59 protein-coding genes (2 of these 59 cut by a window edge) are annotated in these 55,624 nt (G+C 57.1%); 38 read left to right on the forward strand and 21 right to left on the reverse strand.

Going from position 1 to position 55,624, the window contains the following annotated elements; translation table 11 throughout:
* Positions 1-524: the 5' portion of a LysR family transcriptional regulator gene (locus PH558_RS21710; RefSeq protein ID WP_095438857.1), read on the reverse strand. 391 nt of this gene lie to the left of the window's left edge; only the first 524 of its 915 coding nucleotides appear in the window; it begins with the start codon at positions 522-524; its stop codon lies beyond the left edge, outside the window.
* A 124-nt stretch (positions 525-648) separates the two neighbouring features.
* Between PH558_RS21710 and PH558_RS21715 the strand changes: the two genes are divergently transcribed.
* From PH558_RS21715 to PH558_RS21735, 5 genes are all read left to right on the forward strand, one after another.
* A complete protein-coding gene (locus PH558_RS21715; protein ID WP_285206372.1) occupies positions 649-1,947 on the forward strand; it encodes an MFS transporter in 1,299 nt (432 codons plus the stop codon).
* A 21-nt stretch (positions 1,948-1,968) separates the two neighbouring features.
* Positions 1,969-3,063: a tartrate dehydrogenase gene (locus PH558_RS21720; RefSeq protein WP_113406902.1), complete on the forward strand. Its 1,095-nt coding sequence runs from the start codon at positions 1,969-1,971 to the stop codon at positions 3,061-3,063.
* Complete coding sequence (locus PH558_RS21725) at positions 3,060-4,328, forward strand: glycerate kinase type-2 family protein (protein ID WP_285206373.1); 1,269 nt, start codon at positions 3,060-3,062, stop codon at positions 4,326-4,328. Before PH558_RS21720 ends, PH558_RS21725 begins: the two co-directional genes overlap by 4 nt.
* 574 nt (positions 4,329-4,902) lie before the next feature.
* Positions 4,903-5,319, forward strand: coding sequence for a DUF305 domain-containing protein (locus tag PH558_RS21730; RefSeq protein ID WP_285206552.1), 417 nt, complete (start codon positions 4,903-4,905; stop codon positions 5,317-5,319).
* Positions 5,320-5,331: 12 nt separating this feature from the next.
* Positions 5,332-5,664, forward strand: coding sequence for a four-helix bundle copper-binding protein (locus tag PH558_RS21735; protein WP_285206374.1), 333 nt, complete (start codon positions 5,332-5,334; stop codon positions 5,662-5,664).
* 302 nt (positions 5,665-5,966) lie between these two features.
* Here PH558_RS21735 and PH558_RS21740 read toward each other — a convergent pair whose 3' ends face one another.
* The 4 genes from PH558_RS21740 to PH558_RS21755 are packed head-to-tail and all read right to left on the reverse strand — an operon-like array spanning position 5,967 to position 8,431.
* Complete coding sequence (locus tag PH558_RS21740) at positions 5,967-6,281, reverse strand: hypothetical protein (protein WP_095438863.1); 315 nt, start codon at positions 6,279-6,281, stop codon at positions 5,967-5,969.
* Complete coding sequence (locus tag PH558_RS21745) at positions 6,278-6,643, reverse strand: hypothetical protein (protein WP_285206375.1); 366 nt, start codon at positions 6,641-6,643, stop codon at positions 6,278-6,280. The genes PH558_RS21740 and PH558_RS21745 overlap by 4 nt, the downstream gene beginning before the upstream one ends.
* A gap of 1 nt (position 6,644) precedes the next feature.
* Positions 6,645-7,862, reverse strand: a complete 1,218-nt coding sequence (locus tag PH558_RS21750) for an Nramp family divalent metal transporter (protein WP_095438865.1) — start codon at positions 7,860-7,862, stop codon at positions 6,645-6,647.
* The gene (locus tag PH558_RS21755; RefSeq protein ID WP_285206376.1) at positions 7,859-8,431 is read right to left on the reverse strand and encodes a hypothetical protein; all 573 of its coding nucleotides are present in this window, start codon (positions 8,429-8,431) and stop codon (positions 7,859-7,861) included. The genes PH558_RS21750 and PH558_RS21755 overlap by 4 nt, the downstream gene beginning before the upstream one ends.
* A gap of 120 nt (positions 8,432-8,551) precedes the next feature.
* Between PH558_RS21755 and PH558_RS21760 the strand changes: the two genes are divergently transcribed.
* The 10 genes from PH558_RS21760 to PH558_RS21805 all read left to right on the forward strand — a co-directional run bounded on the left by PH558_RS21760 (position 8,552) and on the right by PH558_RS21805 (position 18,323).
* Positions 8,552-9,370 carry a hypothetical protein gene (locus tag PH558_RS21760; RefSeq protein ID WP_244575465.1) on the forward strand — a complete coding sequence of 273 codons (819 nt, stop codon included), beginning with the start codon at positions 8,552-8,554 and terminating at the stop codon, positions 9,368-9,370.
* A 2-nt stretch (positions 9,371-9,372) separates the two neighbouring features.
* The gene (locus tag PH558_RS21765) at positions 9,373-10,098 is read left to right on the forward strand and encodes a metallophosphoesterase family protein (protein WP_095438868.1); all 726 of its coding nucleotides are present in this window, start codon (positions 9,373-9,375) and stop codon (positions 10,096-10,098) included.
* A 100-nt stretch (positions 10,099-10,198) separates the two neighbouring features.
* Positions 10,199-12,601: an FdhF/YdeP family oxidoreductase gene (locus tag PH558_RS21770; RefSeq protein WP_285206378.1), complete on the forward strand. Its 2,403-nt coding sequence runs from the start codon at positions 10,199-10,201 to the stop codon at positions 12,599-12,601.
* Positions 12,602-12,627: 26 nt separating this feature from the next.
* Positions 12,628-13,233 (forward strand): c-type cytochrome, encoded by a 606-nt coding sequence (locus tag PH558_RS21775; protein ID WP_285206379.1) that lies wholly within the window; start codon positions 12,628-12,630, stop codon positions 13,231-13,233.
* On the forward strand, positions 13,230-14,228 hold the full coding sequence (coxB, locus tag PH558_RS21780; protein ID WP_285206380.1) for a cytochrome c oxidase subunit II: 999 nt from the start codon (positions 13,230-13,232) through the stop codon (positions 14,226-14,228). Before PH558_RS21775 ends, coxB begins: the two co-directional genes overlap by 4 nt.
* The gene (gene ctaD, locus PH558_RS21785; RefSeq protein ID WP_285206381.1) at positions 14,225-16,138 is read left to right on the forward strand and encodes a cytochrome c oxidase subunit I; all 1,914 of its coding nucleotides are present in this window, start codon (positions 14,225-14,227) and stop codon (positions 16,136-16,138) included. The genes coxB and ctaD overlap by 4 nt, the downstream gene beginning before the upstream one ends.
* Positions 16,135-16,737 carry a cytochrome c oxidase subunit 3 gene (locus tag PH558_RS21790; protein WP_285206382.1) on the forward strand — a complete coding sequence of 201 codons (603 nt, stop codon included), beginning with the start codon at positions 16,135-16,137 and terminating at the stop codon, positions 16,735-16,737. The genes ctaD and PH558_RS21790 overlap by 4 nt, the downstream gene beginning before the upstream one ends.
* Complete coding sequence (locus PH558_RS21795) at positions 16,734-17,045, forward strand: hypothetical protein (RefSeq protein WP_285206383.1); 312 nt, start codon at positions 16,734-16,736, stop codon at positions 17,043-17,045. The genes PH558_RS21790 and PH558_RS21795 overlap by 4 nt, the downstream gene beginning before the upstream one ends.
* 8 nt (positions 17,046-17,053) lie before the next feature.
* Positions 17,054-17,929: a cytochrome c oxidase assembly protein gene (locus tag PH558_RS21800; protein WP_483314178.1), complete on the forward strand. Its 876-nt coding sequence runs from the start codon at positions 17,054-17,056 to the stop codon at positions 17,927-17,929.
* Positions 17,904-18,323 carry a c-type cytochrome gene (locus PH558_RS21805; protein ID WP_095438876.1) on the forward strand — a complete coding sequence of 140 codons (420 nt, stop codon included), beginning with the start codon at positions 17,904-17,906 and terminating at the stop codon, positions 18,321-18,323. The genes PH558_RS21800 and PH558_RS21805 overlap by 26 nt, the downstream gene beginning before the upstream one ends.
* A gap of 6 nt (positions 18,324-18,329) precedes the next feature.
* Here the strand turns inward: PH558_RS21805 and PH558_RS21810 are convergent, their stop codons facing one another.
* Positions 18,330-19,235, reverse strand: coding sequence for a c-type cytochrome (locus tag PH558_RS21810; protein ID WP_285206384.1), 906 nt, complete (start codon positions 19,233-19,235; stop codon positions 18,330-18,332).
* 142 nt (positions 19,236-19,377) lie between these two features.
* A complete protein-coding gene (locus tag PH558_RS21815) occupies positions 19,378-19,938 on the reverse strand; it encodes an NUDIX hydrolase (protein WP_095438878.1) in 561 nt (186 codons plus the stop codon).
* Between the two features lie 346 nt (positions 19,939-20,284).
* Between PH558_RS21815 and PH558_RS21820 the strand changes: the two genes are divergently transcribed.
* The 5 genes from PH558_RS21820 (at position 20,285) to cyoD (ending at position 24,920) form a co-directional block, all read left to right on the forward strand.
* Positions 20,285-20,740 carry a hypothetical protein gene (locus tag PH558_RS21820; protein ID WP_095439019.1) on the forward strand — a complete coding sequence of 152 codons (456 nt, stop codon included), beginning with the start codon at positions 20,285-20,287 and terminating at the stop codon, positions 20,738-20,740.
* A 133-nt stretch (positions 20,741-20,873) separates the two neighbouring features.
* Positions 20,874-21,803, forward strand: coding sequence for a ubiquinol oxidase subunit II (gene cyoA, locus PH558_RS21825; RefSeq protein ID WP_095438879.1), 930 nt, complete (start codon positions 20,874-20,876; stop codon positions 21,801-21,803).
* A 2-nt stretch (positions 21,804-21,805) separates the two neighbouring features.
* Positions 21,806-23,818 carry a cbb3-type cytochrome c oxidase subunit I gene (locus PH558_RS21830; RefSeq protein WP_285206385.1) on the forward strand — a complete coding sequence of 671 codons (2,013 nt, stop codon included), beginning with the start codon at positions 21,806-21,808 and terminating at the stop codon, positions 23,816-23,818.
* Positions 23,815-24,507, forward strand: coding sequence for a cytochrome c oxidase subunit 3 (locus PH558_RS21835; protein WP_285206387.1), 693 nt, complete (start codon positions 23,815-23,817; stop codon positions 24,505-24,507). The genes PH558_RS21830 and PH558_RS21835 overlap by 4 nt, the downstream gene beginning before the upstream one ends.
* Positions 24,507-24,920, forward strand: a complete 414-nt coding sequence (cyoD, locus tag PH558_RS21840; protein ID WP_285206388.1) for a cytochrome o ubiquinol oxidase subunit IV — start codon at positions 24,507-24,509, stop codon at positions 24,918-24,920. The genes PH558_RS21835 and cyoD overlap by 1 nt, the downstream gene beginning before the upstream one ends.
* Before the next feature lie 215 nt (positions 24,921-25,135).
* Here cyoD and PH558_RS21845 read toward each other — a convergent pair whose 3' ends face one another.
* Entirely contained in the window at positions 25,136-25,339 is a 204-nt protein-coding gene (locus PH558_RS21845; protein ID WP_112303624.1) for a hypothetical protein, read from the reverse strand.
* A 213-nt stretch (positions 25,340-25,552) separates the two neighbouring features.
* On the opposite strand from PH558_RS21845, the gene PH558_RS21850 reads away from it, so the two are divergent.
* Positions 25,553-26,839 carry an NRAMP family divalent metal transporter gene (locus PH558_RS21850; RefSeq protein WP_285206389.1) on the forward strand — a complete coding sequence of 429 codons (1,287 nt, stop codon included), beginning with the start codon at positions 25,553-25,555 and terminating at the stop codon, positions 26,837-26,839.
* Between the two features lie 48 nt (positions 26,840-26,887).
* Here PH558_RS21850 and PH558_RS21855 read toward each other — a convergent pair whose 3' ends face one another.
* The 4 genes from PH558_RS21855 to PH558_RS21870 form a co-directional block, all read right to left on the reverse strand.
* Complete coding sequence (locus tag PH558_RS21855) at positions 26,888-27,121, reverse strand: hypothetical protein (protein ID WP_113406885.1); 234 nt, start codon at positions 27,119-27,121, stop codon at positions 26,888-26,890.
* Between the two features lie 250 nt (positions 27,122-27,371).
* The gene (locus tag PH558_RS21860) at positions 27,372-28,253 is read right to left on the reverse strand and encodes an MBL fold metallo-hydrolase (protein WP_285206390.1); all 882 of its coding nucleotides are present in this window, start codon (positions 28,251-28,253) and stop codon (positions 27,372-27,374) included.
* A 134-nt stretch (positions 28,254-28,387) separates the two neighbouring features.
* The gene (locus PH558_RS21865; RefSeq protein WP_095438886.1) at positions 28,388-28,915 is read right to left on the reverse strand and encodes a DUF4142 domain-containing protein; all 528 of its coding nucleotides are present in this window, start codon (positions 28,913-28,915) and stop codon (positions 28,388-28,390) included.
* Positions 28,916-29,001: 86 nt separating this feature from the next.
* Positions 29,002-29,190: a hypothetical protein gene (locus tag PH558_RS21870; RefSeq protein ID WP_095438887.1), complete on the reverse strand. Its 189-nt coding sequence runs from the start codon at positions 29,188-29,190 to the stop codon at positions 29,002-29,004.
* 233 nt (positions 29,191-29,423) lie between these two features.
* On the opposite strand from PH558_RS21870, the gene PH558_RS21875 reads away from it, so the two are divergent.
* Together PH558_RS21875 and PH558_RS21880 are read left to right on the forward strand one after the other, a co-directional pair.
* Positions 29,424-29,633 carry a hypothetical protein gene (locus tag PH558_RS21875; RefSeq protein ID WP_095438888.1) on the forward strand — a complete coding sequence of 70 codons (210 nt, stop codon included), beginning with the start codon at positions 29,424-29,426 and terminating at the stop codon, positions 29,631-29,633.
* A gap of 179 nt (positions 29,634-29,812) precedes the next feature.
* Entirely contained in the window at positions 29,813-31,285 is a 1,473-nt protein-coding gene (locus tag PH558_RS21880) for a phospholipase D-like domain-containing protein (RefSeq protein ID WP_285206391.1), read from the forward strand.
* On the opposite strand, the gene PH558_RS21885 is transcribed toward PH558_RS21880, so the two are convergent.
* Positions 31,238-32,194: a lysylphosphatidylglycerol synthase domain-containing protein gene (locus PH558_RS21885; RefSeq protein WP_113406881.1), complete on the reverse strand. Its 957-nt coding sequence runs from the start codon at positions 32,192-32,194 to the stop codon at positions 31,238-31,240. The two genes, PH558_RS21880 and PH558_RS21885, sit on opposite strands and share 48 nt — an antisense overlap.
* A gap of 67 nt (positions 32,195-32,261) precedes the next feature.
* On the opposite strand from PH558_RS21885, the gene PH558_RS21890 reads away from it, so the two are divergent.
* The 3 genes from PH558_RS21890 to PH558_RS21900 all read left to right on the forward strand — a co-directional run bounded on the left by PH558_RS21890 (position 32,262) and on the right by PH558_RS21900 (position 35,742).
* Complete coding sequence (locus PH558_RS21890; RefSeq protein WP_285206392.1) at positions 32,262-32,993, forward strand: endonuclease/exonuclease/phosphatase family protein; 732 nt, start codon at positions 32,262-32,264, stop codon at positions 32,991-32,993.
* Between the two features lie 195 nt (positions 32,994-33,188).
* Complete coding sequence (locus PH558_RS21895; RefSeq protein ID WP_285206393.1) at positions 33,189-34,340, forward strand: polysaccharide pyruvyl transferase family protein; 1,152 nt, start codon at positions 33,189-33,191, stop codon at positions 34,338-34,340.
* Positions 34,318-35,742, forward strand: a complete 1,425-nt coding sequence (locus PH558_RS21900; protein WP_483314173.1) for a Coenzyme F420 hydrogenase/dehydrogenase, beta subunit C-terminal domain — start codon at positions 34,318-34,320, stop codon at positions 35,740-35,742. Before PH558_RS21895 ends, PH558_RS21900 begins: the two co-directional genes overlap by 23 nt.
* A 4-nt stretch (positions 35,743-35,746) precedes the next feature.
* On the opposite strand, the gene PH558_RS21905 is transcribed toward PH558_RS21900, so the two are convergent.
* Genes PH558_RS21905 through PH558_RS21915 form a run of 3 tightly spaced genes read right to left on the reverse strand, consistent with a single transcriptional unit; the run spans position 35,747 to position 38,405 of the window.
* A complete protein-coding gene (locus PH558_RS21905) occupies positions 35,747-36,685 on the reverse strand; it encodes a glycoside hydrolase 5 family protein (RefSeq protein WP_285206395.1) in 939 nt (312 codons plus the stop codon).
* 20 nt (positions 36,686-36,705) lie between these two features.
* On the reverse strand, positions 36,706-37,305 hold the full coding sequence (locus PH558_RS21910; protein WP_285206396.1) for a histidine phosphatase family protein: 600 nt from the start codon (positions 37,303-37,305) through the stop codon (positions 36,706-36,708).
* Positions 37,302-38,405, reverse strand: coding sequence for an inositol-3-phosphate synthase (locus tag PH558_RS21915; protein ID WP_285206397.1), 1,104 nt, complete (start codon positions 38,403-38,405; stop codon positions 37,302-37,304). Before PH558_RS21915 ends, PH558_RS21910 begins: the two co-directional genes overlap by 4 nt.
* A 248-nt stretch (positions 38,406-38,653) precedes the next feature.
* Between PH558_RS21915 and PH558_RS21920 the strand changes: the two genes are divergently transcribed.
* On the forward strand, positions 38,654-40,297 hold the full coding sequence (locus PH558_RS21920; protein ID WP_285206399.1) for a hypothetical protein: 1,644 nt from the start codon (positions 38,654-38,656) through the stop codon (positions 40,295-40,297).
* On the opposite strand, the gene PH558_RS21925 is transcribed toward PH558_RS21920, so the two are convergent.
* The 3 genes from PH558_RS21925 to PH558_RS21935 form a co-directional block, all read right to left on the reverse strand.
* A complete protein-coding gene (locus PH558_RS21925; RefSeq protein WP_285206400.1) occupies positions 40,262-40,543 on the reverse strand; it encodes a hypothetical protein in 282 nt (93 codons plus the stop codon). The genes PH558_RS21920 and PH558_RS21925 overlap by 36 nt on opposite strands.
* 79 nt (positions 40,544-40,622) lie before the next feature.
* Entirely contained in the window at positions 40,623-41,684 is a 1,062-nt protein-coding gene (locus PH558_RS21930) for a Gfo/Idh/MocA family protein (protein ID WP_285206401.1), read from the reverse strand.
* Positions 41,684-42,670 carry an MDR/zinc-dependent alcohol dehydrogenase-like family protein gene (locus PH558_RS21935; RefSeq protein ID WP_285206402.1) on the reverse strand — a complete coding sequence of 329 codons (987 nt, stop codon included), beginning with the start codon at positions 42,668-42,670 and terminating at the stop codon, positions 41,684-41,686. Before PH558_RS21935 ends, PH558_RS21930 begins: the two co-directional genes overlap by 1 nt.
* A gap of 260 nt (positions 42,671-42,930) precedes the next feature.
* Between PH558_RS21935 and PH558_RS21940 the strand changes: the two genes are divergently transcribed.
* The 9 genes from PH558_RS21940 (at position 42,931) to PH558_RS21980 (ending at position 52,256) form a co-directional block, all read left to right on the forward strand.
* Positions 42,931-44,040: an NAD-dependent epimerase/dehydratase family protein gene (locus tag PH558_RS21940; RefSeq protein WP_285206404.1), complete on the forward strand. Its 1,110-nt coding sequence runs from the start codon at positions 42,931-42,933 to the stop codon at positions 44,038-44,040.
* Positions 44,037-45,101: an NAD-dependent epimerase/dehydratase family protein gene (locus tag PH558_RS21945; RefSeq protein ID WP_095437729.1), complete on the forward strand. Its 1,065-nt coding sequence runs from the start codon at positions 44,037-44,039 to the stop codon at positions 45,099-45,101. The genes PH558_RS21940 and PH558_RS21945 overlap by 4 nt, the downstream gene beginning before the upstream one ends.
* Positions 45,102-45,184: 83 nt before the next feature.
* Positions 45,185-46,261, forward strand: coding sequence for a glycosyltransferase family 4 protein (locus tag PH558_RS21950; RefSeq protein ID WP_285206405.1), 1,077 nt, complete (start codon positions 45,185-45,187; stop codon positions 46,259-46,261).
* Positions 46,258-47,379, forward strand: coding sequence for a CgeB family protein (locus PH558_RS21955; RefSeq protein WP_285206407.1), 1,122 nt, complete (start codon positions 46,258-46,260; stop codon positions 47,377-47,379). Before PH558_RS21950 ends, PH558_RS21955 begins: the two co-directional genes overlap by 4 nt.
* On the forward strand, positions 47,376-48,464 hold the full coding sequence (locus PH558_RS21960; protein ID WP_285206409.1) for a CgeB family protein: 1,089 nt from the start codon (positions 47,376-47,378) through the stop codon (positions 48,462-48,464). Before PH558_RS21955 ends, PH558_RS21960 begins: the two co-directional genes overlap by 4 nt.
* Entirely contained in the window at positions 48,461-49,564 is a 1,104-nt protein-coding gene (locus tag PH558_RS21965) for a CgeB family protein (protein ID WP_285206411.1), read from the forward strand. Before PH558_RS21960 ends, PH558_RS21965 begins: the two co-directional genes overlap by 4 nt.
* A gap of 20 nt (positions 49,565-49,584) precedes the next feature.
* Positions 49,585-50,616, forward strand: coding sequence for a UDP-glucuronic acid decarboxylase family protein (locus tag PH558_RS21970; protein WP_095437733.1), 1,032 nt, complete (start codon positions 49,585-49,587; stop codon positions 50,614-50,616).
* Between the two features lie 2 nt (positions 50,617-50,618).
* Complete coding sequence (locus PH558_RS21975; RefSeq protein WP_095437734.1) at positions 50,619-51,383, forward strand: TIGR04290 family methyltransferase; 765 nt, start codon at positions 50,619-50,621, stop codon at positions 51,381-51,383.
* A 342-nt stretch (positions 51,384-51,725) separates the two neighbouring features.
* A complete protein-coding gene (locus PH558_RS21980) occupies positions 51,726-52,256 on the forward strand; it encodes a sigma-70 family RNA polymerase sigma factor (protein WP_285206412.1) in 531 nt (176 codons plus the stop codon).
* Between the two features lie 11 nt (positions 52,257-52,267).
* Here the strand turns inward: PH558_RS21980 and PH558_RS21985 are convergent, their stop codons facing one another.
* Positions 52,268-52,651 (reverse strand): response regulator, encoded by a 384-nt coding sequence (locus PH558_RS21985; protein ID WP_113406869.1) that lies wholly within the window; start codon positions 52,649-52,651, stop codon positions 52,268-52,270.
* A 356-nt stretch (positions 52,652-53,007) separates the two neighbouring features.
* Here PH558_RS21985 and PH558_RS21990 point away from each other — a divergent pair, with 356 nt between their 5' ends.
* The gene (locus PH558_RS21990) at positions 53,008-53,436 is read left to right on the forward strand and encodes an NUDIX hydrolase (RefSeq protein WP_483314174.1); all 429 of its coding nucleotides are present in this window, start codon (positions 53,008-53,010) and stop codon (positions 53,434-53,436) included.
* Between the two features lie 186 nt (positions 53,437-53,622).
* Here the strand turns inward: PH558_RS21990 and PH558_RS21995 are convergent, their stop codons facing one another.
* Complete coding sequence (locus PH558_RS21995) at positions 53,623-54,228, reverse strand: response regulator (RefSeq protein ID WP_095437738.1); 606 nt, start codon at positions 54,226-54,228, stop codon at positions 53,623-53,625.
* An 814-nt stretch (positions 54,229-55,042) separates the two neighbouring features.
* On the opposite strand from PH558_RS21995, the gene PH558_RS22000 reads away from it, so the two are divergent.
* On the forward strand, positions 55,043-55,624 hold the 5' end (the start) of the coding sequence (locus PH558_RS22000; RefSeq protein ID WP_113407047.1) for a zinc-dependent alcohol dehydrogenase. Its footprint extends 588 nt past the window's final position; the window shows 582 of its 1,170 coding nt (coding positions 1-582); its start codon is at positions 55,043-55,045; its stop codon lies beyond the right edge, outside the window.

Consider the following 55,624-nt stretch of genomic DNA (forward strand, 5'->3'; position numbering starts at 1 on the left):
GGGCTTGTCGAGGCGATGGCAACGACGGCTGTTTCATGCAAGAGCGGCTTGATCACCAGGCTTCGGCTTATCCCGTCGCGAGGACGAATTAGGGCTATGTCAAGCCGACCGGCAAGCAGCTTCGGGATGAGCCTGATCGATTTGTCTTCCACAAGCTGCGTTACCGCATTTGGGGCAATTGCGCGAAAGTCGTGAAGAAGCAAGGGAACCAGGCCGGCAGCTGCGCTGTCGATCGCACCGATTCTTAAGAGCGGACTCGATTTGCGCCCTGTCGCTCGAAATTTCTCCGCCACGGCATCCAATCGGGCAAGGATTGGTTTGACCTCATCGAGGAGGAGAATCCCCTCTTCGCTCAGAGAAACGCTTCGTGTCGTTCGGCTGAAGAGCACGACGCCCAAGGATTCTTCCAGCATGCGAATGTGACGGCCAATGGATGCAGGCAGAATCCCAAGCCTTTGAGCCGCCCTACCGAAATGAAGTTCTTCGGCAACGGCAACGAAGCATCTGATTTGTTCGAGTTCCATATGTTAGCCATTATATCATTTAATTATATAATTACCTGAGTATTCATCCTTTGCAAGGGAGGACTTAGCCTTCAGGAACTGCGCGAGAGGACGCGCTTGTTTCAAACAATGGGAGGAGCTTGCAATGGAGCGTGAGCTGGAAACGCGCGTGTTGCGCAAGATTACCTGGCGCATCGTGCCATTCATAATGGTTCTTTATCTTATCGCGTTCATTGATCGCGTGAACATCGGCTTTGCCTCCCTGACGATGAACCAGGATCTGGGGTTTTCGTCGACTGTTTTTGGCGTCGGCGCCGGCATCTTCTTTCTCGGCTATTTCATTTTCGAAGTGCCTTCGAACTTGATCTTGCACAAGCTCGGAGCCCGCATCTGGATCGCGCGGGTCATGATCACCTGGGGTCTCGTCTCCGGTGCGATGGCGCTGGTTCAAGGCACGACGAGCTTCTACATATTGCGTTTTCTTCTGGGGGTGGCCGAGGCCGGCTTTTTCCCAGGCATCATCCTTTATCTGAGCTATTGGTTCCCGGCCCGCCGCCGCGCGGCGGTGACGGCGATGTTCATGGCCGCGGCGCCGCTTTCCACGGCGATCGGTTCTCCCATCTCGGGCGCATTGCTTGAAATGCATGGGATCTGGGGTCTGGCCGGTTGGCAGTGGATGTTCATCATCGAAGCTATCCCTGCGCTTGTCTTCGGTGTCGTCGTATTTTTCTATCTGACGGACCGCCCGGAAAAGGCGAAATGGCTATCTATTGACGAGCGCACATGGCTCGCTAAGGCCATGGAAGAGGACCAGGCCGGAAAGCCGAAAACCAGCCACAGCATCTGGGCAGGACTGGCCGATATCCGCGTTCTCGCGCTCTCGCTCGTCTATTTTGGGACATCGGCAGGCCTTTACACGCTTGGCATATGGGCACCGCAAATTATCAAAAGCTTCGGTTTGTCGTCATTCCAGGTCGGATTGATCAATGCGGTCCCGGCTGTTTTTGCGGTGGTTGGCATGATCCTCTGGGCCCGGCATTCCGACAAGTCTGGCGAGCGTACATGGCATGTCGTCGGGGCCTGCCTGCTTGCTGCAGCGGGTCTTGCGTTTGCGACCGGCGCAACCAGCGTTTTTGCAGTCTTGATGGCGCTGACGCTGGTAAACATTGGTATCAGCGCATCGAAGCCGCCGCTCTGGAGCATGCCAACGCTTTTCCTGTCCGGACCTGGCGCCGCTGCAGGCATTGCAACGATCAATTCGATTGGTAACCTTGGCGGCTTCGTCGGTCCATCGATGATCGGCTGGATCAAGGACGCGACTGGAAGCTTTGCAGGCGGCCTATACTTCGTCGCAGCGCTTCTGCTGGTCTCCGCCACCGTCACTCTGATCCTGGCGCGCAGCAGCGCGCGGGATCCACAAACCAAAGCATCAGCCCAGCACTGATTATCAAAATGGAGAATGAATATGCGTGAATACAAGATCGCAGCGATTCCGGCAGATGGGATCGGTCCGGAAGTGATCGCGGCCGGGCTACAGGTTCTCGATGCTCTCGCAGCCCGCTGTGGCGACTTCAAGATCCATTCAGAAACCTTCGACTGGGGATCCGACTACTATAAGAAGCACGGCGTCATGATGCCGGCCGATGGCCTGGAGACGCTGAAGAAATTCGACGCGATCTATTTCGGAGCAGTCGGTGCTCCTGATGTGCCGGATCACATTACCCTCTGGGGCCTGCGTCTGCCGATCTGCCAGGGCTTCGATCAATATGCCAACGTTCGTCCGACGAAGATCCTGCCTGGAATTACTCCGCCGCTGCGCAATTGCGGGCCTGGCGATCTTGACTGGGTTATCGTGCGCGAAAACTCCGAAGGCGAATATTCGGGTCATGGTGGCCGCGCTCATAGGGGCCTGCCCGAGGAAGTCGGTACCGAGGTGGCGATCTTCACCCGCGTCGGCGTCACCCGCATCATGCGTTACGCCTTCAAGCTGGCGCAGTCGCGGCCGCGCAAGCTGCTCACCGTCGTCACGAAGTCCAATGCACAGCGCCACGGCATGGTGATGTGGGACGAGATTGCGGCCGAGGTCTCGAAGGAGTTCCCAGACGTTACCTGGGACAAGATGCTGGTCGACGCCATGACCGTGCGCATGACCCTGAAGCCACAGAGCCTCGACACGATCGTAGCGACCAATCTGCATGCCGACATTCTGTCCGACCTTGCCGGAGCGCTCGCCGGCTCCCTCGGTGTCGCGCCTACCGGCAACATCGATCCGGAGCGCCGCTTTCCGTCCATGTTCGAACCGATCCACGGCTCGGCCTTCGACATCACCGGCAAGGGCATTGCCAACCCGGTCGCTACCTTCTGGACGGCGGCGCAGATGCTCGAACATCTTGGCGAGCGGGATGCCGCTACGCGACTGATGAACGCCGTCGAACGGGTGACCGAAGCTGGTATTCTGACCCCGGACGTAGGGGGCAAAGCAACCACACAACAGGTCACTGATGCGGTCTGCGATGCAATCGCGGGTTCAAACATCCTGAAAGTAGCGGCTGCACAATGAACTGGGACGACGTATCTGCTCGCGGCCTGCTGCGCCGGCTATTCGATGCGGCGGTCGCAAGTGCGGATCCAATGAAGGTTGTCGCACGGCATCTTCCTGAAAAACCTAGAGGACGCTGCGTCGTCATTGGGGCTGGCAAGGCATCGGCGGCGATGGCCGCGGCAGTGGATGCAGCTTGGAAAGATGTCGAACTGAGTGGAGTGGTCGTGACGCGCTACGGTCACGCGATACCTGCGGGACGCATCGAGATTATCGAGGCTGCACATCCCGTTCCCGACGAGATGAGCGTAGTAGGTGCGCAGCGGTTACTCGCCAGCGTCGAAGGACTTGGACCGGATGATCTTGTCATTGCCCTGATTTCCGGGGGCGGCTCTTCGCTTGCCATCGCGCCGGCTGGAGAGATGACACTCGCGGACAAGAGATCGGTCAATCAGGCGCTGCTCGCCAGCGGCGCCAGCATTTCCGAAATGAATACCGTTCGCAAGCAGCTCTCCCGGATCAAGGGCGGCCGTCTGGTGCAGGCCGCTTATCCGGCACGCGTCGTTACACTCGTGATTTCCGATGTGCCTGGTGACGATCCCTCGCAGATCGCCTCCGGTCCAACGGTTGCAAGTAGATCCACGCTCGATGAGGCCCGAGAAATCGTTGCTCGTTACAAGCTGGCGCTGCCGGCAACGGCGACGGAAGTGCTCCAGCAAGGAGCGACGATCGAAGCGGCAGCGCCAGTGAACAGCGACGTCAGGCTTGTTGCCTCACCGTCCATGGCTTTGGAGGAGGCCGCCAATGCTGCGGCTGCGAGCGGGCTGCAAATAGTGGACTTGGGTGACGCGCTTCAAGGGGAGGCGAGGGAGGTAGGGACGCTGTTGGCCGGTATTGCAGCCTCCGTCCGCTCACGCGGGCGACCGGCTGCCGGACCCGCCATTATCCTGTCCGGTGGGGAAACGTCCGTGACACTCGGATCAGGATCCACCGGTCGCGGCGGCAGAAATACCGAATTTTTGCTAGGTCTTGCGATTGCATTGAATGGGATGGATCGCGTCTGGGCAATTGCCGGCGATACCGATGGCATCGATGGTGTCGAAGACGCAGCCGGTGCCATCATCGATCCATCGACCCTGTCGCGTATGTCAAATGCCGGTATTTCACCGCGCTTGGCGCTTTTGAACCACGACAGCTACGGGGCTTTCAGTGCGATCGGCGATCTTGTCGTCACTGGCCCGACGCTCACAAACGTCAATGACATTCGCGCCATACTCATTGGATAATCCACGTCGGCGAAAATATTAGCGAGAAAAGCCAAAATGCCTCGTGCGATCCCTCTGTTCCGGAATAGTTGCGTCTGACATATCAGCGGTTGCTAAATCCAGGATTTATAAAGTCCTGCCCAGCTTGGAGATCGTCGTCTCGCGCATTCTGCGATGCAGTCGGAACATTTTTGTGGCGATATCGTTCGGCGGGGAAAGGGAACGCCCCCATGATGCCGTTTCGAAGAATCTTCTACTGTCTGAGAATCGCCGCCATGGCCGCCGCTATCTTCTTAAATGTGGCGGCGGTGAGCCATGCATACTCTGAGGAGACGGGCAGCGGCTGCATAATCGAACGGAGCGGGGGGCGTGAGGTGCAAACAAAAGGCACACCGCAGCCGTGTTGTTGTTCCGTCGCGCATTGTTGTGCGCTAGTTCCCGACTTCTTTGCCGGCGGGCAACCCATCAGGGAGGCCGACAATCTCGTGGCCCGAACAATCCAGCCGAGTCCGCTCCTCCTTATCAGGGAGCCGGATCCGCCGCCTCGATCTTCGTTTGGTTGAGAGAAATCGAACCAAATCAGAAGGAGATCGACATGAATATCACCAAGAAGATCGCATGTGCAGCGGTCATCGCCATGGCAGCCTTCGCGCTGAAGCCCGCCGGCGCAGCGGCGCAGATGGCCTATCCGGAGAAATGTAAATCCGAGGAGATGCAGATGCCGTCGGGGGGCATGCAAATGCCTGGCAACATGACCGACTACCAGAAAGCGGCCATGGACGGAATGAAGAGCATGAATTCCAACATGATGCAGGGAATGATGAAGAAGGACGCGGATGTGTCCTTCCTTTGCGGGATGATCGCTCATCACATGGGTGCGATCAGCATGTCGCAGGTCGAACTCAAGTACGGCCATAATAAATTGGCGCGGCAAAAGGCTCGCAAGATCATTAACGATCAGACGAAGGAAATCAAACAGATGACCGGCTGGCTCGACAGCGAAGTCAAGTAAGGAGGATTCCCAATGCACCAAGTTTCAGCCGAAATGAAGAGCTGCATCGAAGACTGCCTCGCCTGCTACGGCGAATGCCTGTCGACGGCGATGGGACACTGTCTCGAGGCCGGAGGCGAGCACACCAGGCCGCCGCATTTCAAGCTGATGATGGCCTGTAGCGAGATATGCCGGACGGCTGCACACTTCATGCTGATAAGCTCTGAACATCATCGCCACGTTTGTCGTGAATGCGCGGAAATCTGCGCCCAATGCGCGGATGATTGCGAACGGATCGGTGACATGCAGGATTGCGTTAACGCCTGCCGCCGCTGTGCGGACAGTTGCCATCGCATGGCCGCCTAAAGCAATTCCGGGAAAGTGCGGAGCGGTTTCCGTCCGGAACTGCGTAAAAACAAAGAAATAGAGCGCTTCAGATACTCCGTGAAAAGCTGAAGCGCTCTGGATGGAGGGCGCCCGGCGCCTCTTATCGTCCGCTTCTCCTCCGAAATGAAGTGGCTGATGTATCGCGCCTATCGAACCGAAGTAACGATGGATGCCTATGCTGTCACAGAGGTCGCTACCTTCTAAAATAGCGAACTTCTAAAGGCTTGCAGAATGAAGTAGATGCGCATGGCAAACACGGTTCATCAGCAATGTGCGTGCGCTCATGGTGCGCTCGTGCGGAGTTCGGCGACGGTACATCGGAGTTTCAGATGAGTGGAATTCCCTATATCGAGCTTGTCCCACGGAACGATGTAACTGGTCGGCCGCTCTGCGAATCCGAAGAGCCGCAGCATGACGCTGCCGATCGTCGTTGCCGACAGTCTTTCGAGCAAGCCAAGAGCTCCGAGGTGATATTCGACAACGAAGAAATCTTCCTCCGCAGCTTCCGCTTTGATCTCTTCCAAGCGTGCGATCGGCTTACCATTTAAATCATGGACCTTCATTCCAAGCAGAAGCTCCAGATGAATCTCCGTCATGACAGCCCTCCCGGGATGCGCCTGAGAATATGTTGCCTCAACCATTCCTGCGTCTGTTCTAGAGGTGTGTCGCTGTCGTCGATATCAACTTGAATGTCGACGCCCGCATCAGTGATTTTCGACCATGGGATCCGATAGGGGCATCGATCGCGTCCCGCCCGCGCCTGTTGGGAAAGGGCAAGCAGCCAGCGATATAGGCGTGGGCTCAGCCTTCGCATCAGCGTCAAGTGGCCCATTTCGAGAAAGCTGATCTTGAGCCGGCCGTCGTTTTCGGTCGTAAGCACGATCCCATCGACCTTTCCAATACGAGCCTGTCTGCGATCGACCACCTGCTTATCCAGAACGTCGCGCGCAAGATACATGTCAGCCTCCCAGGATTTCCAGAGGGGTAGTTACAATTGAAAGCACGAAAGCCATCGCAACGATAAAGATGACCGCGGCATTGCTTATCCACCCGTTTCTATGCTTTCCCACATAGGTCGGATCGTTCATCAGGATAAGGAAGGGAACCACGCCGAACGGCAGGCTGAGAGCTGAGAGGGCCATCGAAAAGATGGTGATCCGAAGCGGATCTACACCGATGACGATTGGGATCACGGCAATCATAAGGCAGGCTGTGTAGACGAGGCAAAAAGCGGGATTTTCTTTCGGCTTCATGTTTTCAGACCAATTCCATCCGAAGCCCTGTGCGACCAGATAGGCCTGTGCCAGGCTCACTTCGAGGGTCGCGCCCAAACATGTAATCCCGAGCGAGATTGCAAAGAGGTAAAGTCCCCATTTTCCAAAGGCGGGCGTGAGGATCATGGCAATCTGCTCATATCCTTCAATGTCTTCAATCCCGCTAGAGGGATAAATCATTGCAGCCGATACCATGACAGCGGCGGTAATGATCGCGCCAAAACTCATGCCAAGGATCGCGATCGCGCGATTGGCGCCAAAGTAACTCTTGTCCCATTCGTCTTCGAGGGCGCCCGAGGAATAGAAGTAAAAGAGATAGGGAGAAATGACAGCGCCCAATATCCCGACGACGATGAAGCTATAGTGTAGCGGATCTTTACTGGGCAGGGTCGGCAGAAGGCCCTTCGCAATTTCACCCCATGGCGGATCCATGACGAACACGGCGACGACGAAAGAAAGCGCCAAAAGTCCTAAAGCCGATATGCCATTTTCGATAAGGCCGAATGTGCCTCGCCAAAGCAGCAACCAGGCCATAAATGTCACCGGCAACGACCACCACGGAAATTTCACTCCGGTCAGGAATTGCAGCGCAAGCGAGATGCCGCCGATCTCGGCTGCAAGAACGAGAAGATTGACGACGAAGACTATGGATATAGTCAGAAGAAAAATGTTGGAGCCGAAGCGGTCCCGAATTCCGTCGACAATCGTATAATGGCTCGCGATTGCGAAACGCCCCGACATTTCGACGAGAAAAATCACACAGATCGTACCGAGCACAATAGCCCAAAGGGGAGTATAGCCATAGGCTGCTCCAGCTTGGCTGGAAGTTGCGATATTTCCCGTTTCAAGAAAACCGCCGATGCTTGTGATGATGCCAAGCGATACCTGCAGCAATTTCTTCAATCTGCTGCTCCTGATTTAGCTCTTAACTCGCTTTCGAGGCTTCGCAAATCGCGAAGATGTTGGGAAAGCCCATCCGTCCGGCCATTGATGAGCTCGCGATGCGCTGAACCGGTGATCATGTTCAACCGGCCGGCGAGGGCAGCCAGATTCTCTGGGAATGTCGGGAGCTCCTTCGATAGAGAGCCGATCTCCTTTGTACACCGCTCTATCGTCAGGATGGCAAAACTATTCGATACGAGCATTTTCGTTCGCGCGTCCAAGACCATCTCCGCGGTCGCGCTCCATGAGAGCACATCACGAATTTTTCGTTCGCGCTGTTGCTGTCCATCCGAGCAGGAGGTTAAGGAGACTAAGAAAAGGGCGATGATGAACAGTTTCACAGCAGAGTCCTCGTGGCGTCCCGCCCAAACTCCGTTTTCCTCATATATCCTCATATAATCGAATAGAGCCGGGTGAGTTCCAACGCAGTGACGGCTGGTACTGTCCATGGAACTTTTACCGAGCGGACGGCCTAGCACCTCGACCACAGCAATACGTTTGAAGGGACAAATCAGTTCGCGAATGCCCATCACTGATGATCCGTTGTCCATGCGCTCAGCGGCGTATCAACATCTGTCTTAAATGGGCAATGGAACAACCGCCCGTCGACGGTGTTCAAGTCGATATGTCTTCAGCGAGGCGGTGATCAAATGAATGCTCCCGCGAATATGGATTTAAGCACCAGGGATAATTCGCCGATGGAAGCGAAGGCGGTGCCTAGGTTAACCGATCCAGATGCTGAAGCCTTCGTTGCGAGTGTTATCAAGGATCTCGTTGAGTCCCGGGTCCCGTTCCTTGTCGCGGGCACTTACGCGGTCAGCGCCTACACGGGAATTTCGCGCGAAACGAAGGATTGCGATATTTTCTGCAAGGCAGGCGATTTTCTGCGGATTCTCTCGAATTTTCAGAGTCATGGCTATTCGGTAGAGGTGATAGATGAGCGCTGGCTAGGGAAGATCTCCAAGGGGCGGCACTTCTTCGATGTGATCTTTGCATCCCCTGATGGAGCAATGCCTGTAAACGATAACTGGTTCGAGGACGCCCGCCGGTTCCAGATGTGCGATTGCTCTGTCCGCATCGCTGGGGCAACCGAGTTAATCTGGTCGAAATGCTTCGTTCAGCTGCGGCATCGCTATGACGGCGCCGACGTCGCCCATGTGATCCTGAAGGCACACGACAAGGTCAATTGGCGTAAGCTGTTGGAATATCTCGAGGTAAATTGGGAAGTGTTGCTGATCCATCTTCTCAACTTCCGCTGGATCTATCCTTCCGAGCGCGACAAAATTCCGGACTGGCTGATGGACGAGCTACTCGACCGGTTAAGCGCTCAGCGTGACCTGCCTTTGCCACAGACGAAGATATGCCGCGGCCGGATGTATTCTCGTATCGATTTTGAAATTGACGTGAAGGAATGGGGTTTTGCCGACGTAAGCGGCGACGGCGAATGGCGCGACGAAGAGGAGAGTTGACGATGGCCAATGATCAACGACGAAAATTGAGAGTCGCCGCCGTCGCAGATCTTCATGTCAAGGAAGATCGGGAGCAATCCTATAAGGCGCTTTTTGCCGATATTTGTTCGGTCGCCGATGTCTTGGTCATCGCCGGCGATCTGACCGACCTCGGCAAGCCGAAAGAGGCCGAATTGCTTGCCGCAGACCTGCGCAACTGCACGGTTCCGGTGGTGGCGGTGCTCGGCAATCATGATTATGAAAGCGGTGCCGTCGAGGAGGTAACGTCCATTCTCACGGAGGTCGGCGTGAAGCTTTTGAACGGCCGAGCAGTAGAGATCGACGGAGTTGGCTTCGTCGGCGTGAAAGGCTTTGCCGGAGGGTTTGGACGCTACATGCTGAGTTCCTTCGGAGAGCCCGCCATCAAGGCGATGGTCGCTGAAAGCGTCGATGAAACCATGCGGCTGGAAAACGCCATGCGTCAGGTTCGGGCCAGCCGCTCCATGGTGGTTCTGCACTATGCGCCGATCACAGAGACAGTCGTCGGCGAACCGCCGGAAATCTTTCCCTTTCTCGGCTCATCGCGTCTTGCCGAAACGATCGATCGCTTCAAGGTGGATGCGGTCGTCCATGGACATGCGCATCGGGGCAGTTATGAGGGCCGGACCCCCGCAGGAGCACCGGTTTTCAATGTCGCCGCCCACATCGAGAAACCTACCGGCAAGCCTTACGCGCTCATCGATCTCTAGCGGCAATCCCGACTGATGCCATGCCCGTCGTCGCCGGCACGGCGCTAGGGAACAGAAAAGCTTGTCGTTGGTTCTTTGTGGGAAATCGAGGATCTTCATCATGGCTACCCAACCGAGAAACGAGCCACCGAAAACACCCGGCAAACCCGCAGCAGGTGGGTGGGGTTCTGCAAAGTCGGTGAGTGGCATTCTTCTTCGGGAGCATATTCCGATCGCGGGCCCATCCCTTCTGGCGCATCAGAACAAGCCGGATGGCTACATGTGTGTCAGTTGTGCGTGGGGCAAGCCTGCCAAGCCTCATCCGTTGGAGTTCTGCGAAAATGGTGCCAAGGCCACCAGTTGGGAGGCCACGAACCGACGCGCGGATCGTGCTTTCTTTGCGGCACATACGCTCGCCGAACTTGAAACGTGGCCCGATCATGATCTCGAGGAGCAAGGGCGTCTGACGCATCCCATGCGCTGGGATGCCGAAAAGGACAAATACGTACCCATAACCTGGCATGTGGCTTTTGAGGAGATCGGCCGCGAATTGAGGGCGCTGTCCCCAGAGCAGGTTGATTTCTATACGTCCGGACGCGCGTCGCTCGAAACGGCTTACATGTATCAATTATTCGCGCGCATATACGGCAGCAATCATCTGCCGGATTCGTCGAACATGTGCCACGAAAGCACATCCGTCGCCCTGCCGGAAAGCATCGGCGCTTCGATCGGTACGGCCATTCTGTCCGATTTCCAAAATTGCGACTGCATCTTCTATCTTGCGCAGAACGTTGGCACGTCCTCGCCGAGAATGCTTCACGACCTGCAGGATGCGGTCAACCGGGGCGTCAAGATCGTCACCTTCAACCCACTTCACGAGCCGGGGCTGCAGCGTTTCATCAATCCTCAGATGCCCGGGCAGATGCTCACCGGCAAGGAAGCGCCGATTTCCTCGGAATACTATCAGGTCAAGAACGGCGGCGATATCGCCGCGCTTTTCGGTGTGTGCAAGGCGCTCATCGAGGCCGACGATGCTCTGAAGGCATCCGGTAGCAGCAAGGTCGCGGGAAGCGATGCTATACCGGACGATCCCTCCGATGCCGGAACGGTCGCCTTTGCCGCAGCGATTGCCGCCGCCGACAAGAAGCATGTCCTTGACCACGATTTCATCCGCCAACATACCGCGGGCTTCGAGGAGTTCGCGGCCGCGGCGCGAAATTACGATTGGGCCGAGCTGGAGCGTGTCTCGGGCCTGACGCGGGCTCAGATGCAGCAGGCTGCTTCGACCTATGCCAACTCGAATGCGGTTCTCATGGTTTATGGCATGGGCCTTACGCAGCATGTCATGGGTGTCCAAAACGTACATATGGTCGTCAACCTCGCGCTTCTGCGCGGCAATATCGGTAAGCCGGGAGCCAATATCTGCGCAGTCCGTGGCCATTCGAATGTTCAGGGCCAGCGCACGGTGGGGATCACGGAAAAGCCGGGCCTCGTGCCGCTGGACAAGCTGGCTGCACTTTATCGGTTCGAGCCGCCGGAATGGATCGGCCACACCACGGTCGAAACATGCAAAGCGATTCTTGAAGGCGAGTCGCGGGCGTTCGTCAGCCTCGGCGGAAATTTTCTGCGAGCCATTCCTGAAACCGTTGCAATCGAGAATGCATGGAGGAAGCTGCGCCTGACCGTCCAGATCGCCACCAAGCTCAATCGCAGCCACGTCATTCATGGCGAAATCGCCTATCTCCTGCCGTGTCTCGGCCGCATCGAAATCGATGAACAGGCGAGCGGCCCGCAGGCCGTTTCGATGGAAAGCTCGGTTGCGCATTTTCACGGCTCGCGTGGAAGAGCCAAGCCCGCCAGTCCGGAATTGCTTTCCGAGCCAGCAATTATCGCCGGGATGGCAAAGGCGACGCTGACCAAGGGTGTGGTGCCATGGGACCGCTGGGTTGCTGACTATTCGACTATTCGCGACGCCATCGAGCAAACCTATCCGGAGACGTTCAAGGACTTCAACGAGCGCATGTTCCACCCCGGCGGCATTCCAAGGCCATTGCCCGCGCGGGAGCGCAAATGGGTGACCCCCAACGGCAAGGCCAATTTCATTACACCTGACCGCCTGTTTCCGGAGTTTTCGCTCGATGCGCAAAGCGACGATGTCCTTCATCTCGCGACGTTGCGCTCTAACGATCAGTTCAACACGACGATTTATGGCTTTAGCGACCGCTATCGCGGCATCGAAGGAACCAGGCGGGTCGTCTTCGTCAACACAAACGATATAGGACGTCTGGGTTTCAGCAATGGCGAGGCCGTCGATCTGGTGACCGCGATCGATCGGGAAACGGAGCGGCGGGTTACAGGGTTCACCATTGTTGCCTATGACATGCCTGAAGGTTGTTGCTGTGCCTACTACCCGGAAGCCAACCCGCTGTTTCCGTTGAGCCATCATGACGCCAAGGCAAAGACACCCTCCTACAAGCTTTTGCCCGTGCGCCTTGTCCGCTCTGGCGCTGCTCCCGTTCATTGAAGCCCGAACAGGTTGGAACATCAGCCATGCCGTGGGAGGTAAGTAGAGAATTCTTTGATCGCGCATTCATAGCCGTCGCTTTTCTGGTGAATCTCGGCGCGGCCGCGCTCATCGGCGAGGCGCGAGAAGGGCGACAATATCGAACCGATCCCACCGTCGGAGCCGCCTTGGACGAGCTGCGCCTGATGCCGAACGGTATCAGTGGCACTCCGCCGGAAATCTATTTTGCCCTCGGCAAACCTTATGAGACCACCGCTTACGATCTCAGCCAGGGCAAACGGCTCTATTCCTGGTTCGGTTGCGGGGCATGCCATGGCGACGGGCGTGGCGGAAGAGGCCCTTCTTTCCTGGATGGCTGGTGGCTCTATGGTCCGGAGATGGTGTCGATCGCAGCCTCCATCCGCGACGGCCGTCCGCATGGAATGCCGGCTTTTCGCGACAAGATGACGATTGACGAGATCTGGCAGCTCGCAGGCTACGTCCAGACGATCGGCGCATATAAGGCCAAGATCACCGCGCCGAGCCGCAATGACGACAAGCAGACCCGCCCAGCGGAAAACCGAGCGCCGGCGGCAATCCTGTTCGACGAAGGCCCTGTCGGACCGAACGCTGTACAGGAGCCGTCCCATTGAAAGCGGGCGCTGCCGTTGTCCTGTTCGTGTCGGCCATCCTGATTGCAGGATGCAACGGCGCTCAGTCGGCCCTGAATGCTGAGGGAGCCGCGGCCGTTCAGCTCAAGCATCTCATCATCGGGATCGTGGTCGTCTGCTGCGCTGTGTGGGCTCTGGTCATGATCGTGCTGGTCCTCGCATTGCTGCGCGCTAGGACGCCGCGGGAAAGTCCAAGCTCCGAGGGCGAGCGGCGGATGGGCAAGCTGGTGACGGCGGCTGTCGCGGCGACCGTTGTCATCATCGCCGGTTTGACGATTGCAAGCTTCTATGCAACGCGCGGCCTCGGCATGTCCAAGGATGCCACTCTGGCGATCAAGGTTCGCGGCCAGCAATGGTGGTGGCAATTCATCTACGATGATGTCGATCCGGCCAAGTCCTTTCAGACGGCCAACGAGATGCATATCCCGGTCGGTGTGGATATTCGCATCGAGCTCGAAAGCTCGGATGTCATTCATTCCTTCTGGGTACCGAGCCTAGCCGGTAAGCGCGACCTCATTCCCGGCCGGCAGAACGTCATAACCATACGAGCGGAGCGGCCAGGTGTTTATCGCGGTCAATGCGCGGAATTCTGCGGGCTTCAGCACAGTCACATGGCACTGTTCGTCATCGCGGAGGACATGGCCGCCTATCAGCGCTGGGCTGCCGCCCAGAGGGCCAGTAGCGTATCGTCGGCCGATCCGGAGGCGACAGCCGGCAAGGCTCTCTTCATGCGCAAGCCCTGTGCGGCCTGCCATACCATACGCGGAACCGAGGCATCGGGATCGACGGGGCCGGATCTGACGCATGTCGGAAGTCGCCAGACGATTGCGGCAGGGTTGCTCGACAATACCCGCGGTTCGCTTGCCGCCTGGATTGCCGATCCGCAGACACTGAAACCGGGGAACAACATGCCGATGGTTCCGCTCTCCAGTGACGAGTTGCGGCAGCTTTCCGCCTATATGGAAAGCCTCAAATGACGAACGACAACAAACCCGCACAACCGACGGATTTGATGTTCGGCGATGACGAGCTCGAACGGCGGCTCGCGCAGACCTGGAGGACACCGGCCGGTGTCTGGGGTGCTCTCACGACAGTCGATCACAAGATCATCGGCCGCCGCTACATCGCCACCGCATTCGTCTTTCTCGCCATGGGCGGGCTGCTTGCGCTCGCGATGCGGCTGCAATTGGCGCAGCCGGAAGCACGCTTCATCGGTCCGGACCGCTACAATCAGATTTTCACCATGCATGGCTCAAACATGATGTTCCTGTTTGCCGTGCCGGTCATGGAAGCCATGGCGGTCTATCTCGTGCCGCTGATGGTCGGCACCCGCAATATCGCCTTCCCGCGCTTGAATGCCTTTTCCTATTGGATCTATCTGGCCGGCGGTCTGTTGTTATGGATCTCGTTTGCGCTCGATACTGCGCCCGACGTCGGATGGTTTGCCTACGTGCCCTTGTCTGGACCGCAATATGGTGCGGGCAAGCGCGCCGACCTTTGGGCGCAGATGATCACTTTCACGGAAGTTGCGGCTTTGGCCGTTGCGGTGGAAATCGTCGTCACCGTCTTCAAGCAGCGTGCGCCTGGTATGTCGCTCGACCGCATTCCGCTGTTCGTCTGGTCGATGCTCGTCACGGCCTTTCTCGTCATCATGGCCATGCCAGCGATCATGCTCGCCAGCTCGACGCTGATCCTCGATCGCCTGGTCGGAACACATTTCTACAATCCCGCAGAGGGCGGCGATGCACTGCTATGGCAGCACCTGTTCTGGTTCTTCGGCCATCCCGAGGTCTATATCATCTTCCTGCCAGCTGTCGGCATGGTGTCGACGATAATAGCGACCTTCTCGCGCCGGCCCGTATTTGGCTATCTTCCGCTCGTCATGGCGCTGATCGCCACGGGGATCCTGGCGTTCGGCCTTTGGGTGCATCACATGTTCGTCGTCGGCCTGCCGAAGCTCGGCGAAAGCTTCTTCACCGCCTCCAGCATGGCGATCGCTATTCCCGCCGGCATCCAGATATTTTGCTGGCTGGCGACAGTATGGAGCGGACGGCCGGTCTTGAAGACACCGCTGTTGTTCGTTCTCGGTTTCATCGTAACCTTTGTCATCGGCGGTCTGACCGGGGTGATGGTCGCCTCGGTGCCGTTCAATACCCAAGTACACGACACCTATTTCGTCGTCGCACATTTCCATTACGTCCTGGTCGGCGGCGCCGTGTTTCCCTTGCTCGGTGCTATTTATTACTGGTTTCCCAAGATAAGCGGGCGGATGATGAGCGAGACGCTCGGTCGCTGGGCATTCGCGCTGATCTTTGCCGGCTTCAATCTGACATTCTTTCCCATGCATATTCTCGGGCTCGAGGGCATGCCGCGGCGCATCTACACCTATCAGCCGGAAATGCCCTGGGCCGGGATGAATATGTTCGTAAGCTTCAGCGCGCTTATCCTTTCGCTGGGATTCCTCGTTTTTTTCGTCGATGTCATCCGCAGCACTCGGTTCGGGCAGATCGCAGGCGAAAACCCCTGGGGTGCCTCGACGCTCGAATGGGCGACATCGTCGCCGCCGCCATGCTTCAATTTTCGCCGTATTCCCGTAGTCGGCGCTCGCGATCCGCTGTGGTCGCAGCCGGAAGAACTTACGGTGGCGGGCGGGCTGCGCACTGATCGGCGCGAATTGATCGTCAGCAGCGTCGTCGAGGCGCAACCCGAAGCAAGCGAGTCCTCGCCTGGAAATTCGATCTGGCCGCTCCTGGCAGCTCTCGCCACCACGGTGATGTTGATCTGGTCGATCTTCTCGCCTTGGGCAGTCATATGGGGATCGATTCCGATCGGGATCACGTTGACCGGGTGGTTCTGGCCGAAGCAGACACCGGAGGATGAATCATGAAGGAGCGCGTCGTCCTCGACGTTTCAAGGCTGCCGCCCCACGGCATGGGGAGGGCAAGCCCGACCTGGTGGGGCACCTGCGCCTTCATGCTCATCGAAGGGTCCGGCTTCGCATTGGCGATCGCAGTCTATTTCTACCTGATGAGCCTCGCCCCGCACTGGCCGATCGACGCGCCGGCGCCCGGCCTCGTTCCCGGCACGACCCTGACCGCGATATTACTCGCGAGCGTCGTACCCAACATTCTCCTATCCAGATGGGCGCGGCAAAGAGATCTGCGCAAGGTGCGGATCGGGCTTATCGTCATGTCGGTACTCGGGGCGGTGCCGCTAATCTTGCGCGGTTTCGAATTCGCCGTCCTCAACATACGCTGGGACGATAACGCCTATGGCTCAATCATCTGGACGATGCTGGGGCTTCATACGACCCACATCGTCACCGATCTCATCGATACGCTGGTACTGACCGGTTTGATGTTTTCGAAGCATGCCGATAATCCGCGGCGCTTCGGCGATGTCGAAGATAATGCCATGTACTGGAACTTTGTCGTGGTGGCGTGGATTCCCTTATATGCATGCATTTACTGGGTGCCACGTCTATGATGACCACGGCGGCAAAATATGGCGGTTTGATCCTTGCCCCGCTTGTATGGGCCGGCAATACCCAGCTTGGCCAGCTCCTCCCCTATGTCGATTGCAGCCGGCATACGTATTGGTCCGTCCTGACATCTTCCGTCGCAATTCTGCTTGTGTTGGCGAGCGCGGCGATACCGCAGGCCGGTTCTACGCCGGAGGAGGCGCGAACGGGGCTGTTCCTCCGTCATCTCAGTGTCCTCGTTGGGCTCGCTTTCGCCTTCGCGCTTTTCCTGCAGGGAGGAGCCGCGTGGCTCTTGGACGTATGCGAGCATTAGCCGCCCTCATGATCCTGCTGTTGACGGGGCGGGAAGCTGCCGCACATGGCGCGGAAGCGCATCTCTTTCATTCTGTCTGGACGATCGACCCGTGGATCGTGACACCATTAGCGGTCGCGGCTTTTCTTTACGGCCGAGGTTGCTGGAGGCTGAGGCGACGCGCTCGAATGAGCCGATCCGTCGTGGCGAAGCGCGCCCTTTGCTATTGGGCTGGCTGGCTGACGCTTGCCGGTACGCTGCTGTCTCCGTTGCACTGGCTCGGAGAGCAGCTCTTTACGTTTCACATGATCGAGCACGAAATCATCATGGCGGTTTCCGCTCCGATGATCGTCATTGCGCAGCCGGCCGGCACGTTCCTATGGGGGCTGCCGGATCGGCTGAGGCGCTGGACGGGAAGGGCGATGAGACGGGGCTCCGTGCTGATCACCTGGCACTGGCTGAGCGGAGGAACCAATGCCACCCTGTTGCATGCCGTCGCCCTATGGGCCTGGCATGCGCCGATCCTGTTCGATGCCGCCGTCGGCGATGTCACGCTGCATCGCCTCCAGCATCTGAGCTTCTTTGCCACCGCTATCCTGTTCTGGTGGTCGATCTTCTGGCGCAGCAATCGCGGCGTGGCGGCGTGGCATCTGTTCCTAACCATGCTGCACACAGGAGCGCTCGGTGCGCTGATGGCGCTGGCGCCACGCGTCCTTTATGTCGCGCAGACGCATGCTGCGGAAACATGGGGCCTTACGCCGCTCGAGGATCAGCAGCTCGCCGGGATAGTCATGTGGATTCCAGCCGGGACGATTTACGCCGGTGCTGCGCTCGCAATGGCAGCGCTATGGATAGCAAATGCCGGTAGGGGAGCGGACGATGTTCAGCACATCCGCCCATTATAGATACCGCGGTATCTGGCTGGGTGCGGCAGCCATTGCAGTACTTTGCACTGTGATCGGCGTAAACTGGGCAAAGACTTCGCAGCAGCGATTGCAGGTCGCGCGCGTGCTGACCGGAGGCGGCGATCCCTCCCGAGCACCACCGATCTTTCGTCGATACGGCTGCACCGGATGCCATGAAATCCCTGGAATCGCCGGCGCGGATGGTCAGGTAGGCGGGACTTTGGTGGGTCTTCAAAAACGGGTCTACATCGCCGGCGTCGTCAATAATACGGGCGATAATCTCGTTCATTGGATCGTGTCGCCACAGGATTTCTCACCCAACTCGGCGATGCCGAAAACAGGGATTTCGCAAGCCGAGGCACGCGATCTCGCCGCCTATCTCTACACTCACTAATCCCATTTAAGGATGCGGCGTCGGTCGAGGAGGCAGGCTCTTGATGTAGCGCGCGATGGCATCGCGATCGCTCTGCGGCAGCATCGCCATGTTGGTGACGACCTCGGCCATGGACGAGCCGACGCGGCCATGATTCGGCGTATTGCCGCTCTTCAGCATTTCCGCGATGTCGGCTTCGGACCAATTTCCGATCCGGCTCGGCGTGATATTGGGAACGAAGCCCGTGTCTTCAGGATCGGTGCCGCCGGCAAACCGTGTTTCGGGCTTTATCGCACCGAACATATTGCGCGATGAGTGACATTCTGCACAGTGGCCCAGGGTCTCGACCAGATAGCGGCCACGAGCCACGGCAGGATCGGTGCTGGCGGGTCCTTGCGTCTGCCCTTCATGGAAGAACAGCAATTTCCAAAAACCCAGCAGGCGGCGCATGCGGAATGGGAAGAACAGATCATGCGCGGGGGGGCGGCCGGAAACCGGAGCCAATGTCCTCAGATAGGCCCTTAGATCGCTGATGTCCTCGAGCCGCATGCCCGTATAGCTGGGATAGGGAAATACCGGATAGTAGTGCTGATGTCGCGGCGAAACACCGCCAATCAAGGCGTTAGCGAGATCGACGGTGCTCCATTTTCCGATGCCATCAACGGGATCGGATGAAATATTGGGTGCACGAAATGTGCCGAAGGGCGATGCAAGTGCGAGACCGCCGCCCAATTTCAGACGATCCTTCTGGCCTGGGGTGGCGTGGCAGGACGCGCAGTCGCCGGCGGCGAATATAAGCTGGCCCCGCACCGGATCGCCGTTGTCTTGAAGGCGAGGATCACCAGCTGTAAAAGGCATGGCAGGGTCTGTCACGAACCAGATCACAGGGACGGCCAGCAAGGCGGCCAGGCACAGCCAAATCAGAATGCGCATGGTTCTATCGACCAATTCCACGGAGCGCGAAAGATCGTGCTCTCGTAAAACTGCCCATCGGACTATCCGTTCCGTTTGTGGGCGGCGGGCTCTAAAGATTATCGATTGTCAATCGCGCATGTCCCTTCCATTGGTTCCGTGCCTAAGTGGTGATTTTCAAAAGGTTTCCTTGCGCAAGGGCAAGCAGCAGGGCAGAGGTGTGAATGGCTTGGCAGATTCCACCTGTGAGGGCTTTGTTTACCGCCTCCGTCAAAGGCAGCTGACGCAGTATGACACGTTCTGAAGGATCATTCATCGGCGCTTGGCTCTCCATCAGCCCGGTCGCTAAAACGATGTGGCTATAGTTGGTTTGCATGGCTGGATTGGGTGCAAGGCGCCCACAATATTGCCAATGGCGAGCCTCAAAGCCGGTCTCTTCAAGAAGTTCACGCTTGCCGGCTTCCAAAGGTGTTTCGCCAGCATCAATTCCGCCACCGGGTACTTCGAGCGATACGATACCGAGCCCATGGCGGTACTGTTCCAGCAACAGGACGGAGCTGTCGTCACCGATTGCAACGACGTGCACCCAGTCAGGATATGAAAGAACGTAGTAGGGAGAGATCGAGTGACCTTCGCTGGTTACGCAATCATCGGCCCTTACGTCGATCCACCGATCCTTTAGGATCTGCCGCGATGATTGAACCGTCCACGGCTTCAATTCCATTGTCGTTTCCCTCCGTTAACGCCATTTGGCCAAGAGTTGGCAAAGAGAATGTGACGATCCCGCGGCCAGAAGCCGAGTTTGCCATCGCTCAACGCGCATTGGCGATAAAGGTGCCGCAGATGAGCGGGAAAACTTCTTGCTGCCAAGAATGGAGTGAACAAAACGTGAGCTAAAAAGAAGCGCCGCTCTGGCCGAAAATGCAATCGCGGAGAGAGCTCGTACATCGCTTCCTTTCGGGCTCCTTCCCGAGCCCAGCGATTAAGGCACGGCGCTAGGCCTTGAAAGCGGGAACCAAGTCGATTGCGTGGCAGTTATGGAACCGATGCAGGAAACAACGAGGAATGTCATGTCGAATGTTTCGAGAACAGGCACCGACGATGTCAATAATGCAACCAGTAGGACAACTTTCGGGCGATCAGTCGAGAGCAAGAGCCAGCTTCGGGATGCGGCAACCATTGCTACAGGAACCGATGTCGGGGAGGTGCTGAATATCTACCGTTTGGAACCCATCGCCGCTCCGGAAGATCCGCATTGGGACAACGCCCCCAATCATGGCACGGTTGTCGTGGCAGCCAGGACTGCAGGCGACGCGCGCATCGTGGCGGCGAGCAATGAGCTTGATTTTATGGAAGTCGATGCGGCCCCTGCCGAAGATGTGACGACCAGCAATGCGAGCGCATTTCGCGATGATAAGCTTTATACCGTGATCGAGATTGCTCGAGGCCGAACCGACCTCAAACGCGGCGTGCTGGAAGGTGAGGTGTCTGTCGATACGATTCTTCCGACGCAAATCGATCGCTGATCATTTGACCTGAAGCCAGAATTCAGAGCGCTGCGAAAACGGCGGCGCGCTGAACGCGGCAAGACGACATTTTGGATGGAACAATGCCTGACGTTGCAAGTTCGGTGAGCCGCAACGGAGAGGACGATCCAGAATGAGCGGCTTGGAAAATCCAAAATCGGCATCCGCTCGCATATGGCGCAGCACAGCTTTTGGCCTGTTGAGTTTTGGCCTCTCCTCATGTTCCCTAGCGGTATTGAATCCGGTTGGTCCCGTGGGTGCCGGTGATGCTGCAATTCTGATCAACGCGACCGTAATCATGCTTGCCATCGTGGTTCCGACCATCCTGCTGGCGTTCTGGATGGCATGGCGTTATCGCGCCTCGAATCCCCGAGCGGAATATCTTCCGTATTGGTCCTATTCCGGACGGATCGAGGCGGTCGTCTGGTCAATTCCGATCCTGACGATCATGTTCATCGGCGGCCTGATCTGGATCGGGTCGCACAGGCTCGACCCGTTCAGGCCGCTATCGTCGAGCAAGCCGCCTGTCGAGGTGCAGGTCGTATCGCTCGATTGGAAATGGCTTTTCATCTATCCGAAAAACGGGATTGCTACCGTCAATCAGGTCGTGATTCCGACCGGCACGCCGGTGCACTTTTCGATCACGTCTGCAAGTGTTTTCAACGCGTTCTTCGTGCCTCGGCTTGGATCGATGATCTACGCCATGCCTGGCATGATCTCGCAACTGCACCTCCAGTCGGATGAATCCGCTCGCCTGCGGGGCATATCCGCCCAATTTTCCGGTGACGGTTTCTCGGACATGCAGTTCGAGGTCAAAAGCGTCCCGGATGCCGAGTTTGAAACCTGGATGAAGAGCGCTCAGGCAACCGATCTTCCCCTCGATCGGGATGTCTATGGCAAGCTCTTACAGCAGAGCGAGCGCGTCCAGCCTGCGACCTACCGCTTGGCGGATCCCGAGCTTTTCAATGCCATCGTTCAACAGACGATTCCGCCAGGCCCCGGTCCAGAGGCCGAGTCCCGACAACATGCGGGTCGCGAGACTTCCACCGGGGGAAAGGATTGAACATGTTGGGAAAACTCGGGCTTTCGGCGATTCCCTTGTCTCAGCCGATCCCGCTGATCACATCCATCGCCGTTATCCTCATCGCAGCTGCGGTCTTGATTCTGGTCACCGTAAGAAGATGGTGGCCCTATTTGTGGCGAGAGTGGATCACAAGCGTCGATCACAAGCGTATCGGCATCATGTATTGTCTGCTCGGTGTCGTCATGCTCATCCGCGGCTTTGCCGATGCCATCATGATGCGCACCCAGCAGGCAGTCGCGATCGATGCCCCCGGTTATTTGCCGCCAGAACATTATAATCAGATCTTCACCGCGCATGGAACAATCATGATCCTGTTCGGCGCCATGCCGCTAGGGCTGGGATTCATGAATTTCCTCGTGCCGCTGCAGCTTGGCGTCCGCGACGTTGCCTTCCCGACATTCAACTCGGTTGGGTTCTGGCTGACCGCCAGCGGCGCGCTCCTCGTCAATGTGTCGCTCTTCATCGGCGAGTTCGCCCGCACCGGATGGCTGCCATACCCGCCCCTCAGCGAGACGAGCTATACGCCAGGCGTGGGCGTCGACTACTATCTTTGGGCCGTGCAGATTTCCGGCATCGGAACCCTGATAACCGGTATCAATATCGTCACGACGATATTGAAAATGCGGTGCCGGGGCATGAGCTATCTCCGAATGCCGGTCTTTTGCTGGACCGCGCTAGCTTCTTGTCTGCTGATCGTGGCAGCCTTCCCGATCCTGACGGCAACGCTCGCGATGCTGACGCTCGATCGCTATGTCGGATGGCATTATTTCACAAATACGGCGGGCGGGAATCCGATGATGTTTGTGAACCTGATATGGGCGTGGGGCCATCCGGAAGTCTACATCCTCGTCCTGCCTGCCTTCGGCATCTTTTCCGAAGTCTTTTCGACCTTTTCCGGCAAGCCGCTATTTGGCTACCGCTCCATGGTCGCGGCGACGATGTTCATTTGCATCGTTTCGATGCTGGTATGGCTGCACCACTTCTTCACAATGGGGGCCGGCGCCGCGGTCAACACCTTCTTCGGCATCTCCTCCAGCATCATTGCCGTCGGCACCGGCGTCAAAATCTACAACTGGATCTTTACGATGTATGGCGGAAGGGTTCGTTTCGAAGTGCCGATGCTTTGGTCAATGGGCTTCATCTTCACCTTCATCATAGGCGGGTTGACAGGTGTCCTGCTCGCCATACCACCAGCGGACTTCCTGACGCATAATTCCATGTTTCTGGTGGCGCATTTTCACAATGTCATCATTGGTGGCGTCGTGTTCGGCGTTTTCGCGGGCATGGAATTCTGGTTTCCGAAAGCATTCGGTTTCCGGCTCCATGCAGGTTGGGGCAAAGCAGCCTTCTGGCTGGCTTTCGTTGGATTTTGGGTGACGTTCACGCCTCTTTACGTTCTCGGACTTGATGGGATGACACGGCGGCTGCAGCACATCGACGTTCCTGAATGGGCGCCCTGGCTCTATGTCTCCGTCGCCGGTGTCGGCATTCTAATCCTGGGGGTCATCGCGCAGGTCATTCAATTGGTGGTCAGCATTCGCGAACGGGAAAAGCTGCGGGATGTCACCGGAGATCCGTGGGATGGTCGTTCTCTTGAATGGGCAACCCCGTCGCCGCCGCCGTTTTTCAACTTCGCCGTCATGCCGAATGTCGAGGGTGAGGAGGCCTATTGGGGTATCAAACTTCGCGCCGTGGAATCACAGCAACTCTCGCCTGAACCGGATTACGAGCCGATCGAGATGCCGGTGAACAGCCCGGTTGGGATCTATACGGCCTTTTTCGCCACGGTGTTCGGTTTCGCGATGATCTGGTACATCTGGTGGCTTGCCATCGTGGCGCTCGTGGCGGCCTTCATCGGCTTCGTGGTCTTCGCATGGCGCGACGTTCATGAATTCGAGGTTTCGGCCGACGAGGTCGCGCGCGTCGATCGCGTCCGGCGCTCCGCTCGCGAGGCGATGCTTGCGCGCATGTCCGAACAGGGAGCATTGCCATGACCGATACCGGCTTGCCGGCGAGCGTCGAAACCATACGGCGCGTTCGTGAAGACCCGCATCGTCTGGGCCACCGTGCTCACGGCTCGGGGGAGCCCGCGGTGGGAACTGGTCAGGGCGCTACCGGTCCTGCCGACAGGCGGATTCTTGTCGGCTACGGCTTCTGGATCTATCTGCTGAGCGACATCATCATTTTCTCGTGTTTCTTTGCTGCATTCGCCGTGCAAAGGGGAGCGACGGCAGGCGGGCCGGCGATTGCCGATATCGTCGACGTGCAGCGCGTGGGATTCGAGACGGCGGCGCTGCTATTGTCGAGTTACACCTGCATGCTGTCATTTGCGGCGACGAATGCACGCAACAGGCTGTGGACGCTCATCTTTCTGTTTCTGACAGGCCTGCTGGGATTGATATTCGTTCTTCTTGAACTGTGGGAATTCGTCGAGCTCGCCGATCGCGGCTTCACGCCGCAGCGCAGCGCAATGCTTACTTCCTTCTATGGGCTGGTCGGACTGCATGGCTTGCACGTCACGCTCGGCGGCGTCTGGCTGGCCACGATGATGGCCCAGGTTTTCATAAAAGGATTTCGCCGCGAGATCATCCATCGATTGATCTGTTTCAATCTCTTCTGGCATGCACTCGACATCGTCTGGATCGGCATTTTCACGATCGTCTATCTGATGGGAGTTCACTGATGAGTATCTCCGACACCGACACGGACGTATATGATAACCGACAAAATTTGCGGGATGATCATGCGCCCGGCGACGAGCCACCGGAAGAAAGCGGCCACTGGGTGCTGAACGCAAACTTGGGCCTGGGATTTTCTATCATTCTGACGGCTGCTTCCTTCTTGCTGGCCACTTCCAACATTGTTTACGGGCCGGCAATTCCGGTAGCGCTTATCGTCCTCGCAATTGCACAAATGGGCGTGCATCTGGTGTTCTTTCTGCATATCACCACAGGCCCCGACAATACCAACAACGTCCTCGCACTGGCATTCGGCATACTGGTCGTCGTGCTGATCGTTCTCGGTTCCATCTGGATCATGGACCATCTGAAGCAAAACATGATGCCGATGGATCAGTTAATGAATATGCAGCCATAAGTATCTGGATTATGCAGGCGAAGCTGCGTGACGCCGCATCGCAATGCTTGCCAAGTAGAGAAATACAGTGAAGGAGCTTCAATATGTCACCGAAGTGCTTCGCTCTTCTATTTGCGATCTGCATTTCGCTGACGGCTGGATATATGCTCAGCTTCGTATGGCTTTCCGCTGCAATAGCCTACTAGATTTTCATCCGGTCGGTACGGAATACTGTCCTATTCCTTTGCGCGTGGCTTGCCCCGATCATTCCTGGAAATGCGCACGCCCGATTTACCAATCGGCGTCACCAGATCTTTTTCAAGGACAGTTGGGGCCATTCCCTCTTGTTCACTCGATTGCTGGATCGGAGCGGGATTGTCCGATGTCGTTTTCCTGGAAGGAGTGTTCGGATCGTCGGACTTTGTTTCTTTGCCTGTCATGATGCAGCCTTTCTTTGGAAACGAACCTTACTGCGAAAGAGCCGCAAAGTTCCACGAGATCGGAAGGGTAAGAGGTATTTGCTGGTCGCACGGAACTTCCGCCGGTTTCGCCACTTAGGCGGAAATGACATCTTTCATGCGATTGTTTCATAGCGAACTGACAACCCCTAGACGCTCCCCGGTCATGACCGAGCGTGTCCGGAAAGTCTCGCAATGAAGCACCAGGAGAGCGATGGATCCCCCACCAGGCAACGTCATGAAGGAGTGAGCCTGCTCGGCCGCGGTCTCATTTCTGGAGCGGCTGACGACGATCCCTCCGCAATCGGCACCTATGCCAGCGCCGGAGCACGCTTCGGTCTCGGGATGCTATGGACCGCGCCCGTTACGCTGCCGATGATGTTCACGGTCGTGTACCTTTCGTCGAAACTCGGGCAGGTAACCGGACGTGGACTGTTTCAAGTCATCCACGACAATTATCCCCGATGGTTTCTTTATCTGGCGTTGGCCGGAGTCGTTATCGGCAATACGATCGAGGCCGCTGCCGACTTGGGCGGAATGGCAGCGGCCGTCAACCTTTTCGTGCCGCTTTCCGTTCCCCTTATCGTTGCCATGATGGCGGTCATTCTGCTCTGTCTACAGGTGGTGGGCTCCTATATCCTCATTCGCCGCATTTTCCGCTGGCTGGCCCTTAGCCTGCTGGCTTATGCAGGCGCGGCTATATTGGCGAAACCGGACTGGATGGCCGTTCTTAAGGGCTCGCTCATTCCATCCATCGAATTCAACGAGGAATTTCTTTCGATCATCGTGGCGATCATCGGCACCACGCTGTCGGCGTATCTCTACACTTGGCAATCCAATGAAGAGGTCGAGGAAAAAATCGCCGACGGAAAGATTTCGGTGAAAGCTAGACGAGGCGTCAGCAGCTCGAAACTGGCTCGGTCCCGCAAGGAAATCCTTGTGGGCATGACGTTCTCCAACCTGGTCATGTACTTCATTATTATGGCGACCGGCGCGACGCTGCATGTTCAGGGGCATACGGATATCCAGACGGCCGCGCAGGCGGCCGAAGCGCTAAAGCCAATCGCCGGGCAGGCAGCCGGGTATTTGTTTGCCGCTGGAATCATAGCGGTCGGATTTCTGGCAGTTCCCGTCATGACGACGGGGGCCGCCTATGACCTCGCCCAGTCAATCGGCATCAAGGGCAGCCTGAACGCCGGTGCCCGAGAGGCGCCGGGATTTTACGTCATCATCGCAGCGGTAACGTTGGTCGCGGTCGCGATGAACTTCGTTGGCATAAATCCGATGAAAGCCCTGGTATGGTCCGGCGTGGTTCAGGGGTTTTCTACTCCACCTCTCTTGTTATTGCTGCTGCTCATGACGAACAACAAGGCAATCATGGGCGAGCATGTGAATTCACGTCTTATGAACATCGCTGGCTGGCTAACGGTTCTGGCCATATTCTCGGCGAGCGCCGGGCTGGTGGTGACATGGATCATATAGGATGGGAGATGGAGGAGGTATCCGCCTGCCGATGGAAGAATAAGCTTCTCACATCCGGCAGAAGATCTGGCCTTGAAGGCTCAGATTGGCGCGCATGGATGCGACGCGGCGCTCCGCGTCGGCCAGATCATAGGCCCAGAAACTGATGCCGAACGTCCGCCCGTCGATTTGGTAATCGGCCAGGAAGCGGAACATGGCACGCCCGTTGCGATCGCTTGTACGGAACTCGGGTTCGGGGTCACGATCGCTTCGACGGGCCTGCGGAAGCCGGATCACGTTCATTGTCGAAACTCCTGTCACTCATGCGCTTTCGCCGGCGATCCCGTGGTGATGGCCTCATCGGCCCTCACCGGTCCATTCTCAAACTTCCGGATACAGTCGTTGTTCCAGCGGTGAGCGGCAGTTTGTAGAGGGCGTCTGGAGAACGAGCCGGGTTACGACCTGCTCTTTTGAATCGATCCCTTGGTTCTCGCAGGATCTTGCAAAAGTGGAGAAAGTGAAAGCGCAGCCGGTCTTGCAGCGTGGCAAACCCTCAGGGCCGGCAATAGGCCGTGCCGTCTGTAGCTCTTGCCGGATGACCGACGTATCGGCCGTCCGGTGGCACTGCAATATCCCAGAAATTGGTTGCCAGCGTATCGAGGGCTGCGCGCAAGCCAGCCCCGCCCAGCGCCGGGCCATGGCCGCTGATCAATCGTTCCGGCTTGAGACTGGCAATCTGCTTTGCTGATTGTTCCGATGCCTGCCAATCGATCGTCAGATAGCGAGGCGGACCATGCAGCCTGGGAGCCTGCGTCACTACGTCGTAGACGGATTCCTGGCCTGTCGTGATGACGGCGTCACCGGCGAGGAGGGTGCGATCGCTTTCGCGCCAAAGGGAGATATGTCCCGGTGTATGGCCGGGTGTATGCAGCCATGACCATTCGGAAGCGAAAGGTACGGTACCATCGGCAGGCAGGCTTTGAAGCAGGCTGCCGAGGTTGGAGGGGCCGCGCGGCAGCAGGGGCGACATGAGCGCAAAGCTTCCGCCACCAACCCACGGGTCTGCAGGCGGATAGGAGGCGCGTCCATCCAGGTAAGGATGCTCGAGCGGATGGGCGTAGACCTGCACATCCCAAAAAGCGGCCAGGCGTTCGACAGATCCGGCGTGGTCGATATGTCCGTGAGTCATGATAATGGCAGCGGGCCGGGAGGTCGCACCGAAGCGGCGCGCCGCGGCTGCCAAGATCCGATCCTGTGACGATGGCAAACCGGTATCGATGAGGAGCCAGCTACTATCCGGCACAGGTCTGCCGAGAAAAACCGCATTGACGATGGAGAGCTTCAGGTAGGCCACATCATCGCAGATTTTTCGCGTTCCATCCTCGTTTTCGACTTCGATGACATCGCTATCGCTGAGATGCAGTTGGTCATCCATTTCCCACACTCCGTTGCAAGCCAAATCGTCTCCGAACCGCCCATCAATCACTTCGAGATCGATTGTGTTTCACCTCCGGATGAGCGGATGAAATACAGCCATGCTATAGCCATCCACTCATCCCGGTGGCCTTTTTACTTTGGAAGTTCCTTGGCCATTTGCAGATGCTGCTCGAGTTTCGGCCGCGTATTGGCAGCCCAGGTCTTCAGGCTTGCATCCTCGCCGCCATTTCCATAGCGTTTGAAAAGATCAACCGCATTCGCATGAGCTGAACGCTGGTCCGCGTCGTAGCGTTTGACAAAGTCATTTCCCTGCATTTTCTGCAGTCGCGCCAACATCTTCTTCTGGCTTGAGCTCATCTCCGTCGGCAGTGTCGCCTTGACCTTTCCGCTGTTGACGAGATCTTTGAGCTCATTCGTTGTCTTTTGGTGGTCATCAATCATTTGCTGAGCGAATTTTTTCGTCTGATCATTGCCGCGCTGCAGCGCGAGCTTGCTCGATTCAATTTCAAACATATCGCTGCTGGCGGCTTCATTGACAAAGTCTTGCGTATTCGGCGCCGCCCCCACGAGAGAGTTGACACCTGTCTTCTCTGCTGTCGATTGGGAGTATGCTGGTGCCGCTGCCAGTGTTACTGCAATAGTGACGATCGCGAGCTTCATGCCGGTCTCCTTTTCACATCTGCCTTTATCGGATCCAAGTATCTTCCGTTTGGCTTGGTTTCCTGCTGTTTGAAGGTACGCGGCAGCTACCGCGCGTTGGAAAAGATGATGGTTCCGTTCAGTATCCATTCGGCGAGTGTCAGCAACGCGATGATCAAAAGCGCAAGTACGATCAGGTATCCCGCCCGCCGTTTTCTGCTCTTCTGTTGAGGACTATCGTTTGCAGACACAATCGGATCCGTTTCGACGGAATTTTTCTCATCATCATTCCGCATTTCTTCTCCTTCAAGATAGTCGCAACGCAACTATCGCAGGCAAGGAATGTTCCCGGGTCGGAACAATAAAAACAATAAATCTGTGCCGTGTGTGGATGCCGGTTCCGCAGCCCAGAGGGAACAATCGACAGAAATGGAAGTTGGATGTTCCAAAGGTGCCTTCGCTGCGGTCCACCCTCATCGGATGGTCAAGGTGAAGCATTGTCATCCTGGCAAATTGATGGAGATGCATGATGGCTCACGCAGGAAAAAAGCACTTCTCCCGCGGATCGAAAGGCAAAGGTGACGCGTCAGGCGCTGCTACGACACTTGAGGAAGGCAAGGTCGGAGAAAATGCCGTTCTGTCCAACCGTGACAAGGCGCAACATTCGAGAGAAAGAGGTCTCGACAGCCGCGACGTTCAGACAGAACAATATCGCGATCACGTCAGCAATCGCCGCTGAGCAATAGCGAACAAGCAAAACGGCGAGCAAAACGAATTGTCATATCCGCGGTATCAAGTTTCGAAAATTCCACCAATTGGCATCCCTGCAAAGATGATATCAAGTAGGGATGCCCAGGGCGATTAATGAGGGTATGGCAAGATAACGATCCCCCGGTACCGGTCGTCAAGCGACAGCGAGTGTGGACGCAAAAGCCTGGTTATTTGAATCAACCGCGACAATTGCAGATTTCAGCCACGATGCAGCAAAGTGCCAAGCCATTGTTGTCAGGGACTGCGGAGAAAGCGAGCTTTCTCATCAATGGCAAGAATTATTTTTCATGCCTGGCCGGGGCGGTAAACGAGGCTAAACGGCAGATCTGGATTATCGGCTGGAACTTTAATCCGGAAATATTGCTGGAACCGGAAAAATCGGACGTAACCTTAGGAGATGCCCTCGAACGAGCAGTCCATTCTAACCCGGATTTGCAGATCCGCATTCTGGTTTGGGCACTTGGGCCAATCTATTCGGATAAATCCCTAAGAATATTTTTTCAAAAAGCCTTCCCGAAGAGTAATCGTATCCAGCTGCGCTTTGCGATTCAGCCCGTCTTGCTCGGCTGCCATCATCAAAAGCTTGTTTGTGTTGACGACAATGTCGCGTTCCTCGGCGGCATTGATCTGGCATCGCGCAGGTGGGACACACGCGGCCATCGGGCCGGAGATCAGCGCAGACGAGATTCGGAGGGCCTGCCATACGAAGCGGTGCATGACCTGCAGGTCATGGTAAGGGGGCAGGCAGCAAGGATGGTCTCTGACATTGCCAGACAGCGGTGGGCGGCAGCAACTGCCGAGCGGCATGGACCCTTGGCATGTACTTGCGAGCATGAATTGCAATGCGAAGAATCTCTTTCTCTTTCCAACATATCAATCAGGCTTGCCGTCTCAGATCGCACGAGAGGGTCGCGCGATAATCTCGGAAGCGTCACAGCCAAACAGATGATCGATGCAGCGAGGCGCCATCTCTACATCGAAACGCAATATCTCGCCTCCTTCAATATTGCCGAAGCATTGGCCGCGCGTTTGAAGGAGAAAGAAGGACCCGAGATCGTGATCGTCTGTGCGTACCACTCGCACGGTTTGATCGAAAAGATGATCATGGATAGGAATAGGGCTAGGATCATTGCAAAACTCAAACATGCGGACGAGTTCGACCGTTTGCGCGTTTTCTACCCGGTCATTCCGGATGGAACGCGGCAGGTGCCTCTTTTTATTCATTCGAAGTTGTTGATCGCGGACGACACCCTGGTGCGAATTGGCTCGTCGAACCTCAATCATCGTTCGGAGAGTTTGGATACGGAGTGCGACATTCTGTTTGAGGCCCAAAGCGACGAACATAGGAAGGTCATCCGCAGCCTGCGTCACAGCCTTCTTTCGGAATTTCTCGGCTGTTCTTCCGAAATGCTCGATCAGGTCTTTGAGCAAAACGGCTCTCTTATCCGTGCGATCGCGGCGCTCGATCTTGGCGCAAGGGGCCTGAAACCGCTTCACTCGAAAAGCCGAAAGACTACACCTGTTTTAGGGACGGCCCTGTTTGACCCCGCACGGCCCTGGCCGCCATCACCCCTACGTCGTGTCGCGGGTCGATTGCGCCGCATGCTTCGGTTTGGCTGATTGCTGGCTGAAGATCAGTTCGGTAATCATCATCGCGATACCACCGAACAGAAGCGGAATGAGATAGTAGATCAGGCGAAACGCGATCAAGGCCCCGATCGAGGCGGCATTCGGAACAGCATATGACAGGGTTGTCTCCAGGATACCGAGACCTCCGGGGACATGCGTGGTGAGGACAAGAGTGTTGGCAAGCACGAATGCCGTGACGGTGCGGAAATAGGATACTTCGGCATAAGCCGAAAATAATGCGTAAAGGCATCCCGAGACGAAGGCAAAGTTCACCGTGCCAATCGCAATTTGTGCCAGAGCTATCCTGGCTTGAGGCAATTCAAATGACCAATGCCATAAGGTCAGCCGCCCTCGCAGGTATTTAGCCAGAATACCATAGATCGCAGCAACGCAAAGAAGAGCGCCACCCAATATCCGCAGAGTTGGAGGGTCGACGTGTAGCAGTGTAACGATATCTTCCGAAGCGATAAGCAAGGCAATACCGCCGATGGTTATCAAGCCAAGGGCGACTGTCACGCCGGAAAATAGAATGATCTTCGCGACATCTTCCATGCTAAGGCCCCAGCGAGCATAATAGCGATAACGAAATGCACCGCTACTGAGCCCTGCAAATCCGATATTATGGCCCATCGACAGGCTGATGAGGGATGCCAGCGCAATTTTGGAATATGGCAAGGACTTTCGAAGCGATAGAATGGCCAGATAGTCGAAGCCGGTCAGGCTGATATAGGACGCCGCCGCGAAGAGGATCGCTGCCGCAAGGTAAGGGAACGGAAGTTTGTGGAGCGATGCGTCGATCTCTTCCAGACTATAGTGCGAAAGGATCCGATAAAGAAGAAAAAGCGCCAGGCAAAGCGCACCAAGCATTGCCGCATTCCATATCAAGCTTTTCCGGGTCATCGGGTCTGCCTTTGTTCACGCCGGCGATGCGAGCGGAACGACTGGGCGGCTTCGGTGTTCCCCACATATGACTAACGAGAAGCGAATCAGAATAGTCACGTACAATGTGCACAGCTGCATTGGCACCGATCGCAAGATCGATCCAGCTCGGATCGCATCCGTCATCGCTCAAACACAGGCTGATATCGTGGCGCTGCAGGAAATCGACGTCCGTCGTTTGCGGACAGGGCGCATCGACCAAGCAAGTATGATCGCGTCGCTTTTGAAAATGGAAGCTCATTTCAATCCGACCCTGACATTCGCAGAGGAGCAATATGGAGACGCGATCATAACCAACTGGCCGACAAGGACGGTCAAGACTGGTCCCTTGCCCGCGAGCGGCGAGCCTCGCGGCGCTCTTGCAGTCGAGATTGTCATCGGCGATGTCATATTGAACGTCGTCAACACACACCTCGGTCTTCGTGGGCGAGATCGCATTCAGCAAATGACGACATTGCTGGGTCCCGCGTGGCTGCATGCTTCCGTGAAGCCAGGAGCGACAATCCTGTGCGGCGATTTGAACGCTATTCCTGCGTCCGCCGCCTATCGGCTGATCGGCCGGCTCCTGAAAGATGCCCAGCTTCAAGGAAAAGGCCCGGCGCGTCCGACCTTTCCCTCCAGATACCCTCTGATGCGCCTCGATCATATATTTGTCAGCGATGACATTCGGGTCATTGACAGTGCCGTTCTGCAAAACAAGCTGACGAAGGTTGCTTCCGATCATCTGCCTGTTATCGCCGATCTGATCCTTGAGCGCTAGCGATTGCCTGAAGGATCGAGGTATCCCAGCGCCGGAACGCCGTCGGCAAACCTGATGGGCATCTCCGCGTCGGCGGGGAACATTCGATCATTCGCACGGTTTGAAGGCGAACAAGAGCACAAACCAGCACTGCGGGTGACGTGCGCTTGAATGGCCCCAGTTTCATAGCTGTCAGCAGGACAACGGAAAGATCACATGCTGGATCAGAACCGCTTCGCCGGTCATGTGCATGCACTGAATACCGCCGGAAATATTCTTATCGACGACGGTGGCGGTCGCCAGGCGGGCGTGCTGACATTCCATGGCTGTATCAACTACGGATCCTATTGGCAGGCGCGCTGTCTGGTCGAGGGATTGCGATCGATGAACGTCGACGCGGTCCTGCTGAACCACAAATCAAAACGCATCGATTTCGCCGAGTGGCGTTGCGCGTTTCGGCCCGAGCTTCCAATTGCGACTTCGGCGGAAGATTACCCGCTTTACCGAGAGAAGATCCGCAAGTTCCTCGATGCTGTTTCCCGGCTGCCACTATCCGCACCGTTCGCGTTAGAGGATCCATCGGCTATCGAAGATCTGCCGCTCGTCATCGTCGGCAGCGACGAGGTCTGGAATTTGCATCATCCCTGGTATGGCGGCAGCGGCCTCTTCTTTGGCGAAGGTTTGCAGAAGCCTCTACTTTCCTCCTACGCCGCCAGCTTTGGAAATTTCAGTTCGGCGCGGCGGCTGAACGGCCACTGGGCCGAGAAACTGCGTAACTTTTCCCGCATTTCGGTGCGCGATTTGAATTCAAAGCTGCTCATCCGCGAGGCTTTAGGGATAGAAGCCGAATTGGTGCTCGATCCGTGCCTTCAGTTCCCGCAAGCGATCTTCGATGCCGGCAAGGAAGACTCGGTCTCGCCTTACGTGGTTGTCTACGGGCACAGCTTTCCGGCTTGGTTTCAGCGGATGGTTCGTGATTGGGCGGATGTGAATAAGACCCGCCTGATCAGCATCGGATATAGGAACAATTGGGCTCATCAACACCGCATCGACGCGGCGCCGGAAGAATTCGCCCGCCTGATCGGCGGAGCCAGCGCGATAGTGACGAATTTCTTCCACGGCTGCGTATTTGCTCTCGTCAACGAAAAGCCACTGGCCAGCGTTCTCTCCGATTATCGATCGAACAAGCTGCGCGATCTCACGGCGATGGTCGGGATCGAGGAAAGTGTTATATCCGAATTCAGCCCCGCGTCTCAATTGCATCTGGCCTTGACGGAAGCGCCGGGGCCGGATGTCGCCCGGCATATCGAAGGTCTTCGTCGTAACTCCAGCACCTTTCTCAATCATGTCCTCGAGCAGGCATTCTGACCCCTTGGGAAATACCGGCCGGTTGAGCCCGGCTGATGTCATTTGCTCCGGGCTCTGTATCGGATGTGGTGCCTGTGCGGCGCGTACGCATGAGAATGACGTCCATATGGAGTTCGATCGTTTCGGACAATGGAAGCCGCGTGCAAGTGGCGGCTGGATGCGAGACCGAACTGCGGATTTTTCCCGGATATGCCCCTTTTCTCCGCGCAGCACGAACGAAGATGCGCTCGCCGAAGAGCTCTTCCCGAATGCCGCCAAAACCGACCCTCAGCTCGGCCGATGGGAGGCGACATTCGTCGGTCATGTCGCGGAAGGCGCCTTTCGCGCCAGCGGCAGCTCGGGAGGTATGGTCACATGGGTGGCAACCGAGCTCCTTCGCAACGGGCTTGTCGATGCGGTGGCGCATGTTGTCGAGAGAGGGGGGCCGGCGTTAGATGACGAGCGCTTGTTTTCCTATACGCTCTCCCGCGATCCGCAGGCTCTGCTGGCAGGCGCCAAGTCGCGCTACTACCCGGTCGAGATGTCGGGGGTGCTCGAGCAGATCAGGAAGACCCCAGGTCGATATGCCGTTGTCGGTGTTCCCTGCTTCATAAAAGCGTTGAGATTGTTGAGCAGCGTCGATCCGATCCTGAAAGAGCGCATTGCCTTCACGCTCGGGCTCGTTTGCGGCCATATGAAAAGCGCGCGCATGACCGAGAGTTTCAGCTGGCAGATGGGTCAGCGGATTGAGGATGTCGAGCGGATCGACTACAGATCAAAATCTCCGGATCGCCCGGCCCACTGGTATCGCGCAAGCCTAAGCCTGCAAAATGGCGAGCTTCGGGCCCGAGATTGGTGGAAACTCGTGGACGGCGATTGGGGCGCGGGCTTTTTCCAGAATTCCGCCTGCAACTATTGCGACGACGTGGTTGCGGAGACGGCGGATATTGTCTTAGGCGATGCCTGGCAGGAGCCCTATTCGTCAGACGGGCGGGGAACCAATGTCGTCATCGTGCGCTCGAAAGCGCTTCTCGAGCTCGTTCGCGCCGGTATGGAAGCTGGACGCATTTGCCTCTCGCTTGTCGACGACGCCTTCGTTGTCAGTACCCAGGCCGCCGGTTTTCGGCAAAGACGGGAAGGCTTGGCCTTCCGTCTGAGTTTACCGCGATTTGGCATGCGCCCCCGCAAGCGCGTCGCTGCGGCAAGTCATGGGTTGGGCGCCCGGCGCAAGATGATCTACGGCATGCGCCTAGCCATTAGTTTCTGGAGTCATCGTGTCTTTTGGCTCGCCCGTGAAATGCACTGGCCAGCTCTCTATCTGAACTGGGCTCGTCTCACGCTGGGCTGCTATCATGCGCTGGCCTATTCGCGCGGACCTATGGGGCGGTTGCTCGATCGCTTTTGTCCAGACAGGAAGCCATGAGGACTTAGAAAGCCGTCATAGCCGAAGGCGGACGGTCGAAGCGATCAGCGGCCTGATGAGGGGCATAGCGCTCGACCATTTCGCGGCAGAATTCGGCGAATTCCTCGGGCACCAGCGGTGCACTCGTATGATGAGGCGCAATGCCTCGATGTTCCGGCGTGAAGCAGAACGTGACCGTGACATCGAAGTCCTCAAGGCTGCGCATTTGCCGATCGAACCAGTCCAGCGCGTTGGGGCGGAAGCGATCCGCCCAGGAAAGGCCTGTCCTGATCGATTTCACCCCGAGCCGCTTCATCCAGGCGACCGCCTCGTCAAGGCGCGGATCTTCGAAGTGAAACCATTGAACCAGGCCGAGTTCCGGGACATGCCGGGCGAAGGCGTCGAGGGCCGGCTTCGGCGTACCGTCCTCACGCAGAAGACCCATGTAGTAGTGCCGATAATAGGAAGAACCCTCCGCTTCCTTATGGCGCGTCGTCGCTTCCCATGATCTCGGAAGGTCAAACAGACTGTACCACTGGAATTGCGGCACCTTTCCCTTGAGCAGCTCGACGGTACGGTTCAAGCCCCAAAGCTGCACGTCTTCGGCGCCAAAACTGGATACGCCCACCTCGCTGACCCAGACGGGAAGATCGGTGACACCAGCGATTTCCGCAATTCTCTGCGGCCATTCGTCGATCTGCCAGAGATTCCAATCCAGCGGAAAGCCGTGGACTGCGACGGCGTCGAGATGGTCCAAGACGCCGTAATTCTTCATTCGGTCCATGAAAGCGGGATCGATCGGAGAGATGCCGCCAAGCACCTTGATCAGATCGGGATTCGCAAGTGCGATCGCGTCAGCGGCCAATATCGCCATTTCGGCAAACCGGCTCCAGTCCGGATCTATCTCCGGATCCCAGTGCGACTTGTTGTTTGGTTCGTTCCAAATCATAGCTGCTTTGATCATGCTGGTCTCCCGCGACGAGCTCATGGATTCATTTCATTGAGGGTGATGATTTTGGCTCCCCAATCTCCAACGACCATGTGGGTCACGGATGCTGGTTCCACATCGAACCTCGGCCAGGCGTCGATCGGCAGGCCGAGAATGTGGCTGATGGCCGCCTTGATGACATCGCCGTGGGACACGAGCGCCAGCCTCTTGCCGTCAGCCTTGCTGGAGAGGTCAGCAATCAAATTCCAAACGCGGGTCTGGACGTCGAGCATGGTTTCGCCGTTCGGCGCCCGTACAAGGCTGCGCATCGTGTTCCAGCGGCGCCATTGGGCGTCTTGATCGAGCGTCGAAAAGGTTTTGCCTGTCCAATCGCCGAAGTTCACTTCATCCAGTGCCTCTTCGATCTGCGGCGAACCCAGCCCGCATGCGGAGACGATTGCCTCTGCTGTCTGCCGAGTGCGTTCGCGCGGGCTGCTGCAAACCGCGTCCAGATGTTCGCGCGCCATGCGCAGTCCAAGGCGATTTGCCTGCGACAAACCCGCTTCGCCGAGAACGATCCCCGGCGTGCGACCTGCAAGAAAAGCGCCGAGATTGTCGTGAGCTGCGTGACGAACAAGGAACAAGGTCGTCGTCATTCCGCCGCTCCGGGCAAGGCATCCTCCTGGTCCTCGATGAAGGCCTGTGTGCGCCTGCGGGCTTCCTGATCGGTAAATTGTCGGGGCGGCGATTTCATGAAATAGCTCGAGGGGCCGACCAGAGGGCCGCCGATGCCGCGATCGAGCGCCAGTTTGGCACAGCGTATCGCGTCGATAACCACACCGGCCGAATTGGGCGAATCCCATACTTCCAGCTTCAATTCGGCATTGAGCGGCACGCCGCCGAATGTCGTGCCCTCCAGCCTGATATAAGCCCATTTGCGGTCCGCGAGCCATGGAACATGATCGCTCGGTCCGACATGGATATCCGTCGGAGCGAGCGGTACATCGAGCTGACTCGTCACCGATTGCGTCTTGGAGACCTTCTTCGATTCAAGCCGTTCGCGCTCCAGCATGTTGAGGAAGTCCGTATTGCCGCCGAAGTTCAGCTGATAGGTGCGATCGACCCTTACGCCACGCTCGCGGAAGAGGTTGACGAGCATGCGGTGGACGATCGTCGCGCCCACCTGGCTTTTGATGTCGTCCCCGATGAGGGGCAGGCGGCGCTCGGCAAAACGGCGCTGCCATTCGGGTTTGGAGGCGATGAAAACGGGGATGCAGTTGACGAAAGCGCACCCTGCGGCGAGCGCCTGTTCGGCATACCATTGTGTGGCCTCCTCGGACCCGACCGGAAGATAGGAGACAAGCACTTCTGTCTGCGTCTGGCGCAAAATTTCGGCGACATCGGCGACCGGCTCTTCCGATTGCGGAATCTCGTCCTTCAGGTATCGGCCCAGGCCGTCGAGCGTCTTGCCGCGATTGACCTTGATACCAGTTGGGGCGACCTCGGCAAAACGCTGGGTATTGTTCGGCTCTGCGTAAATGGCTTCGGCGACATCCTTCCCGACCTTCGAAGCGGCAATATCGAAAGCCGCCGAAATCTCGACGTCGCGAACATGATATCCCCCGAGATCCACATACATGAGGCCAGGAACGGGCTCGTTGCTTTCAGCATCGCGATAATAGGTCAGTCCCTGCACGAGCGAGGACGCGCAATTGCCGACACCGACGATAGCTACTCGAATGGAATGAGAACGCATGTCTTTCTCCAGCATCTACAAAGCCATCCTCAAACAAAGAGAGCGGGCATCTGTTCCCGAAAAATCTTTCAATGGATCGCAAGCCGGTTTCGCGCGTTCGATATGGCTCGGATCGAAGAGGTGTAGCGATGCTGGTCTATGGAGATATGGAGCGTGTCGAGGAGGCCGCGTCGATATACTGCCGGATCTTAGGTTACATGGCGGCGTGCTTAAGCTTGAAACCGGATCGCCATCGGCATGAACTCCTGGTGCAGACCTTCATTATGACGGGCGAGCTCGTCCAAGGGATTGCCGATCGTGAATTTCAGCAAAGAGGCTGCGACGAAATTTCCGACAGGCAGAATGCCGGTGCAGAGCTGCTGTTGCTGCAAGCTCGGATGATTCTGCAGTCATGGCAGGGAAATTTCACCGGGTCTCTGACGCATTTGGCCGATTGGAGACCGTTGCTGGAGCGCCTCAGGCTTGAGGAACCCATCCGGATAAGGCGGCCCGAAGGCTATGCCCATTACGCGCTCTATCCCGAGAGCTTTCTGGAGGCGGCTTTGCGTTCAGGCCTCACCTCCGAGACCGTGGTGATCGGCGTGCGCAGTATCGGCGTCGGCCTTGGCGCGCTTGTCGCGGCTGCGCTCGGCTCGGGGCCTGCCTATTCCTTACGGCCGACGGGCGATCCTTTCCGCCGGCACGTGCTGCCAGGGGAAACCTTGCAAAATCGCATTCTGAGCCGATCCGATACGGATTTCGCCATTGTCGATGAAGGCCCCGGATTGTCGGGCAGTTCATTCGGCTGCATAGCGGATTGGCTCGAGACGAATGGCGTCCCGGCCGAGCGCCTTCATTTTTTTCCAAGTCACAAGGGCGAGCCAGGTGGGCAGGTTAGCAAGGCGCATCTTCACAGATGGAGGCAGCGCCGGTCCCATGTCGTCGATGTTCACGAGCTGATCCTGGATGGGCCGGAACAGAAACATAGTTTGAAGTCGTGGGCTTGTGAGCTCCTGGGCGTACGCGGAAATTCCTGGCAGGACCTCTCGGGAGGCGAGTGGCGAAGGCTTCGCTATCAGGATCCGGAAAATTGGCCGCCAAGCCATCGGCAGCAGGAAAAGCTCAAATTTCTGCTGTCGGACGGCGAGGCGCGCTATCTGGTGAAATTTGCCGGGCTTTGCGATACGGCAACCAAGCAGGCAAGAGGCAAGCTATTGAGCGAGGCCGGCTTCACGCCGCCGGTGCTCGGAACCTGCCATGGCTTCATCGTCGAACCATGGGCAGGGGGCTGCTCAATCGCGGCCGATTCGTTATCGGCGGAGATGGTTGAGCAGATAGGCCAATATCTTGGTTTCCGGGCGCGTCATCTTCCTGCTGCCCATGGAGGAGCATCGCTTTCCGATCTATGTCATATGGCCGTCGTCAATATCGAGGAAGCCCTCGGAAGCGAGGCAGCTCATCGCATCGCGCGCTTGATCGGCCGGTCGCATCGCCTGACCAAATATTTGCGGCGGACGGATACGGACAATCGGCTCCACCGATGGGAATGGGTAAGGCGGCCGGACGGCCGCCTGATCAAGACCGATGCGCTCGATCACAATGCCTCTCATGATCTCATCGGATGCCAGGATGTCGCCTGGGATATCGCAGGCGCCTGCGTGGAATTCGATCTATCGAAAGCGCAGCGGCTGCATTTGGCACAGATCGTTGCAGCGGAAACCGGTCGCGATGTGCGCGAGGATGTGCTTGACGTATTCGAGGCATGCTATCTAGGTTTTCAGATCGGCCTTTGGTCTTTGGCGGCACAAGGCCCCGATCTCGCCGAACGAGACCGTCTGACGAATGCCGTGGCACGCTATGAAGAGCGCGTCCGCGCCTTAGTGGCCAACCGTCCCGCCATCTTCGATCGTTGACGGTTCACCGGCGGATGCGGGAATGTCGGTAGGATATCCCAAAGCCGTTCTGATGAGTTTGACGGATTGAATGCCGACACCCCTCAACATCAGCAATGCGTCGTCCGTCATGCCGGCAGCCTCGCCGCAGCGGGTAATGCCGTTGTCGGCCAATGAACGAACCACCCAGCGCGGAAGTGTCGTTTCGGAAAGAACATCCGACCTTTGTGTCGATGCTCCCAAACCGCGGCTTTCACCCGATTGCATCGTAGCGATCCATAAGTTGATGCATTGAGATCGCATCGAACTCACCTGAGGGTCGCTGGTTCCAGCTGTTTTCACAAAATCAGTATTTGCCGATCTCATATTTGCCGATCCGGTCACTCCCGGCGGCATATATTGCGTCAATAACCGCGGCAGAATTGATCAGGCCCTCGCAGGCAGGGTCATAGCTATTGTCTTTGGCCAAACGCGTTGCCCAGGCTGCCGCTGCTCGGCCGCCCCATTCATCCGGCGGTTCGACAAGGAGATCGGTGCGGGTTCCCTTGTATCGTTCTGCGGCAAAATCATAGAAAGAACCGTTGAGGTTCCGCATGGCGGCCCCTCCCTCCGTTCCATGGAAGCTTGCGCCGATGACTGCGTCGCGGCCAGCGTTGAGGCCCCAGGAGCAGGCCAATCGAAGAGTGACGCCATTCGACAAAGTTACGGTGGCGAAGGCGAAATCTTCCACATCGTTACTGTCGGGACGGATCGGAGCCCCCTTTCGAAGAAGGCGGCTTTGGACCTCGGAGACGCCGGGGAAGTCGAGTGTCCATAACGCCAAGTCGGCCAGATGGATTCCAAGATCCATGACGCAGCCCCCGCCCGAGCGTTGCCTGTCGTAGAACCAGGGTTTGTCGGGTCCATAGGCGTTATGAAAGACCATATCGACGGCGAAGATCCGGCCGAGCTCTCCTTTGCGGACAATGTCACGGATGAGGCTCATGGCTTTCGTGTGCCTATAGGAAAGGTCCACCTGCATCAAGCGGTCTGCCTTCCGGGCTGCCGCAATCGCCTGTTCGACTTCGGTTCGGGTGCGCCCCAGCGGCTTTTGGCAAAAGACGGCAATGCCTTGCTCCAAGGCAGCAACGGTCTGCTCTGCGTGCAAGGCGCTTGGGGTGGCAATGACGATCCCATCGAGCGGTTCGGCCAGCAGATCATCGAAGTGAGGCACGATCTTGGCCTGCCCGGCAAGCTCTGCGGCTGTTTCCGCCATCTCCGCCGATGGGTCGCAGATGAACGTCTTTTCGACTAGCCCGGTGCCCAGGATAGCCTTCATGCGGTGCCTGCCAATCCAGCCGACGCCCAGAAAACCAAGTCGGAGGCCCTTATCCCTCCTCCGGTAATAATATTCGTCGCCAATGCTCATCAGTATATCACCAGGGCTTTGAGGAAGCCGCCGGGGCGGTCCCGCGTCATGTTCAAGGCATCATCAAGCCGCTCAAGCGGAAAACGATGGGTCAGGAAAGACCATGGATCGAGCCGGCCAGCTTCGATTGCCGCGATTGCATCGCGAATGCCTTGCACATAAACGGCAGGATCCCGTTCGTGAGCATTGACGACATCGAGCCCTCGCCAGTTCCACAACTGCATATTGACCTGCCTTGGACTGTCTTGATGATAGCCTGCAATGACGAGGCGTCCACGTTCGCGGGTCAGTTCGGCTGCGAGATCGAGCGGCCATTGCTTGCCAACGGCCTCGATCACACGATCGCAGAATTGCCCCCGCGTCGCTTGCTTCACCTTCTCGATAATCTGCCAGTGGTCCGCCATCTCTATAGTTTCGAAAGCCCCCACGCGTTTGGCGATCTCCAGAGAAAACGGCCGCCGGGAGATCGCGATGACATGCGCGCCGGCAGCCACGCACAGCTGGGTTAGCAAAGCGCCGAGGAAGCCAATTCCGACGATGGCGATGAGCTGCCCTGGCTGAACGTCGCATCGCTCGAAAATATTCATAGCGCAACCCAACGGCTCTCCCGGAAACGGCCGATTGTCGAGCCAGGTGGGTAGCCGGACAACGTTGCTCTCAACGGCGAGATCGTAGGTGGCGTAAGCATGCTGGCTTAAAGTGGCAACACGATCGCCAACGGCAAAACCGGCGACATCATCTCCGATCGCATCGATAGTCCCCCAGCCTTCATGTCCCAGTCCTCCTGGCTCTGTCGGAAACCGCATCCATTCCGGGCCTGACCATGGCGTCAGGTTCGAGGCGCATACTCCGCAACCTTCCAATTTCACACGCAATTGACCGGCAGCGGGTTCAGGCAAAGCCATGCGTTGTACGTGCAGCTGCCCAGGGCCTGTAACGACGGCCGCTTTCATATCGTCTGCCTGCACTGATGTGATCGCGTTCATTCATACTCTCCTGGGAGTTCTAGCCATCCGATCGTCGAATTGGATCGAAGACGCGTGCCTAACTGGCATGCGCATGGCTTGTTCCAGAAGATGATGAAGATGCTTCGTGGCAGGTACAAGGATCTCACCTGGCGAGCGAAACGAAGCGCATCATGGAAGAAGTCTACAAAGATAATGATGTCATAGCGTCAGGAACATTCCTTAGGGATCACTGTTAGGGGCGATCAAAAACCTCTCAACTCAACAGCCCAGGATGTTCAATGTCACATATTCTCGTCACCGGTGGATGCGGTTTTATTGGTCGGCATGTCACTGAGGAACTGCTTGAAAACGGATATCAGGTACGCATTCTTGATGCGTTGATCGATCAGGTTCACGGTCCTTCTGGCTTCCAGAACGTGATGGATACAACGGATGTTGTTCGTGCTGATGTGCGCGATAAAGGGGCGGTCCGCGAGGCTTTGCAAGGCATTGATGCCGTCATCCACCTAGCGGCGGAGGTCGGTGTCGGCCAGTCCATGTACGAGATTGCCCGTTATGTAGGTACCAACGATCTCGGTACCGCCGTTCTTCTGGAAGCCATGATCGGCCTTCCGATCAGACGAATTGTCGTCGCATCCTCGATGAGCGTCTATGGCGAGGGCATGTATGTCTCGCCGGTAGGGCATCGCCTCGGCTATATAAGGCGCGATGTCAGTCGTCTCGCCGAGGGACTGTGGGATCCGCTGAGCCCCAACGGTGAGCCGCTCCTGCCTGCGCCCACAGATGAGGAGAAACCCGTCGATCTGGTCTCGATCTATGCGCTGACAAAATATGCGCAGGAGCGCCAGACGCTCATCTTCGGCCGCGCCTATGGCATCGATGCAGTGGCATTACGTCTGTTCAACGTCTTTGGTGCCGGTCAGGCGCTTTCGAATCCCTATACGGGCGTGCTCGCCAATTTCGCGTCGCGTCTTGCCAATGGCCAGCCGCCGATGATTTTCGAAGATGGCAATCAGCGCCGCGACTTTGTTCATGTGCGCGATGTTGCTCGCGCTTTTCGCCTGGCACTGGAGCGCAAGCCGGCGGCGGGTCACGTCATCAATATCGGCAGCGGCCAAGCCTATACCATAGCGCAGGTCGCAATGCTGCTTGCCGCAGCCATGGGGACTCCTGAATTGGCACCCGAAATTACCGGCAAATCCCGCAGCGGCGATATCCGTCATTGCTTCGCCGATATTTCAAAAGCGAGGGAATTGCTCGGCTTCGAGCCGCGTTGCCATCTCGATGGATCGCTCGAGTCCTTTGCGGACTGGGTTCTGACGACCGAAGCTATCGATAGGAATGCCGAGATGACCCAGCATCTCAAGGAACGAGGGCTCATGTCATGAGATTACCCGAAGGCCCCATCATCATCGTTGGCGGCAGCGGCTTCATAGGAAGCAATCTCGCCGACAGCTATCTTAGAGACGGTGAGGACGTGATCGTCCTCGACAATCTTAGCCGGCCCGGCGTCGAGCAGAATCTTCGCTGGCTGAAAAGCAATCACGGAGATCGCGTTCAATCGGCAATCGCGGATATCCGCGACTTTGATGCCATCGCTCCATTTTTCATAGGGGCACGGGCAGTCTTTCATCTTGCGGCTCAAACGGCGGTGACGACCAGCCTCGACCATCCTCTGCATGATTTCGAGACGAATGCCCGTGGCACGCTCAATGTGCTGGAAGCTGTCCGCAAGGCGGGCAACACGGCGCCGATCATTTTTTCCAGTACGAACAAGGTCTACGGCGACATTCATGACATCGCGATGGCCGGATTGGAAGATCGCTATATACCCGCCGACGAATTGCTGCGCGAGCACGGCTTCGACGAGGATCGCAGACTGAATTTCTGCACGCCATATGGCTGCTCCAAGGGGGTCGCAGATCAATATGTCCTCGACTATGCCAAGTCCTTCGGTTCGCTTACCGCCGTTTTGCGCATGAGCTGCATCTATGGCCCACGGCAGTTTGGCACCGAAGATCAAGGCTGGGTCGCTCATTTCATGATCCGCGCACTGAACGACGAAGCCATTTCGATTTATGGCGACGGCCGGCAAGTGCGAGACATTTTGCATGTCGATGATGCCGTTCGCGCCTATCGGGGCCTGCTGAACTCGATCGATGAGGCCAAGGGCAAGGCCTTCAATCTGGGGGGAGGGCCTGACAATGCCGTGAGCATTCGCATCGTGCTCAGGGAAATCGAAAGGATCATCGGCAGGCCGATTGCGACCATGCACTCCGACTGGCGCGTTGGGGATCAGCTTTACTTCGTCACGAACACCGGCGCATTGCGCGAAGCCATCGGCTGGGCGCCCAAAATATCATGGCGCAGCGGCGTGCGTGATCTTTGCGATTGGCTCGTGACCAACCGCCTGGGCGATTCTTATCGCGAGCGGAGGGTCTCAGCATGAATGGAGAGGTCGATGTCTGCCAATCCAGTTTGATACCTTCGCCGGTTTATAGGCTTAACGCTCGCAAGCCGCAGACGGTTCTCATGACGGTAGATGCAGTCGGCGGCGTATGGCGATACGCGATGGATCTCGCCAGGGGATTACAGCGGTTCGAGGTCAATACGGTGTTCGCCGGGCTTGGGCCGTCGCCTTCCTCTGACCAGGAGCAGGAAGCAATCGCAATCGGGCCATTGGTTTGGCTGGATGCTCCCCTGGATTGGACGGCGGGAAATGAAGATGAGCTCGACATTATTCCCCATCTTCTCAGGCAGCTTATCGATTGTTATTCGATAGACTTGCTTCATCTGAATCTCCCATCTCAGGCTGCCGGTCTCGACATCGATCTGCCTGTGGTCGCTGTTTCGCATTCATGCGTGGTGACATGGTTTCAATCCGTGCGCGGCGTGGATGTCCCCGATCCATGGAGATGGCAATTCTCGCGCAACCGGCGAGGTTTCGACCGCGCCGATATCGCCGTTGCGCCCAGCCATAGCCATGCGCATGCGCTCCGAACGTGTTACGGGCCGATTTCCCATTTGGAGGTCGTCCATAACTCCAGCGAGCTCCCTGCTCGGTCAACCCCCAAGGAGAATTTTGCCCTGGCGGTTGGCCGATGGTGGGATGATGGCAAGAATGGTGCCGTATTGGATGAGGCCGCACGCCTCTCGCGCTCGAAGATATTTATGGCGGGAGCTGTGGATGGGCCGTCCGGCCAGCATTTTTCCATCAAGCATGCCGTTCAACTGGGGGAATTGCATCATCACCAGGTCGTCGCCGTTATGGCTCAGGCCGGTATCGTCGTGTCGCCCTCACTCTACGAACCCTTCGGGCTGGCTGCGCTCGAAGGAGCCCGTGCCGGCGCAGCGCTCGTTCTGGCGGACATTCCGACCTATCGCGAGCTTTGGGACGATGCCGCGCTTTTTGCAGATCCGCACGACGCAGCCGGCTTTGCCGATGCGATCGATTTGCTGGCGCAAGACGAAAGGTTGCGGAAAGAGAAAGGTGTATCGGCACAAGATCGGTCGCAGACCTATTCGCTCGATCATCAGTGCCGGTCGCTTCTGAATGTTTACGCAAGCGCCATGCAACATGCCGATATGAGAGAGGCGGTACATCCATGAAATTCGTATTCTATACGCACTCTCTCGTTTCGGATTGGAATCATGGCAATGCGCATTTCCTGCGCGGGATCATGCGCGAACTCCTGAAGCGCGGGCATAGTGCGATCGCCCTGGAACCTTCCGATTCCTGGAGCCGCCGCAATCTCCTCATGGATCAGGGGCCGCAGGCGCTGGAAGCTTTCCGTCGCACTTTCCCGCAGCTGACGTCACTCTCCTACGACAGCGCCTTCGATCATGAGGAGGCGATCGGCGACGCTGACGTCGTCGTCGTCCACGAGTGGACGGATCCCGCGCTCGTCAAGCGCCTCGGTAGAGCCAGGCGCATCGGTGGGCGCTTCACACTCATCTTCCATGACACGCACCATCGCGCCGTCTCCGCTCGGAGTGAAATCGCAGGTCTCGATCTTGAAAATTATGATCTCATTCTCGCCTTTGGCGAGACGTTGCGTCAGCGCTACCTCAAGGCAGGGTGGGGGAACAATGTCTTCGCGTGGCACGAAGCCGCCGACGAGGCGTTGTTCAGGCCGATGCCGGAGGTAGAAAGGAAGGGTGACCTCATATGGATCGGTAATTGGGGCGATGATGAACGCAGTGCCGAGATCGGCCGTTTTCTCATCGAGCCTGCGAGCCGCATCGGGAAAGATGCACTGACGACCAGCGTGCGAGGTGTGCGCTATCCTCCGGCAGCGCTCGAAGCTTTGCGCAAAACCGGCATCAATTACGGTGGCTGGATTGCCAATGCCGAGGTGCCGCGGTCATTCGCCGAAAACCGCGTGACCGTGCATATTCCCCGTCGCCCCTATGTTGAATCCCTGCCAGGCATTCCGACGATACGTGTCTTCGAGGCACTCGCCTGTGGGATTCCGCTGATATCCGCACCATGGGACGACTGCGAGGAGCTTTTCCGGCCCGGTAAGGACTTTCTCATCGCCAGAACCGGCGACGAAATGACCTGCCTCATTCGCGATGTCCTTTCGGACCAGGCGCTCGCCGATGCGCTGATTGCATCCGGCCTGGAGCGCATACGCACGCGCCACACCTGCGGCCATCGCGCCGACGAACTCCTGAAAATTCTGGGTCGGCACAATGCAATGGATAAGCGGGAGGTTGCGGAATGAAGATCGCTTTCTACGGTTCGAGCCTTCTTTCGGCCTATTGGAACGGTGCGGCCACCTATTATCGCGGTCTGCTGAAGGCATTGGCGGCCAGAGGGTACCGCATCACCTTTTACGAGCCGGACGTTTATCAGCGCCAGGAACATCGCGATATCGATCCACCCGATTGGTGTGAGGTCGTCGTCTATGATGGAACGATTGCCGCCTTGAAGAAGGTTGCGGCCGAGGCCGCCCTTGCCGATATTGTCATCAAGACGAGCGGCGTCGGCTTCGAGGACGATCTGCTTTTGCAGGAGGTCATGACGGCTGCCCGGCCGGAGGCTCTCAAAATTTTCTGGGATGTGGATGCGCCGGCGACGCTTGCCGAAATGCAGACATCCGCGGATCATCCGCTTCGCAAGGCACTTGCCGACCTAGATCTGATTTTGACCTATGGCGGCGGGGAGCCTGTCATAAAAAAATACCGGCAGCTTGGCGCGCCAGTATGTATTCCGATCTATAACGCGCTCGATCCGCAGACACATCATTCCGTCATCGCCGATCCTCGCTTCGAGGCGACCCTTGGCTTTCTTGGCAACCGTCTGCCTGATCGAGAGGCGCGGGTCGAGGCCTTTTTTCTCGAGCCGGCCGCAGCCATGCCTTCGCAGCGCTTTCTTCTGGGCGGTGCAGGCTGGGACGACAAGCCGATGTCGAGTAACGTCCGCTATATCGGGCACGTACCGACCCGCGATCACAACGCCTTTAACGCGACACCGAGGGCGGTGCTCAATATCTCGCGCGAGAGCATGGCCGAGAATGGCTTTTCGCCAGCCACTCGGGTGTTTGAGGCGGTCGGCGCCGGCGCCTGCCTGATCACCGACTATTGGGACGGAATTGACCATTTTCTGACGCCGAACGAGGAGGTGTTTGTCGCGCGCGACGGCCGAGATGTGTGCGAAATCCTGTCCGGCCTGACACCCGATCGTGCAGCAGAGACCGGGAAAAGAGCGCTCGCGCGCGTGCTCGGCGCACACACTTATCAGCACCGGGCCGTCGAAGTCGATCAGCTCTTACGGTCCCGTTTCGCAAGCAAGGAGGCCGCCGAATGAGTCGCGCACTCGACATCGTGATATTGGGTCTCTCCTTGTCTTCCTCCTGGGGAAATGGTCATGCTACGACATTCCGTTCCTTGATCAGAGGTCTCTATGCCGAGGGGCATCATGTGCTTTTCCTCGAGCGGGATGTTCCCTGGTATGCTGCGCATAGGGACCTTCGCGATGCGGATTTCTGTGAGCTTTCTTATTACGGCAATATCGATGAACTCAGGAGCCGCTTTAGGCAGCGATTGATCGCCGCCGATGCCGTCATCATCGGTTCCTATGTGCCGGATGGCATAACGGTGATCGATACGATTGCCGCGCTAAAGCCCCGGCTCTTATGCTTCTATGATATCGACACGCCGGTCACCCTTGCGAAACTCGGACAGGATAATCAGGAATATATCGCCAGGCGTCAAATGCCGCTGTTCGATGTCTATCTGTCTTTTTCGGGGGGAGGCGTCCTCGACCGGTTGATGACGGAATTTGGCGTCTCACGCGCGGAAGCTCTCTATTGCTCGGTCGATGAGCGGCGTTACAGGAATACGGGCGAGGAGACCTTTTGGGATCTCGGCTATCTTGGCACCTACAGCCGCGACCGCCAGGAGAAATTGCAGAAGCTTCTGATAGAGCCGGCGCGGCGGTTGCCGCATATGCGCTTTATCGTTGCCGGGCCGCAATTTCCCGCTGATATCGACTGGCCCGAGAATGTAACTCGCATTGAACACCTCGCGCCCGCCGATCATCCGTCCTTCTACAGCCGGCAAAGGTTTACCCTCAATATTACTCGCTCCGACATGATCGAGGCAGGCTGGTCGCCAAGCGTGCGCCTGTTCGAGGCGGCAGCTTGCGGCACCCCGATCATCAGCGATTTCTGGCGCGGTATCGACGAGCTTTTCCCACAGGATCGCTCCATTTTGATCGCGCATGACACTGCAGACGTGGTCGGTGCGCTGACCGGTCTTTCGGAGGAAACGAGGCGCGGAATGGCGGATCTCGCGCAGCGCATCGTCCATGGTGATCACACCGGGCGTGCCCGCGCCAGGCAGTTGGCGAATATTCTGTCGGAAGGCCTGCCGCAAAATCGAGTAGGCCGACGTGCGTTAGCGTAGAAATCTAAAGGAGAAATTGCATGCGGCAGGTAATCAAAAAGAACATTCTCGTTGCTGGAGGCGCAGGCTTTGTCGGCTCTCACCTTTGCGACGCACTCATGGCCGGCGGCCATCGGGTCATTTGTGTCGACAGCTTTTTGACAAGCTCGCCCAATAATATCAAGCTATTGCAAAATAACTCTAATTTCACGCTTATCGAGCATGACATATGCGAAGAGCTTGAGATCGCCGAGCCGCTCCATCAAATCTACAACCTGGCGTGCCCGGCCTCTCCGCCATTCTATCAGGCCGACCCTATCCATACGATGATGACCAGCGTGGCCGGAACGGGGAATCTCCTGAAACTCGCAGAGCGTCATGGCGCCTCCTTCCTGCAGGCTTCCACGAGCGAAGTCTATGGCGATCCGGAGGAGCATCCGCAGCAGGAAGACTATTGGGGTCACGTCAATTGCATCGGACCGCGCGCATGCTACGACGAGGGAAAACGTGCGGCGGAGGCTCTCTGCTTCGATAGTCTGCGTGCGGGCTCCGTCGACGCGCGCGTCGTGCGCATCTTCAATACATATGGCCCTCGCATGCAGCCGAATGATGGGCGTATTGTCTCAAATTTCATCGTCCAGGCGCTGCAGCAAGAACCACTGACGATTTACGGGGATGGCAACCAGACGAGATCCTTTTGCTACGTGTCCGATCTGGTTGAGGGGCTGATCCGCTCGATGAATGTGCAGCCAAATGTCGGCTTGCCAATCAATCTCGGCAATCCGGGGGAGTTTACGGTCAAAGAACTTGCGCAAGTGATCCTGGAGATGGTGCCGACAAACTCAGGCATTGCTTACCGGCCGCTGCCTATCGACGATCCACAGCGTCGGCGGCCGGACATAACGCGCGCAAAGCAACTCTTGTCCTGGGAGCCGAAGGTTCATCTCACCGAAGGCCTGGAATATACCGTTGCCTGGTTTCGTCAGGCGCTTCACGAACCGCAATCTATCCAACGGCCACGTCATAAGACCACGCCGATCCGGCGTCCGACGGGTCTTTCAATCGGAGCGTGATCATGGAGAGCGAAGAGGAGTTGCGGCGCCAGATTGCCGAACTGGCGCCATGGTTTCACAACTTGCGTATAAGAGGCATCGAAACAGCTCCCGATCATTTTCTCGGGGACTATCCAAGCTTCAAATGGCGGCGCTTCAAGGATGTCGTTCCCCTGGATTTGACGGGCAAGACCGTTCTCGATATCGGCTGTAACGCGGGATTTTATTCGCTTGAGATGAAACGACGCAATGCAGACCGCGTGGTGGCGATCGATACAGATCCGCATTATCTGCGGCAAGCCGCATTCGTGGCAAAGCAGGCCGAGGTTGACATCGACTTCCGGCAAATGTCCGTCTACGAGATCGAGCAACTGCGCGAAAAGTTTGATCTCGTCCTTTTCATGGGTGTCCTCTACCATCTGCGTCATCCCCTCCTGGCGCTTGACCTGCTTCGAGAGCACGTCGTCAAGGATCTGATGCTGTTTCAATGTATGCAGCGCGGCGTGGACGACACGCCGGAACTGAAGGACGATTACGACTTCGAGGACAGAGAGATTTTCAATCGTCCTGATTATCCGAAGCTGTTCTTCGTAGAAAATCGCTATGCCGGGGATCCGACAAACTGGTTCATACCGAACAAGGCGGCGACGGAGGCGATGCTGCGCAGCGCAGGATTTACAATGCTGCAGAATCCGGAACCAGAGGTATATCTCCTGCGGTGCAGTACCCGTCGTTTTATGGTCGAAAAACCACCTCTCATTCGCTTACAGGACGAGGGGCAAGGGTGACGCGTCTCAGTGGGCGCGAATGCTCTGCGTTTACTTCCGCTGCGCGAGCCCTGAGAGATTTGGATACGGAACATCGCCGAGAGAAGGTTTTGTGTGCCGTCTTTAGAAGGGCCGCATAGGATGCAGAGCCATTTGAAAGTTTCTCCTGACCTCATGGAACATGCTGAGCATGCAGCCGTTCCTTCGAAGTGTGAAAGCGTTTGAGTGCACCTCAGAACGGTTCTGGGTCATTTCCCTATTGCGGCGAATATCAAAGCGCGAAGTAGGCTTCATTTGAAATCACCGAGAGGATGTATCGGCGTCGCCAAGATGTCAGGTCTGCATCCGGATCAGAGCTGCTGAATGAGCGATACGGCAAAGGAGAATACAGTGATCCACCTGTCCCGTTCCAATCGTTTGCAGGCTGAAATCGTGGAGCTCATTCCAGCCCTGCGCGCCTTCGCCAGAACATTCCACCGACATTCGACGGATGCCGATGACTTGGTTCAAGAGACACTGACAAAAGCTCTGGCCAATATCGACCAGTTCGATCCTGGCACTCGGTTGAAATCGTGGCTGTTCACCATCATGCGCAATACATTCTGCACAAAGTTCCGCATCGCCAAACGCGAGGCTCCGGGCAACAAGAAATGCATATCCGACGTCGGCGTCGCACCAGCGTCGCAGGAATGGACGATCCGGGCAAAGGAACTACAGCGGGCGTGCAACCGCCTGCCGGAACATTATCGGATAGTGCTGGAATATGTGGTGATCGAAGGCCGCTCCTACGAAGATGCCGCTACGAAGTTCGGTTGTGCGATTGGCACCGTAAAAAGTCGCATCAATCGGGCTCGCCAGCAGCTCGCGGTCCAGCTTGGCGAGGACCTTTACTGACACTCCGGTTCTCAGATATCCAACCGTCGCGCACCGAACAACGCCATGGCGATATGCTCGATATCATCAACTTTTTCCCGTAGGATGAAGCCGGAAAATTGCGGGGGCGGGTTATCCGCTATGGCAAATACGTAGGGAAGCCCAGCTTCTTCAAGCGCTTCAGCCATCGCATATGCCAGATCTGAATCAAGCCGCATATCGATAATCGCCGCATCCACCTGATTGCCTTCGATCAAATCGAGAGCGTGCGGGACATCAGCCATCGGGCCGATCAGAATAGCTCCCAGGGAACGCAACTTCCGGCTTGTCGCTTCTGTAAGGAAATAGTCGTCCTCGACGATCAAGAGCCGTTTGCCGGAAAACATTTTACTATACGCAGGTGTCGAATCGTTCATTGGCCAGCCTAGCTCAGATTATGCGATCATAGTTCGCTCTGCGTGAATTCAAAGTGAATGCGAAGCCGATCCTCGCTTATAAACGCGGCCGAGCGAGCCGGCTGGTCGGGAGATCGCCAAGCATCGCCTCAATCCAGGAATTGTGGTGGAGACAGTGTTCTCTAGAAGATCTTGGGGAACCAAAGCGTCCAAAAACGGTTCGGAAACACAAGAGGCCAGAAGGGCAGGCCATTGAAGGTTCGCGGCAAAACCAAAGGAAATTCTAAGCGGCGACGCGAGTAAGGATTGTCATGTCAAAGCACCGGCCGCATCTTGCGCGTCTCGCGCCGCATATCGAGACTATCGCAGCCGGAGACATGGCCGAGCAATATGGCGCAGTCTGTTTTCGATATCGCGAGACCAAAGCCCTTGAGATTTTGCTCATTACGACGCGTGAGACAAAGCGCTGGATGATTCCGAAAGGCTGGCCGATCAAAGGCCTCGATGGAGGGCAGGTCGCCGAGCGGGAGGCTTGGGAGGAGGCCGGTGTCAGGGGCAAGATCAAAAAGGGCACCTTTGGTTATTTTACATATTTGAAGTCGCTTGATGCGGACCAGGCGATACCGTCACTGGTCGAAGTCCACCTGCTTGAGGTTCGAAAACAAAGTCGAAACTTTCCTGAGAGCGGCCAGCGGACGATACAGTGGATGGTTCCGGAAGAAGCCGCGAGGCGGGTACGCGAACCTGAACTCAAGGGACTTCTGATGCGCTTCGCGCTGGAATATGCCTCTGCAAGGGTCGGCTGAGAAGTTGCATTTGCGCGAACGTCCCGCGCGGCGCTCGGAAGGGGCCTTTGCCTTCAGCCGTCGCCTTCGACTGCTCATGAGGTGCCGGCGGCTCCTTGCCAGGCGGCTGCCGGGCAGTCCCCATGGCGTGATCAACACGACGCCTAGTCTGTCAAACGGCCTTAGAGATCAGTGTGGAATCCTCTATCAGCGCTCAAGATGTTCAGACAGGAGTCGGGATGCAATAAGTCCCCAATCAACGGGCTTTGTGACGGTCAAGGTAGAGCGATAAAAGGCCGGTATATGACGATCGTCATATCCGGTTATAAAGGCAAACGGGATACTGCGCATCCTAAGGAAAGCGGCGACGGGATAGGTCATCCGACCATTCAGATTAATATCGAGGAGTGCAGCATCAAGTTTGCTGTCCGATCTTTCGACCAAATCCATCGCCTCGCAGAGAGTGCCCACGGGGCCGCTAACTTCCGCCCCCAGTTCCTTGAGTCTGCCAGCCGCTTCCGCGGCAGTCCAATATTCGTCTTCGACGACCAGAATTCGGCGCCCCTTGATGACCGAAAATGCCTGTGCCCGGTTTGAAAAGCGCGCCATCGCCGCCACCCGGCAAAGCGCTTCCAACGGCTCCGGCAAAACTAGCCCATGACTATAAACGCGAAGCACGTAGCGCGCGAATTCTGCACGCCGTTCGAGATCCGATGTGAACCATGGTTCTGCGCTGACGCGCATCACCGCATTTCTCACGATCAAGATATCTTCCGGCTGATAGATACCATGCAGGATATCAAGCGAGGACATGCCGGCCTCCTGGTTCCAACGATAAACGTTGCATTTTGGTTGTCACACGACAGGGCTAGTCGATCAAGAGACGATTGTTTGTCCGATCCTCTTCGTCCGCTGGCGGACCAAAGACCCTGGATTTTGCGCCGGAAACCGAGTGCGACCTGCGCCGAAATTGATCCACACGGTGCCGGCTCGATATTTATCTCCGTTCAGGAACAAATCTCGCACATGAAGGTTCGGCCGTCGGAGGGAAGTCAACGCCGGTCCCTCCTGGCTCGCAAGTCCGCGAGCGAGCCGCCTCCTGAGGCGCGTCATGAATTCAAAGGCCGCTGGGCCGGATTGGATTCATGGCGCGTCTGGCCGGAGACGTCGCTTGCGATAGCGAGCGGCCGCCCGCCTTTTCTTCATTACTATTGGGATTGATCCAGTGCATGGGGCGATGGCTGACCGGGCCGTTGCGGCTCATGTTGATAAAAGAAAAGGGCTCCCGCAACCAAGACACAACCGGCAAGCACCGCCAATACGATATAGGCGATTAAAGCACTGTATTTTCCCTTTTCGAAGACGGGCATGGCTGCACTTTCCCTGCGCTAGAAACCAGCGTTTCACATCCAAACCTCCTTCCGACTCGAAAGTTCCTTTTCAAATCAGGCTTCGCGCATGTCTGGTATTTGCAGCACTCGAACATCTCCCAAAGTCGATGCCGGCGATGATGCGCCGGCTTCCCATCGATTGCTCCGCTTCGAACCTCGGCCGGCAAATTTCAGTCGCTTGGGAACATCGTTGCGGCTCGACTGTTTGGCGCAGGATCGAGATATTGGAGGAACCGATGAAAGCACTGACCTGGCACGGCAAGCACGACATACGGTGCGAGAGTGTTCCCGATCCTCGGTTAGAAGATGAACGCGACATCATCATCAAGGTAACCGCGTGCGCGATCTGCGGTTCCGACCTCCATCTCTATGATGGCGTGATGCCCGCCATGGAAAGCGGCGATATCATGGGCCATGAAACCATGGGGGAAGTCGTCGAGGTCGGCAAAGGGATCTCGAGGTTAGCCGTCGGAGACCGCGTGGTCGTTCCCTTCACGATCGCCTGCGGCGAATGCTTCTTTTGCAAGCGCGGTTTCTTCTCCGGTTGCGAGCGGACAAATCCCGATCGCTCGAAGGTAACGAAGCTTTGGGGAAATTCGCCAGCCGGCCTGTTCGGCTATTCTCACCTCCTTGGCGGCTACAGCGGCGGCCAGGCCGAATATCTGCGCGTTCCTTATGGTGACGTCGGGCCAGCCAAGGTTCCAAATGGGCTGGATGACGAACAGGTCCTGTTTCTCTCCGATATCTTCCCTACCGGTTATATGGCGGCAGAATTCTGCAGTATTCAGCAAGGCGATACGATCGCAATCTGGGGATGT

Source organism: Rhizobium pantanalense (assembly GCF_030182525.1).
Taxonomy (GTDB): Bacteria; Pseudomonadota; Alphaproteobacteria; order Rhizobiales; family Rhizobiaceae; genus Rhizobium.

Excerpts from the sequence above, each read along its gene's own strand:
- PH558_RS21715 (WP_285206372.1), top strand. The coding sequence starts at position 649 with ATGGAGCGTGAGCTGGAAACGCGCGTGTTGCGCAAGATTACCTGGCGC.
- PH558_RS21720 (WP_113406902.1), top strand. The coding sequence starts at position 1,969 with ATGCGTGAATACAAGATCGCAGCGATTCCGGCAGATGGGATCGGTCCG.
- PH558_RS21725 (WP_285206373.1), top strand. The coding sequence starts at position 3,060 with ATGAACTGGGACGACGTATCTGCTCGCGGCCTGCTGCGCCGGCTATTC.
- PH558_RS21730 (WP_285206552.1), top strand. The coding sequence starts at position 4,903 with ATGAATATCACCAAGAAGATCGCATGTGCAGCGGTCATCGCCATGGCA.
- PH558_RS21735 (WP_285206374.1), top strand. The coding sequence starts at position 5,332 with ATGCACCAAGTTTCAGCCGAAATGAAGAGCTGCATCGAAGACTGCCTC.
- PH558_RS21740 (WP_095438863.1), bottom strand. The coding sequence starts at position 6,281 with ATGACGGAGATTCATCTGGAGCTTCTGCTTGGAATGAAGGTCCATGAT.
- PH558_RS21745 (WP_285206375.1), bottom strand. The coding sequence starts at position 6,643 with ATGTATCTTGCGCGCGACGTTCTGGATAAGCAGGTGGTCGATCGCAGA.
- PH558_RS21755 (WP_285206376.1), bottom strand. The coding sequence starts at position 8,431 with ATGGGCATTCGCGAACTGATTTGTCCCTTCAAACGTATTGCTGTGGTC.
- PH558_RS21760 (WP_244575465.1), top strand. The coding sequence starts at position 8,552 with ATGAATGCTCCCGCGAATATGGATTTAAGCACCAGGGATAATTCGCCG.
- PH558_RS21765 (WP_095438868.1), top strand. The coding sequence starts at position 9,373 with ATGGCCAATGATCAACGACGAAAATTGAGAGTCGCCGCCGTCGCAGAT.
- PH558_RS21770 (WP_285206378.1), top strand. The coding sequence starts at position 10,199 with ATGGCTACCCAACCGAGAAACGAGCCACCGAAAACACCCGGCAAACCC.
- PH558_RS21775 (WP_285206379.1), top strand. The coding sequence starts at position 12,628 with ATGCCGTGGGAGGTAAGTAGAGAATTCTTTGATCGCGCATTCATAGCC.
- ctaD (WP_285206381.1), top strand. The coding sequence starts at position 14,225 with ATGACGAACGACAACAAACCCGCACAACCGACGGATTTGATGTTCGGC.
- PH558_RS21790 (WP_285206382.1), top strand. The coding sequence starts at position 16,135 with ATGAAGGAGCGCGTCGTCCTCGACGTTTCAAGGCTGCCGCCCCACGGC.
- PH558_RS21795 (WP_285206383.1), top strand. The coding sequence starts at position 16,734 with ATGATGACCACGGCGGCAAAATATGGCGGTTTGATCCTTGCCCCGCTT.
- PH558_RS21800 (WP_483314178.1), top strand. The coding sequence starts at position 17,054 with ATGATCCTGCTGTTGACGGGGCGGGAAGCTGCCGCACATGGCGCGGAA.
- PH558_RS21805 (WP_095438876.1), top strand. The coding sequence starts at position 17,904 with ATGTTCAGCACATCCGCCCATTATAGATACCGCGGTATCTGGCTGGGT.
- PH558_RS21810 (WP_285206384.1), bottom strand. The coding sequence starts at position 19,235 with ATGCGCATTCTGATTTGGCTGTGCCTGGCCGCCTTGCTGGCCGTCCCT.
- PH558_RS21815 (WP_095438878.1), bottom strand. The coding sequence starts at position 19,938 with ATGGAATTGAAGCCGTGGACGGTTCAATCATCGCGGCAGATCCTAAAG.
- PH558_RS21820 (WP_095439019.1), top strand. The coding sequence starts at position 20,285 with ATGTCGAATGTTTCGAGAACAGGCACCGACGATGTCAATAATGCAACC.
- cyoA (WP_095438879.1), top strand. The coding sequence starts at position 20,874 with ATGAGCGGCTTGGAAAATCCAAAATCGGCATCCGCTCGCATATGGCGC.
- PH558_RS21830 (WP_285206385.1), top strand. The coding sequence starts at position 21,806 with ATGTTGGGAAAACTCGGGCTTTCGGCGATTCCCTTGTCTCAGCCGATC.
- PH558_RS21835 (WP_285206387.1), top strand. The coding sequence starts at position 23,815 with ATGACCGATACCGGCTTGCCGGCGAGCGTCGAAACCATACGGCGCGTT.
- cyoD (WP_285206388.1), top strand. The coding sequence starts at position 24,507 with ATGAGTATCTCCGACACCGACACGGACGTATATGATAACCGACAAAAT.
- PH558_RS21845 (WP_112303624.1), bottom strand. The coding sequence starts at position 25,339 with ATGACAGGCAAAGAAACAAAGTCCGACGATCCGAACACTCCTTCCAGG.
- PH558_RS21850 (WP_285206389.1), top strand. The coding sequence starts at position 25,553 with ATGAAGCACCAGGAGAGCGATGGATCCCCCACCAGGCAACGTCATGAA.
- PH558_RS21855 (WP_113406885.1), bottom strand. The coding sequence starts at position 27,121 with ATGAACGTGATCCGGCTTCCGCAGGCCCGTCGAAGCGATCGTGACCCC.
- PH558_RS21860 (WP_285206390.1), bottom strand. The coding sequence starts at position 28,253 with ATGGATGACCAACTGCATCTCAGCGATAGCGATGTCATCGAAGTCGAA.
- PH558_RS21865 (WP_095438886.1), bottom strand. The coding sequence starts at position 28,915 with ATGAAGCTCGCGATCGTCACTATTGCAGTAACACTGGCAGCGGCACCA.
- PH558_RS21870 (WP_095438887.1), bottom strand. The coding sequence starts at position 29,190 with ATGCGGAATGATGATGAGAAAAATTCCGTCGAAACGGATCCGATTGTG.
- PH558_RS21875 (WP_095438888.1), top strand. The coding sequence starts at position 29,424 with ATGGCTCACGCAGGAAAAAAGCACTTCTCCCGCGGATCGAAAGGCAAA.
- PH558_RS21885 (WP_113406881.1), bottom strand. The coding sequence starts at position 32,194 with ATGACCCGGAAAAGCTTGATATGGAATGCGGCAATGCTTGGTGCGCTT.
- PH558_RS21890 (WP_285206392.1), top strand. The coding sequence starts at position 32,262 with ATGACTAACGAGAAGCGAATCAGAATAGTCACGTACAATGTGCACAGC.
- PH558_RS21895 (WP_285206393.1), top strand. The coding sequence starts at position 33,189 with ATGCTGGATCAGAACCGCTTCGCCGGTCATGTGCATGCACTGAATACC.
- PH558_RS21900 (WP_483314173.1), top strand. The coding sequence starts at position 34,318 with ATGTCCTCGAGCAGGCATTCTGACCCCTTGGGAAATACCGGCCGGTTG.
- PH558_RS21905 (WP_285206395.1), bottom strand. The coding sequence starts at position 36,685 with ATGATCAAAGCAGCTATGATTTGGAACGAACCAAACAACAAGTCGCAC.
- PH558_RS21910 (WP_285206396.1), bottom strand. The coding sequence starts at position 37,305 with ATGACGACGACCTTGTTCCTTGTTCGTCACGCAGCTCACGACAATCTC.
- PH558_RS21915 (WP_285206397.1), bottom strand. The coding sequence starts at position 38,405 with ATGCGTTCTCATTCCATTCGAGTAGCTATCGTCGGTGTCGGCAATTGC.
- PH558_RS21925 (WP_285206400.1), bottom strand. The coding sequence starts at position 40,543 with ATGCAATCGGGTGAAAGCCGCGGTTTGGGAGCATCGACACAAAGGTCG.
- PH558_RS21930 (WP_285206401.1), bottom strand. The coding sequence starts at position 41,684 with ATGAGCATTGGCGACGAATATTATTACCGGAGGAGGGATAAGGGCCTC.
- PH558_RS21935 (WP_285206402.1), bottom strand. The coding sequence starts at position 42,670 with ATGAACGCGATCACATCAGTGCAGGCAGACGATATGAAAGCGGCCGTC.
- PH558_RS21940 (WP_285206404.1), top strand. The coding sequence starts at position 42,931 with ATGTCACATATTCTCGTCACCGGTGGATGCGGTTTTATTGGTCGGCAT.
- PH558_RS21945 (WP_095437729.1), top strand. The coding sequence starts at position 44,037 with ATGAGATTACCCGAAGGCCCCATCATCATCGTTGGCGGCAGCGGCTTC.
- PH558_RS21950 (WP_285206405.1), top strand. The coding sequence starts at position 45,185 with ATGACGGTAGATGCAGTCGGCGGCGTATGGCGATACGCGATGGATCTC.
- PH558_RS21955 (WP_285206407.1), top strand. The coding sequence starts at position 46,258 with ATGAAATTCGTATTCTATACGCACTCTCTCGTTTCGGATTGGAATCAT.
- PH558_RS21960 (WP_285206409.1), top strand. The coding sequence starts at position 47,376 with ATGAAGATCGCTTTCTACGGTTCGAGCCTTCTTTCGGCCTATTGGAAC.
- PH558_RS21965 (WP_285206411.1), top strand. The coding sequence starts at position 48,461 with ATGAGTCGCGCACTCGACATCGTGATATTGGGTCTCTCCTTGTCTTCC.
- PH558_RS21970 (WP_095437733.1), top strand. The coding sequence starts at position 49,585 with ATGCGGCAGGTAATCAAAAAGAACATTCTCGTTGCTGGAGGCGCAGGC.
- PH558_RS21975 (WP_095437734.1), top strand. The coding sequence starts at position 50,619 with ATGGAGAGCGAAGAGGAGTTGCGGCGCCAGATTGCCGAACTGGCGCCA.
- PH558_RS21980 (WP_285206412.1), top strand. The coding sequence starts at position 51,726 with ATGAGCGATACGGCAAAGGAGAATACAGTGATCCACCTGTCCCGTTCC.
- PH558_RS21985 (WP_113406869.1), bottom strand. The coding sequence starts at position 52,651 with ATGAACGATTCGACACCTGCGTATAGTAAAATGTTTTCCGGCAAACGG.
- PH558_RS21990 (WP_483314174.1), top strand. The coding sequence starts at position 53,008 with ATGGCCGAGCAATATGGCGCAGTCTGTTTTCGATATCGCGAGACCAAA.
- PH558_RS21995 (WP_095437738.1), bottom strand. The coding sequence starts at position 54,228 with ATGTCCTCGCTTGATATCCTGCATGGTATCTATCAGCCGGAAGATATC.